General features: G+C 70.4%; 55 protein-coding genes, 5 tRNA genes and 1 pseudogene (2 of these 61 running past the window's edge). 33 read left to right on the top strand and 28 right to left on the bottom strand.

The window, feature by feature from the left end:
- The 4 genes from ACGFW5_RS07675 to ACGFW5_RS07660 form a co-directional block, all read left to right on the top strand.
- A protein-coding gene (locus ACGFW5_RS07675) for an MFS transporter (RefSeq protein WP_393833258.1) crosses the window boundary here: on the top strand, window positions 1–249 show its 3' portion. 1,191 nt of this gene lie to the left of the window's left edge; the window shows 249 of its 1,440 coding nt (coding positions 1,192–1,440); its start codon lies beyond the left edge, outside the window; it ends in the stop codon at window positions 247–249.
- Window positions 250–442: 193 nt separating this feature from the next.
- Complete coding sequence (locus ACGFW5_RS07670; protein ID WP_114038331.1) at window positions 443–571, top strand: hypothetical protein; 129 nt, start codon at window positions 443–445, stop codon at window positions 569–571.
- Between the two features lie 104 nt (window positions 572–675).
- On the top strand, window positions 676–1,725 hold the full coding sequence (locus ACGFW5_RS07665) for a 3-isopropylmalate dehydrogenase (RefSeq protein ID WP_393833257.1): 1,050 nt from the start codon (window positions 676–678) through the stop codon (window positions 1,723–1,725).
- 237 nt (window positions 1,726–1,962) lie between these two features.
- Window positions 1,963–3,063, top strand: a complete 1,101-nt coding sequence (locus ACGFW5_RS07660) for a branched-chain amino acid aminotransferase (protein WP_393833256.1) — start codon at window positions 1,963–1,965, stop codon at window positions 3,061–3,063.
- Between the two features lie 123 nt (window positions 3,064–3,186).
- On the opposite strand, the gene ACGFW5_RS07655 is transcribed toward ACGFW5_RS07660, so the two are convergent.
- On the bottom strand, window positions 3,187–4,623 hold the full coding sequence (locus tag ACGFW5_RS07655) for a cytosine permease (RefSeq protein WP_393833255.1): 1,437 nt from the start codon (window positions 4,621–4,623) through the stop codon (window positions 3,187–3,189).
- Between the two features lie 127 nt (window positions 4,624–4,750).
- On the opposite strand from ACGFW5_RS07655, the gene ureA reads away from it, so the two are divergent.
- Genes ureA through ACGFW5_RS07640 form a run of 3 tightly spaced genes read left to right on the top strand, consistent with a single transcriptional unit; the run spans window position 4,751 to window position 8,186 of the window.
- Window positions 4,751–5,455, top strand: a complete 705-nt coding sequence (gene ureA / locus ACGFW5_RS07650; protein ID WP_393833254.1) for an urease subunit gamma — start codon at window positions 4,751–4,753, stop codon at window positions 5,453–5,455.
- Entirely contained in the window at window positions 5,455–7,137 is a 1,683-nt protein-coding gene (locus ACGFW5_RS07645; RefSeq protein ID WP_393833253.1) for an urease subunit alpha, read from the top strand. Before ureA ends, ACGFW5_RS07645 begins: the two co-directional genes overlap by 1 nt.
- Window positions 7,138–7,148: 11 nt before the next feature.
- On the top strand, window positions 7,149–8,186 hold the full coding sequence (locus ACGFW5_RS07640) for an agmatine/peptidylarginine deiminase (protein WP_393833252.1): 1,038 nt from the start codon (window positions 7,149–7,151) through the stop codon (window positions 8,184–8,186).
- Between the two features lie 30 nt (window positions 8,187–8,216).
- Here ACGFW5_RS07640 and ACGFW5_RS07635 read toward each other — a convergent pair whose 3' ends face one another.
- The 4 genes from ACGFW5_RS07635 to ACGFW5_RS07620 form a co-directional block, all read right to left on the bottom strand.
- Window positions 8,217–8,381 carry a hypothetical protein gene (locus tag ACGFW5_RS07635; RefSeq protein WP_393833251.1) on the bottom strand — a complete coding sequence of 55 codons (165 nt, stop codon included), beginning with the start codon at window positions 8,379–8,381 and terminating at the stop codon, window positions 8,217–8,219.
- A complete protein-coding gene (locus tag ACGFW5_RS07630; RefSeq protein WP_393833250.1) occupies window positions 8,378–8,809 on the bottom strand; it encodes a hypothetical protein in 432 nt (143 codons plus the stop codon). Before ACGFW5_RS07630 ends, ACGFW5_RS07635 begins: the two co-directional genes overlap by 4 nt.
- Window positions 8,810–8,902: 93 nt before the next feature.
- Entirely contained in the window at window positions 8,903–10,084 is a 1,182-nt protein-coding gene (locus ACGFW5_RS07625; RefSeq protein ID WP_393833249.1) for a helix-turn-helix domain-containing protein, read from the bottom strand.
- A gap of 106 nt (window positions 10,085–10,190) precedes the next feature.
- On the bottom strand, window positions 10,191–10,832 hold the full coding sequence (locus ACGFW5_RS07620; RefSeq protein ID WP_393833248.1) for an HAD family hydrolase: 642 nt from the start codon (window positions 10,830–10,832) through the stop codon (window positions 10,191–10,193).
- A gap of 342 nt (window positions 10,833–11,174) precedes the next feature.
- Here ACGFW5_RS07620 and ACGFW5_RS07615 point away from each other — a divergent pair, with 342 nt between their 5' ends.
- From ACGFW5_RS07615 to ACGFW5_RS07580, 8 genes are all read left to right on the top strand, one after another.
- The gene (locus tag ACGFW5_RS07615) at window positions 11,175–11,621 is read left to right on the top strand and encodes a GNAT family N-acetyltransferase (RefSeq protein ID WP_393833247.1); all 447 of its coding nucleotides are present in this window, start codon (window positions 11,175–11,177) and stop codon (window positions 11,619–11,621) included.
- 22 nt (window positions 11,622–11,643) lie between these two features.
- The gene (locus ACGFW5_RS07610; RefSeq protein WP_393833246.1) at window positions 11,644–12,090 is read left to right on the top strand and encodes a hypothetical protein; all 447 of its coding nucleotides are present in this window, start codon (window positions 11,644–11,646) and stop codon (window positions 12,088–12,090) included.
- A 181-nt stretch (window positions 12,091–12,271) separates the two neighbouring features.
- The gene (locus ACGFW5_RS07605) at window positions 12,272–12,817 is read left to right on the top strand and encodes a flavoprotein (protein ID WP_393833245.1); all 546 of its coding nucleotides are present in this window, start codon (window positions 12,272–12,274) and stop codon (window positions 12,815–12,817) included.
- Between the two features lie 104 nt (window positions 12,818–12,921).
- On the top strand, window positions 12,922–13,548 hold the full coding sequence (locus tag ACGFW5_RS07600) for a TetR/AcrR family transcriptional regulator (RefSeq protein ID WP_393833244.1): 627 nt from the start codon (window positions 12,922–12,924) through the stop codon (window positions 13,546–13,548).
- Between the two features lie 213 nt (window positions 13,549–13,761).
- A complete protein-coding gene (locus ACGFW5_RS07595) occupies window positions 13,762–15,075 on the top strand; it encodes an MFS transporter (protein WP_393833243.1) in 1,314 nt (437 codons plus the stop codon).
- Between the two features lie 305 nt (window positions 15,076–15,380).
- Window positions 15,381–17,024, top strand: a complete 1,644-nt coding sequence (gene cimA / locus ACGFW5_RS07590; protein WP_393833242.1) for a citramalate synthase — start codon at window positions 15,381–15,383, stop codon at window positions 17,022–17,024.
- Between the two features lie 165 nt (window positions 17,025–17,189).
- Entirely contained in the window at window positions 17,190–18,548 is a 1,359-nt protein-coding gene (locus tag ACGFW5_RS07585; protein WP_393833241.1) for a hypothetical protein, read from the top strand.
- Between the two features lie 222 nt (window positions 18,549–18,770).
- Window positions 18,771–19,685 carry a hypothetical protein gene (locus ACGFW5_RS07580; RefSeq protein WP_393833240.1) on the top strand — a complete coding sequence of 305 codons (915 nt, stop codon included), beginning with the start codon at window positions 18,771–18,773 and terminating at the stop codon, window positions 19,683–19,685.
- On the opposite strand, the gene ACGFW5_RS07575 is transcribed toward ACGFW5_RS07580, so the two are convergent.
- The 3 genes from ACGFW5_RS07575 to ACGFW5_RS07565 form a co-directional block, all read right to left on the bottom strand.
- Complete coding sequence (locus ACGFW5_RS07575) at window positions 19,667–19,942, bottom strand: DUF2087 domain-containing protein (protein ID WP_393833239.1); 276 nt, start codon at window positions 19,940–19,942, stop codon at window positions 19,667–19,669. The genes ACGFW5_RS07580 and ACGFW5_RS07575 overlap by 19 nt on opposite strands.
- 71 nt (window positions 19,943–20,013) lie before the next feature.
- Window positions 20,014–20,637, bottom strand: coding sequence for a YceI family protein (locus ACGFW5_RS07570; protein WP_393833238.1), 624 nt, complete (start codon window positions 20,635–20,637; stop codon window positions 20,014–20,016).
- A 268-nt stretch (window positions 20,638–20,905) separates the two neighbouring features.
- A complete protein-coding gene (locus ACGFW5_RS07565) occupies window positions 20,906–22,237 on the bottom strand; it encodes a helix-turn-helix domain-containing protein (RefSeq protein WP_393833237.1) in 1,332 nt (443 codons plus the stop codon).
- Window positions 22,238–22,360: 123 nt separating this feature from the next.
- On the opposite strand from ACGFW5_RS07565, the gene ACGFW5_RS07560 reads away from it, so the two are divergent.
- A complete protein-coding gene (locus ACGFW5_RS07560; protein ID WP_393833398.1) occupies window positions 22,361–23,734 on the top strand; it encodes a M64 family metallopeptidase in 1,374 nt (457 codons plus the stop codon).
- A gap of 584 nt (window positions 23,735–24,318) precedes the next feature.
- On the opposite strand, the gene ACGFW5_RS07555 is transcribed toward ACGFW5_RS07560, so the two are convergent.
- Window positions 24,319–25,371: a LacI family DNA-binding transcriptional regulator gene (locus ACGFW5_RS07555; protein WP_393833236.1), complete on the bottom strand. Its 1,053-nt coding sequence runs from the start codon at window positions 25,369–25,371 to the stop codon at window positions 24,319–24,321.
- A 255-nt stretch (window positions 25,372–25,626) separates the two neighbouring features.
- On the opposite strand from ACGFW5_RS07555, the gene ACGFW5_RS07550 reads away from it, so the two are divergent.
- The 3 genes from ACGFW5_RS07550 (at window position 25,627) to ACGFW5_RS07540 (ending at window position 30,107) form a co-directional block, all read left to right on the top strand.
- A complete protein-coding gene (locus tag ACGFW5_RS07550) occupies window positions 25,627–28,044 on the top strand; it encodes a polysaccharide lyase 8 family protein (RefSeq protein WP_393833235.1) in 2,418 nt (805 codons plus the stop codon).
- Between the two features lie 198 nt (window positions 28,045–28,242).
- The gene (locus ACGFW5_RS07545; RefSeq protein WP_393833234.1) at window positions 28,243–29,826 is read left to right on the top strand and encodes an acyl-CoA carboxylase subunit beta; all 1,584 of its coding nucleotides are present in this window, start codon (window positions 28,243–28,245) and stop codon (window positions 29,824–29,826) included.
- 68 nt (window positions 29,827–29,894) lie between these two features.
- Window positions 29,895–30,107 (top strand): acyl-CoA carboxylase subunit epsilon, encoded by a 213-nt coding sequence (locus tag ACGFW5_RS07540; RefSeq protein ID WP_393833233.1) that lies wholly within the window; start codon window positions 29,895–29,897, stop codon window positions 30,105–30,107.
- 168 nt (window positions 30,108–30,275) lie between these two features.
- Here the strand turns inward: ACGFW5_RS07540 and ACGFW5_RS07535 are convergent, their stop codons facing one another.
- The 8 genes from ACGFW5_RS07535 to ACGFW5_RS07500 all read right to left on the bottom strand — a co-directional run bounded on the left by ACGFW5_RS07535 (window position 30,276) and on the right by ACGFW5_RS07500 (window position 40,980).
- The gene (locus tag ACGFW5_RS07535; RefSeq protein ID WP_100577617.1) at window positions 30,276–30,857 is read right to left on the bottom strand and encodes an ATP/GTP-binding protein; all 582 of its coding nucleotides are present in this window, start codon (window positions 30,855–30,857) and stop codon (window positions 30,276–30,278) included.
- A complete protein-coding gene (locus ACGFW5_RS07530; RefSeq protein WP_393833232.1) occupies window positions 30,838–31,425 on the bottom strand; it encodes a DUF742 domain-containing protein in 588 nt (195 codons plus the stop codon). The genes ACGFW5_RS07535 and ACGFW5_RS07530 overlap by 20 nt, the downstream gene beginning before the upstream one ends.
- Window positions 31,426–31,537: 112 nt before the next feature.
- Entirely contained in the window at window positions 31,538–31,951 is a 414-nt protein-coding gene (locus ACGFW5_RS07525; RefSeq protein WP_053725133.1) for a roadblock/LC7 domain-containing protein, read from the bottom strand.
- A 10-nt stretch (window positions 31,952–31,961) separates the two neighbouring features.
- The gene (locus tag ACGFW5_RS07520; RefSeq protein ID WP_393833231.1) at window positions 31,962–35,180 is read right to left on the bottom strand and encodes a nitrate- and nitrite sensing domain-containing protein; all 3,219 of its coding nucleotides are present in this window, start codon (window positions 35,178–35,180) and stop codon (window positions 31,962–31,964) included.
- A 356-nt stretch (window positions 35,181–35,536) separates the two neighbouring features.
- Window positions 35,537–36,118 carry an ATP/GTP-binding protein gene (locus ACGFW5_RS07515; protein ID WP_100577621.1) on the bottom strand — a complete coding sequence of 194 codons (582 nt, stop codon included), beginning with the start codon at window positions 36,116–36,118 and terminating at the stop codon, window positions 35,537–35,539.
- On the bottom strand, window positions 36,099–36,506 hold the full coding sequence (locus tag ACGFW5_RS07510) for a DUF742 domain-containing protein (protein ID WP_189968088.1): 408 nt from the start codon (window positions 36,504–36,506) through the stop codon (window positions 36,099–36,101). Before ACGFW5_RS07510 ends, ACGFW5_RS07515 begins: the two co-directional genes overlap by 20 nt.
- 184 nt (window positions 36,507–36,690) lie before the next feature.
- The gene (locus ACGFW5_RS07505) at window positions 36,691–37,104 is read right to left on the bottom strand and encodes a roadblock/LC7 domain-containing protein (RefSeq protein WP_100577622.1); all 414 of its coding nucleotides are present in this window, start codon (window positions 37,102–37,104) and stop codon (window positions 36,691–36,693) included.
- A gap of 9 nt (window positions 37,105–37,113) precedes the next feature.
- Window positions 37,114–40,980 carry a nitrate- and nitrite sensing domain-containing protein gene (locus ACGFW5_RS07500; RefSeq protein WP_393833230.1) on the bottom strand — a complete coding sequence of 1,289 codons (3,867 nt, stop codon included), beginning with the start codon at window positions 40,978–40,980 and terminating at the stop codon, window positions 37,114–37,116.
- 579 nt (window positions 40,981–41,559) lie between these two features.
- On the opposite strand from ACGFW5_RS07500, the gene ACGFW5_RS07495 reads away from it, so the two are divergent.
- The 3 genes from ACGFW5_RS07495 to gltX all read left to right on the top strand — a co-directional run bounded on the left by ACGFW5_RS07495 (window position 41,560) and on the right by gltX (window position 44,266).
- Window positions 41,560–41,766 (top strand): hypothetical protein, encoded by a 207-nt coding sequence (locus ACGFW5_RS07495; protein WP_393833229.1) that lies wholly within the window; start codon window positions 41,560–41,562, stop codon window positions 41,764–41,766.
- 207 nt (window positions 41,767–41,973) lie between these two features.
- Window positions 41,974–42,750, top strand: coding sequence for a fumarylacetoacetate hydrolase family protein (locus tag ACGFW5_RS07490; RefSeq protein WP_393833228.1), 777 nt, complete (start codon window positions 41,974–41,976; stop codon window positions 42,748–42,750).
- A gap of 4 nt (window positions 42,751–42,754) precedes the next feature.
- Window positions 42,755–44,266 carry a glutamate--tRNA ligase gene (gene gltX / locus ACGFW5_RS07485; RefSeq protein ID WP_393833397.1) on the top strand — a complete coding sequence of 504 codons (1,512 nt, stop codon included), beginning with the start codon at window positions 42,755–42,757 and terminating at the stop codon, window positions 44,264–44,266.
- 97 nt (window positions 44,267–44,363) lie between these two features.
- On the opposite strand, the gene ACGFW5_RS07480 is transcribed toward gltX, so the two are convergent.
- The 9 genes and pseudogenes from ACGFW5_RS07480 to ACGFW5_RS07440 form a co-directional block, all read right to left on the bottom strand.
- Complete coding sequence (locus ACGFW5_RS07480) at window positions 44,364–45,023, bottom strand: hypothetical protein (RefSeq protein WP_393833227.1); 660 nt, start codon at window positions 45,021–45,023, stop codon at window positions 44,364–44,366.
- 65 nt (window positions 45,024–45,088) lie between these two features.
- Window positions 45,089–45,664, bottom strand: a complete 576-nt coding sequence (locus ACGFW5_RS07475; RefSeq protein WP_393833226.1) for a hypothetical protein — start codon at window positions 45,662–45,664, stop codon at window positions 45,089–45,091.
- A gap of 59 nt (window positions 45,665–45,723) precedes the next feature.
- A pseudogene (locus tag ACGFW5_RS07470) lies at window positions 45,724–45,939 on the bottom strand (RNase A-like domain-containing protein); the annotation flags it as partial.
- 33 nt (window positions 45,940–45,972) lie between these two features.
- Complete coding sequence (locus ACGFW5_RS07465) at window positions 45,973–46,551, bottom strand: hypothetical protein (RefSeq protein WP_393833225.1); 579 nt, start codon at window positions 46,549–46,551, stop codon at window positions 45,973–45,975.
- A 53-nt stretch (window positions 46,552–46,604) separates the two neighbouring features.
- Window positions 46,605–47,111: an RNase A-like domain-containing protein gene (locus ACGFW5_RS07460; protein ID WP_393833224.1), complete on the bottom strand. Its 507-nt coding sequence runs from the start codon at window positions 47,109–47,111 to the stop codon at window positions 46,605–46,607.
- Entirely contained in the window at window positions 47,029–47,241 is a 213-nt protein-coding gene (locus tag ACGFW5_RS07455) for a hypothetical protein (RefSeq protein ID WP_393833408.1), read from the bottom strand. Before ACGFW5_RS07455 ends, ACGFW5_RS07460 begins: the two co-directional genes overlap by 83 nt.
- 60 nt (window positions 47,242–47,301) lie before the next feature.
- Window positions 47,302–47,607, bottom strand: coding sequence for a hypothetical protein (locus ACGFW5_RS07450; protein WP_393833223.1), 306 nt, complete (start codon window positions 47,605–47,607; stop codon window positions 47,302–47,304).
- Between the two features lie 377 nt (window positions 47,608–47,984).
- Entirely contained in the window at window positions 47,985–48,284 is a 300-nt protein-coding gene (locus ACGFW5_RS07445) for a WXG100 family type VII secretion target (RefSeq protein ID WP_393833222.1), read from the bottom strand.
- A 26-nt stretch (window positions 48,285–48,310) separates the two neighbouring features.
- A complete protein-coding gene (locus tag ACGFW5_RS07440; RefSeq protein WP_393833221.1) occupies window positions 48,311–48,694 on the bottom strand; it encodes a WXG100 family type VII secretion target in 384 nt (127 codons plus the stop codon).
- Between the two features lie 210 nt (window positions 48,695–48,904).
- Here ACGFW5_RS07440 and ACGFW5_RS07435 point away from each other — a divergent pair, with 210 nt between their 5' ends.
- From ACGFW5_RS07435 to ACGFW5_RS07405, 7 genes are all read left to right on the top strand, one after another.
- Entirely contained in the window at window positions 48,905–49,576 is a 672-nt protein-coding gene (locus ACGFW5_RS07435; RefSeq protein ID WP_393833220.1) for a DUF4241 domain-containing protein, read from the top strand.
- Between the two features lie 131 nt (window positions 49,577–49,707).
- Complete coding sequence (locus ACGFW5_RS07430) at window positions 49,708–50,427, top strand: HAD family hydrolase (RefSeq protein ID WP_393833219.1); 720 nt, start codon at window positions 49,708–49,710, stop codon at window positions 50,425–50,427.
- 87 nt (window positions 50,428–50,514) lie between these two features.
- A tRNA-Gln gene (locus tag ACGFW5_RS07425) sits at window positions 50,515–50,586 on the top strand.
- 22 nt (window positions 50,587–50,608) lie between these two features.
- Window positions 50,609–50,681 (top strand) — tRNA-Glu (locus ACGFW5_RS07420).
- Window positions 50,682–50,742: 61 nt separating this feature from the next.
- Window positions 50,743–50,815: transfer RNA gene (locus tag ACGFW5_RS07415), tRNA-Glu, on the top strand.
- 16 nt (window positions 50,816–50,831) lie between these two features.
- Window positions 50,832–50,903: transfer RNA gene (locus ACGFW5_RS07410), tRNA-Gln, on the top strand.
- 51 nt (window positions 50,904–50,954) lie between these two features.
- Window positions 50,955–51,027, top strand: a tRNA-Glu gene (locus ACGFW5_RS07405).
- A 214-nt stretch (window positions 51,028–51,241) separates the two neighbouring features.
- On the opposite strand, the gene ndgR is transcribed toward ACGFW5_RS07405, so the two are convergent.
- Window positions 51,242–51,958: an IclR family transcriptional regulator NdgR gene (gene ndgR / locus ACGFW5_RS07400; protein WP_350232883.1), complete on the bottom strand. Its 717-nt coding sequence runs from the start codon at window positions 51,956–51,958 to the stop codon at window positions 51,242–51,244.
- A 172-nt stretch (window positions 51,959–52,130) separates the two neighbouring features.
- Between ndgR and leuC the strand changes: the two genes are divergently transcribed.
- The 4 genes from leuC (at window position 52,131) to ACGFW5_RS07380 (ending at window position 55,425) form a co-directional block, all read left to right on the top strand.
- Entirely contained in the window at window positions 52,131–53,555 is a 1,425-nt protein-coding gene (leuC, locus tag ACGFW5_RS07395; protein WP_393833218.1) for a 3-isopropylmalate dehydratase large subunit, read from the top strand.
- A gap of 5 nt (window positions 53,556–53,560) precedes the next feature.
- The gene (leuD, locus tag ACGFW5_RS07390) at window positions 53,561–54,154 is read left to right on the top strand and encodes a 3-isopropylmalate dehydratase small subunit (protein ID WP_393833217.1); all 594 of its coding nucleotides are present in this window, start codon (window positions 53,561–53,563) and stop codon (window positions 54,152–54,154) included.
- Between the two features lie 239 nt (window positions 54,155–54,393).
- On the top strand, window positions 54,394–54,621 hold the full coding sequence (locus ACGFW5_RS07385) for a hypothetical protein (RefSeq protein WP_393833216.1): 228 nt from the start codon (window positions 54,394–54,396) through the stop codon (window positions 54,619–54,621).
- A gap of 144 nt (window positions 54,622–54,765) precedes the next feature.
- Complete coding sequence (locus ACGFW5_RS07380; protein WP_393833215.1) at window positions 54,766–55,425, top strand: HU family DNA-binding protein; 660 nt, start codon at window positions 54,766–54,768, stop codon at window positions 55,423–55,425.
- Between the two features lie 94 nt (window positions 55,426–55,519).
- Here the strand turns inward: ACGFW5_RS07380 and ACGFW5_RS07375 are convergent, their stop codons facing one another.
- On the bottom strand, window positions 55,520–55,557 hold the end of the coding sequence (locus ACGFW5_RS07375; RefSeq protein WP_393833214.1) for a hypothetical protein. The gene runs 166 nt beyond the window's last position; the window shows 38 of its 204 coding nt (coding positions 167–204); its start codon lies off the right edge, out of view — the gene reads right to left on this strand; the stop codon is at window positions 55,520–55,522.

Below are 55,557 nucleotides of genomic sequence, written 5' to 3'. Positions count from 1 at the left end.
CAGCTCGCCGCGGGGCTCGGGGTGGCCGTGGCGACCGTCGCCCTGCGCCTGGGCGGCGCCCGCACCGACAGTCCGTCCGGCGCCTACGCGGTGGCGTTCTGCCTGCTCGGCGCGGTCTGTCTGATCCCCGCCGCGGGCGCGCTGCGGCTGCGCAAGGGAGCGGGCGACGCGGTGCGCACCCGGCTCGCACAGCCGTCGCGACCCGCCCCGAGGAGCACCGCCGTCTCAGATAGTAGGAAGTCCGAGTAAGTGTGGAGACAGGCTCCGGTGCAGGGCTTAGCTTGGTAGGAGCCGAACGTCTCGCTGATCCAGCGAAGGGCGGTCGTGAGCGCGATGCCCCCAGGCAGGCAACCCCTGCGGCAGCGCTCCCCGCCCCTTCCGGCACCTCACTGCATCCGCCGGGGCCCGTCCCCGGACCTTCCCGCAGAGGAGTCGAATCCCCATGGTCAAGCAGCCCGTCCGCCGAGTCCGCCACTCTTCGCGCAGCAGCGAGTCCGACCGCAAGAACGCCGCGGCTGCCCTCCAGCGCGCCCTCGACCGCAGGGACAACGGCGGCGCCACGGGCCACTGAGCCCGGCCCGTCCCGCCCCGGCGGCGAGCCCTTCCTGGGACATCCCGATGTCCACACTGTGGACATCGGGTGTCAGCGCTTGGGACGGCCAGTAGGGTTCCCCCATGTCGGCAAGTTCTCGCAGCATCAATCTCGCAGTGATCCCCGGTGACGGCATCGGCCAGGAGGTCGTGGCCCAGGGCCTCAAGGTCCTCAGGTCCGTCCTCCCGCAGGACGTGAAGCTGGAGACCAGGGAGTTCGACTTCGGCGCCCGGCGCTACCACGCCACCGGTGAAACCCTCACCGACGCCGACGTCACCGAGCTCAAGCAGCACGACGCGATCCTGCTCGGCGCGATCGGCGACCCCTCGGTCCCGTCCGGCGTCCTGGAGCGCGGGTTCCTGCTGAAGCTCCGCTTCCTGTTCGACCACTACGTCAACCTCCGCCCCAGCAGGCTGCTCCCCGGCGTCGCCACCCCGCTCGCCGGTCAGCCCGAGATCGACTTCATCGTCGTACGCGAGGGCACCGAGGGCCCCTACACCGGCAACGGCGGTTCGATCCGTACCGGCACGCCGCACGAGGTCGCCACCGAGGTGTCGGTCAACACCGCCTTCGGTGTCGAGCGCGTGGTGCGTGACGCCTTCGCCCGCGCCCAGGCCCGCCCGCGCAAGAAGCTGACCCTGGTCCACAAGAACAACGTCCTGGCCTACGCCGGTCACCTGTGGACGAACATCTTCAACCAGGTGGCCACCGAGTTCCCCGACGTCACCACCGACTATCTGCACGTGGACGCGGCGACGATCTTCCTCGTCACCGACCCCGCGCGCTTCGACGTGATCGTCACCGACAACCTCTTCGGCGACATCATCACCGACCTCGCCGCGGCCGTCTCCGGCGGCATCGGCGTCGCGGCCTCGGGCAACATCAACCCGAGCGGCGCGTTCCCCTCGATGTTCGAGCCGGTGCACGGCTCCGCCCCGGACATCGCGGGCCAGGGCAAGGCCGACCCGTCGGCGACGATCCTGTCCGTGGCGCTGCTCCTGCGCCACCTCGGGTACGAGGCCGAGGCGGCCCGCATCGAGAGCGCCGTCTCCGCCGATCTGGCGGACCGCGGCACCTCGGTCCGCACGACGGACGAGATCGGCGACGCGCTCGCCGCACGAGTAGCCGGCTAGCCCCGGCGAAACACGCGTAACAGCCGCCGGGCCGCATTTCGCACCCGGCGGCTTTTCGCATGCGGCCACCGGGTGACACCATCAATCCCGGACCGCACATCACACCGTTATGTCCGAGCCCCGGCCGAGAGTGATAATCGGACCAGGGCCGCGGCATGCGGCGCAGCTCGGACGTCCAGCACAGCCGGCGGCGTGAGCGCGGTCCGTCACTATCCACCGGTGAAGGACACAGCACTCATGACGACGCCCACGATCGAGCTCAAGCCCACCTCGCACCCGCTGTCCGACGCGGAGCGCGAGGCGATTCTGGCCAGCCCCGGTTTCGGCCGCCACTTCACCGACAACATGGTGACGGTCCGCTGGACCGAGGGCCGCGGCTGGCACGACGCCCAGCTGGTGCCGTACGCCCCGCTGTCCATGGACCCGGCGAACATGACGCTGCACTACGCGCAGACGATCTTCGAGGGCCTGAAGGCGTACCGCCAGCCCGACGGCACGGTCGCCACGTTCCGGCCCGAGGCCAACGCCGAGCGCTTCCAGAACTCGGCCCGCCGCATCGCGATGCCCGAGCTTCCCGTCGACCTGTTCATCGCCGCCTGTGACGCGCTGATCCAGCAGGACAAGGCGTGGGTCCCCTCCTCCGGCGAGGCCTCGCTCTACCTGCGTCCCTTCATGATCGCCACCGAGGTCGGCCTCGGCGTGAAGCCGGCCAACGAGTACCTGTTCATCGTGATCGCCTCCCCGGCCGGCGCCTACTTCCCCGGCGGCGTGAAGCCCGTCTCGGTCTGGCTGTCCGAGGAGTACGTGCGTGCCGTCAAGGGCGGCACCGGCTCCGCCAAGACGGGCGGCAACTACGCGGCCTCCCTCGTCGCCCAGGCCGAGGCCGCCCAGCACGGCTGCGACCAGGTGGTCTGGCTCGACGCCGTCGAGCACCGCTGGATCGAGGAGATGGGCGGCATGAACCTGTACTTCGTGTACGGGCAGGAAGACGGCACGCGGAGGATCGTCACGCCCGAGCTGACCGGCTCGCTGCTGCCCGGCATCACCCGCGACTCCCTCCTGAAGATCGCCCGCGACCTCGGGTACGAGGCCGTCGAGGGCCGGATCTCCACGGAGGACTGGAAGCGCGACAACGAGAACGGCACCCTGACCGAGGTCTTCGCGTGCGGCACCGCCGCGGTGATCACCCCGGTCGGCTCGGTGAAGTCGGCCCGCCACAACTGGACCCAGGGCGACGGGCAGCCCGGCGAGGTCACGATGAAGCTCCGTAAGGCGCTGCTCGACCTCCAGACCGGCCAGGCGCCCGACCCGCACGGCTGGATGCACCCGCTGGGCTAGGTCGTGTCCGGGGGCCCGCCCCCGGCCCCCCGTTCCTCAACGCCGGAGGAGCTGTATGCGCTTCGGCTGAGGCCCGCCCCGGGTTGGGCGCGCAGTTCCGCGCGCCCTCGGGACGGGGGGCGCTCAGCCCTCGACCAAGGCCGCCTCGGGGTCCAGCTCCGGGGCGGCCTTCTCGGCGGCGCGGGAGCCGGCCGTCAGCGCCAGGTACGCCGCGCCGCCCACCAGGCCCGACAGCAGGAAGCTGCAGTCCACCCCGCCGGTCCAGCTCAGGATCGGGCCCTGATAGGTGGGGAGCGAGACCGCGAGCAGGCCCACGCCCGCGCCGAGCGCCCAGGAGATCACCGCGCGCGGGTTCCAGCCGGCCCGGTACCAGTAAATCCCGCCCCGCGAGCGGCGGTTGAAGACCTGGAGGGCGTCCGCGTCGTACACGCCGCGACAGCGTACGAAGCCGATCAGGGTGATCACCGCCCACGGGGTGCCGATCGCGGTGAGCAGCAGCACGAACGACGTCATCGCGGCCTGTGCGTCCCAGGCGAAGTGGCCCGCGAACACGCACACCGTGGCGACGCCCGCCACCGCGAACGTCGCCTGGGTGCGCGAGGCGCGCGGCAGGATCGCGTCGAGGTCGAGCCCCATCGAGTACAGCATCAGGCCCGCGTTGCCCACCGAGCCCGCGGAGGCCGACAGCAGCAGCGGCACCAGGTACCAGCCGGGGGCGGCCGAGACCAGCGGCCCCGCGTAGTCGGTGGCCGCGCGGGCGGCGTACGCCGTGAACGTACCGAAGAGCTGCGGCACGAGCAGACCCGCCGTCAGACCGAGCCAGGTGGCGTGCAGGACGCGGCGCGGACGGTGGCGGGTGGGGGAGATGTAGCGGGTGTAGTCGCCGAGCAGCGTGATGAACGCGATGGGCCCGCTGAGCCCGGCCGCGACGAGCGCGAACAGCCAGGTCGGCCAGAACGAGCCGAGCAGATAGCCCCCGGCGCCGGGCAGCGCTGCGGTGCTGAAGTGCGGTGCGTACGCGAAGACTCCGAGGATCAGCAGGGCCGTCATCACCACGGCCAGGATGCGCGAGAGGCGCAGCAGCACCCGGTAGCCGTAGACCGCGCCGATCACGGTGGCCGCGGCGAGCAGCGCGTACACGATGCCGTACGAGACGCCGCCCGTCGGCAGGCCGACCATGCGGTGCAGGACGCCCGTCATGGCGTCGCCGCCGATCCATACCGTCAGGGCGGTGTAGCCGAGCGAGAGCAGCAGGCCGACGACGGAGCCCACCAGCCGTCCCCGTACGCCGAATTGGGCGCCGGACGACGTCGACAGGTTGGTGGCCGTGCGCAGCGACACCAGGGCGAGCGGCGCGGTGAGCAGGGTGCCGACCACGGTTCCTGCGATCACCGCGCTGACGGAGGCCCACCAGCCGAGGCCGAAGGAGACCGGCAGCCAGCCGAAGATGATCACCCCGAGACAGAGGTTCGAGCCGAGCAGGATCGACACGAGATCACGCGGCCCGCTGGTGCGTTCCGCCTCCGGGACCGTATCGACTCCGCGCTGTTCTATGGGCATGCCGGTGCCTCTCACTCTCGGGGGGTTTGAGTGGCGCTCAATGTGACTCATGCCAAGCGGTGCCGTCAATGCTTCCCGTCACGGAAATCTCTGGTTAGAGTGGCGTTCAAACAGGAGGTGTGGTGGCGTGCGACTGACCCCGACGGAGCGTGACCGGCTGCTTTTGTTCGGCGCGGCGGAACTGGCGAGGGCCCGCAGGGCCCGGGGACTGCGGCTGAACGTGCCCGAGGCGACCGCCCTGATCGCGGACACCGTCTGCGAGGCGGCCCGCGACGGCAGGCGGCTCGCCGAGGCCATCGAGGCGGCCCGGTCCGTGCTCGGCCCCGACGACGTGCTGCCCGGAGTGTCCGACGTGGTCACCGAGGTCCATGTGGAGGCCGTCTTCGACGACGGCTCCCGGCTCGCGGTGGTCTCCGACCCCATCGGCGGCACGGCCGGCCAGGACGCGCCCGGCGCGCTGCTGCCCGGCGAGGGCTACCCGGAGGCGGCCCCCGACGTGCTGCTCACCGTGACCAACACGGCAATCGTGCCGATCTCGGTCACCTCGCACTTCCACTTCTTCGAGGCCAACCCGCGGCTCGACTTCGACCGGGCCGCGGCCTACGGTATGCGGCTGTGCGTGCCGGCCGGGTCCTCGGTGCGGTTCGGGCCGGGCGAGAGCGCGGAGGTCGGCCTCGTGCCCATCGGCGGCGACCGCGTCGCGATCGGGTTCGCGGGCCTCGTCGGCGGCCCGCTGGACGCGCCCGGCGCGAAGGACGAGGCCCTGCGCAGGGCCGCCGCCTGCGGATACCTGGGGACCGGCTCGCGCGAGCCGCGAGAGGGAGAGAAGTGATGGACCCGTACGAGTACGCATCCGTGCACGGCCCCCGCACCGGGGACCGGATCCGGCTCGGGGACTCGGGCCTGACCGTCCGCGTCGAGTCGGACGCCCAGCGCCCCGGTGACGAGTTCCTGGCCGGCTTCGGCAAGACGGCCCGCGACGGACTGCACCTGAAGGCCGCCGCCGTGCGCGAGACGTGCGACGTCGTCATCAGCAACGTCCTCGTGATCGACGCGGTGCAGGGCATCCGCAAGACGTCCATCGGCATCCGCGAGGGACGGATCGTCTCCGTCGGTCGGGCCGGCAACCCGGACACCCTCGATGGTGTCGACGTGGTCGTCGGCACCGGCACCTCGATCGTCTCCGGCGAAGGGCTCATCGCCACCGCCGGAGCCGTCGACCCCCATGTGCACCTGCTGTCCCCGCGCATCATGGAGGCCTCGCTCGCCTCCGGCGTCACCACGATCATCGGCCAGGAGTTCGGCCCGGTCTGGGGCGTCGGCGTCAACTCGCCGTGGGCGCTGCGGGGCGCCTTCGCGTCGTTCGACGCCTGGCCGGTCAACATCGGCTTCCTCGGCCGGGGTTCGTCCTCCAACGGGGCGCCACTCGTGGAAGCGCTCGCCGAGGGCGGCGCCTGCGGCTTCAAGGTCCACGAGGACATGGGCGCGCACACCCGGGCGCTCGACACGGCGCTGCGGGTCGCGGAGGAGCACGACGTCCAAGTCGCCCTGCACAGCGACGGGTTGAACGAATGCCTCACCGTCGAGGACACCCTGAAGGTCCTCGAAGGCCGCACGATCCACGCCTTCCACATCGAGGGCTGCGGCGGCGGCCACGTCCCGAACGTCCTGAAGATGGCGGGCGTTCCGAACGTCATCGGCTCCTCCACCAACCCCACGCTCCCCTTCGGCCGGGACGCGGTCGCCGAGCACTACGGCATGATCGTCTCGGTCCACGACCTGAAGACCGACCTGCCGGGCGACGCGGCGATGGCCCGCGACCGGATCCGCGCGGGCACGATGGGCGCCGAGGACGTGCTGCACGACCTGGGCGCGATCGGCATCACCTCCTCCGACGCGCAGGGCATGGGCCGCGCCGGCGAGACCGTACGGCGTACGTTCGCGATGGCCGGGAAGATGAAGGCCGAGCTCGGCCCCCTGGAGGGTGACGGGCCGGACGACGACAACGCGCGCGTCCTGCGCTACATCGCCAAGCTGACCATCAACCCCGCCATCGCACACGGCCTCTCCCACGAGATCGGCTCCATCGAACCCGGCAAGATGGCCGACATCGTGCTGTGGCGCCCGGCCTACTTCGGCGCCAAGCCCCAGATGGTCCTCAAGTCGGGCTTCCCCGCCTGGGGCGTCACCGGCGACCCCAACGCCGCGACCGACACCTGCGAACCCCTCGTGCTCGGCCCCCTGTTCGGCGCCCACGGCGGCACACCGGCCGAGCTGTCCGTCGCCTTCGTGGCCAAGGCCGCCGTCGACCAGGGCGGCGACCAGCTGCCCACCCGGCGCCGCCGGGTCGCGGTCCGCGGCACCCGGGGCATCGGCCCCGCCGACCTCCTCCTCAACTCCCGTACCGGGTCGGTCGGCGTGGACGGCGCCACCGGCCTCGTCACTCTCGACGGCGACCCGCTGCGCTCCGAGCCGGCCGAATCCGTCTCGCTCAACCGCCTCTACTTCCTGTAAGGACCACCCTGATGTCTGCTGCCGCCGACGGCTTCCGCATGCCCGCCGAGTGGGCTCCGCACGAGCGGACCTGGATGGCGTGGCCCGGCCCCAACGTCACCTTCCCGAACGAGGCCGAACTCGCCGAGTCCCGCGCCGCCTGGGCATCGGTCGCCCGCGCGGTACGCCGCTTCGAGCCGGTCACCATGGTGGTCGGCCCCGGCCAGGCGGAGGGCGCCCGCGCGCTCCTCGGCCCCGACATCGAGCTCGTCGAGCGCGAACTCGACGACGCGTGGATGCGGGACATCGGCCCCACCTTCCTCACCGACGGCAAGGGCGGACTGGCCGCCGTGGACTGGACGTTCAACGGCTGGGGCGCCCAGGACTGGGCGACCTGGGAGCACGACGCGAAGATCGGCGCCCACGTCTGCGACCTCGCCGGTGCGCGTACGTACACCTCGCGCCTGGTCAACGAGGGCGGCGCCATCCACGTCGACGGCGAGGGCACGGTGCTGCTCACCGAGACGGTGCAGCTCGGCCCCGAGCGCAACCCCGACTGGACCCGCGAGGAGGTCGAGACGGAGATCCACGCGATGCTCGGCACCCGCAAGGCGATCTGGCTGCGGCGCGGCCTCACCGCCGACTATCCGCCGCACGGCTACGGCACGCTCGGCCACGTCGACATCGTCGCCGCCTTCGCCCGCCCCGGCGTCGTGGTGGTGCACACCCAGCCCGACCCGTCCCACCCCGACCACGAACTCTGCAAGGAGAACGTGGCGTTGCTCCGCGCCCAGAAGGACGCGCGGGGCCGCACCCTGGAGGTCGTCGAGATCCCGGCCCCGACGGTCGTCCAGGACGACCACGGCTGGGTCGACTACTCGTACATCAACCACTACCTCTGCAACGGCGGGGTCGTCCTGTGCGCCTTCGACGACCCGCGCGACGAGAACGCGGCGGGGATCTTCCGCCGCCTCTTCCCCGAGCGGACGGTGACGCTGGTTGATGCGCGCACGATATTCGCAGGTGGGGGAGGTATTCACTGCATTACGCAGCAGCAGCCGAAGGTGTAGCCCTGCGGGGAGCGACCGGCCGGCGCGCAGTCACCGACGCGGCCGGCACGCCGGATCCCCCTTGACGTGCCGAAAGTCGTCCACCCTGGCCCCGCTGGGCGCACCGAGCCGGCTGGCGTCGCTGACCTTGATGGCTACGCCTTCGATGGGGCGGTCGCAGTAGAGGCAGAACCTGATGTGGTGGCTGAAGGTCATGGCTTCTCCGTTCTGGGCCCGAGTTGGTGAGCGACAGCCCCTGCGAGGGCCGTGCGAAGTAGTTCGGTGTCGGTGATGACGCGGTCCTGGGTCGGAGACCGTTTCCAGTGCAGCTGGGGGTCGCGTCCGTCGAGCGGCGGCACGGTCAGGTAGGTCGCGGTGCTGCCGGCGGTCGTCCTAGGCACCTGCCAGTCGGCGGTGCTGGAGGGCTCGACCAGGAAGTGCAGCGTGCGGGCCCACGGGTCGCAGATCACGGCTCCGCAGTCGTCGCCGAGAAGTTCCAGCGCGGCGAGGGCAAGGCTGAGCGGCGCACGCACGACATCCCAGTGCTCGCCTCCGGCAACGTGCCAGACAGTGCCTCTCGGGGGCAGCCACTGGGCGTGGACTCTTGCGGCGGCCAGGGTCGGCGCCAGGTCTCCGTCGGCCATGACCGCTCCCGTCTGCCTGTTTGCCGAGGACGGAGAGATCATGCGCTTCGGGAAGGCCCGCAAGTGACACACCCTGTGTCACTCGGTGTCGGCTCAGACGGCGCCGATCCACTCGGCGAAGCGGGTCAGCGATTCGGAACCCGCGCGCTTCAAGCGGCGTAGGGTCGCGGTGTCTTCCCGCGCCCAAGGGTGTTCGCGGGTGTGCTGGGGAGCGATGTGGCGGGCGGTCTTCAGTGATTCGAAGGAGTCGTCCACCATCCCGGCCCAGAGCTGGATCCGGGCCAGGTCGATGTAGAAGCCGGAGCGCCGCTCCGCCGGCATCGATGCGGGCGGGAGCCAGGAGTGGGCCATGTCCAGCGCCCGGGCGACTTGAGCGCTGCCGAGGCTGACGGCCACGGCCACTTCGTGGATGCGCACGCTGTCCGGTCCGAATGCCGTGCCGTGATAGACGGCTTCGGTCACGCTGTCACCCAGCGTTCTGGCCTCGGCAAGGTGGGTGTCGGCCGCGTCCAGATCGCCGGCGCGGCCCGCGATGACGGCGGCCCTCATATGGAGGGCGCCGCGCGCTGCTCTCCGCTGAGCGTCGGTGGCGGCTGGAGCAGCATCGATGGCATGTTCCAGGTGGCGCAGGCCGCTCGTGTGGGCGCGAGCTGCGAAGAACGTCTCGGTGCGGACGTAGGCGACGGACGCGTGGACGAGATCGTTCTCGGCCTGTGCGGCGGCCCAGCGCATGAGGTCGATCAGGCGGGCGGAGAGATCGCAGGCGCCGTATTTGTAGGCTACGGCGTCGGCCGCCCGGTAGGCGGTGACGAGCAGTTCGGCGATCCCCGGCCGCTGGCACGCGGAAGCCGCAGGCAGGGCGCGTGCGAGGTCGTCGAGAAGCGCGGGCAGGTGCTGGGCGATGCGCAGATATTGGGCACCGAGCCGCCACTGGGCAGCCGTTCCTACCCGCGTGGCCAACTCGCAGGTCGGGCGCACGGGGCCGTCGCCGGGCATGTCGTGGGTGGCAATGACCGCCGACAAAGCCGGCAGCATGCTCCGTACGCGATTGTCGTGTCGTGCGTCGCCGGTGAGCAGTCGCGAGGGGTCTGCCATGAGGGCGGAAGCGATGGCATCGAGAGTGCCTGCGCTGGGCACTCGACTGCCCTGCTCGATCTTCCTGAGCATACTGAGAGAGAGGTGGGCGGCATCGGCCAGCTGCGGCTGGGTGAGGCGTCTGGCACGACGGGTCGCGGCGATGCGGTGGCCTACCTCGTGCATGGGGTCGGCGGGCATACTGAACTCCGTTCGGGGCTGCACTGCGAACCGTACCCGCGCGGGCGAGCCCCGCTTGTGTAGTCACCGCGACCTGTAACAGGTATGCGGAAGCGGCCTGTTGCGATCAAGCAGTGATGATCGTCGCCAGCTGGGTGAGCGAGTTGATGCGCCAGTCCGCCGCCGCAACAACGTCTGGGTGGTCCGCCCACCAGTGGCCCCACGGCCCGCGCCGCAGATGCGCCGTCAGCAGGCCCGCGTCTTTCGCGGGGAAGATGTCGTTCTGCGGATGGTCGCCGACGTACAGGGTGGCGTGTGGCCCGGCCTGCGCTACCTCAAGGACCCGTTCGAAGAAGGCCGGTTGGGGCTTGGCGGCGCCCCATTCTCCGGAGGTGACGACCAGATCGGAGGGCAGATCGAGACCGCGCAGGAGTTCGCCCGCACGGGCCGTCTGGTTTCCGGCGATCACCACGCGGACGCCACGTTCGCGAAGAGCTCCGAGAGCGGGCCGGACGTCGTCGTACAGGTCCGTCTCGTCCAGGTATTCGCCGCGGCCGGCCGCCTCCCTCGCCGCGTAGGCGGCCGGGAGGTCGATGCCGGGCTTGAGCAGACGTAGGGCATCGGCGTTGTCGCACCCGCGAGTGACGACGGCGCCGACCAGCGCGGAGACCGTGTGCCGGGGGTAGCCGAGCCAGTCGGCCCAAGCGGCCCAGTACCGGTCGTCGCGGACGAGGGTTTCGCCGACGTCGAGGACGATGGTCTCAATCACCAGGACCACGATACGGGTCGCCGATACCCGCCGAGTGAGCTCCGCACGAGCGGACCTGGATGGCGTGGCCCGGCCCCGACGTCACCTTCCCCAACGAGGGTGGCGCCATCCACGTAGGCGACGGGGCCACGTCGACATCGTCGCCGCCTTCGCGCGCCCCGGCGTCGTGGTGGTTCAGGCCCAGCCCGAGCCGCCCCATCCCGATCACGGACGCCAGGAACGAATAACTGGAGTTGTACCCCGCCTCCGGGCTGATCGCTAGGCTGCCCGAGGCGCGGACCGTGCCAGAGGTGCGGGCGCTGCGCGAGGTGTTGGCGTTGCCCCAGGGCGAGAGGGCCGGCAATGGTGCAGATCAGTTCCGCGACGGAGTGCGACCTGGACGTGATCGCCGAGATCCTGGGTGAGACCGAGGCGTACTACGGTGGTGACAACGTCCGTCCGCCCGTCACCGAAATCCGTGCCGCGCTGTTCGGCGAGCACCCGGCCGCGCACTGCCTGTTGGCCCGCGACGGCGGCCGTGTCCTCGGCCTCGCCTCGTACTCGTTGTTGTGGCCGGCAGCCGGCGCGGACACCTCTCTCTACCTCAAGGAGCTGTACGTGCGCGGCCACGCTCGCCGTCAGGGTGTCGCGCGGGCGCTCATGGACGCGATCGAGGCAGCGGCGGCCGAAGCCGGGTGTTCTCGTGTCGAGTGGACGGCGGACACCGACAACCCGCCTGCCTTGGCCCTGTACGAAGCGCTTGGTGCGCCGCAGCACACGGGCAAAGTGTTCTACAGGGTGACGATCTGACAGCTCACGGAGCGGAGCCGGCATGCGGGCGGTGGCCATCACGGGAACACGTACGACCGAACACCGTCCCCGGCACGACTACGGCGCCCTCTTCGCCGCCTATCTCGCCCCATTCGCTGACGGACACTTCTACGTCGGCGGCGCCAAGGGCATCGACACCCTGACACTGGCCTGGCTGGCCGAGAACACCGATGCGCGCCTCACCGTCGTGGCGCCGGGCACCGTCGCCCAGCAGCCCGTCGAAGCACGCCGAGCCATCGCCCGGGCCAGGGGACGCATCGATGACGTCATCGAACTCGGTGCGGCCGAACTGGGCGGTCCTGCCTACCACGCGCGGAACAGGTGGCTGGTCGACCACACCTCGATGACCATCGGATTCCCGCACTCCACCGAGCCCTCGGCCGGCACGTGGCAGACCCTCAACTACACGGCGGAACGGGGCAAGCCGCGCTTGATCGTGCCGGTGTGACGGACTTGGGCGGGTCATCGCTGAGCCGCGCACCTAGTGGCAGGCGCGCCGCCCGGCCTCCGACGCCACCGGCGCGTAGCAGCGCGGGCCGAGCCAGGGCCGTGCCGTGCAGGGTGGTGCGCGAGGGGATCGTCGGCGGCGAGCCGGGGTCGCACAGGCCCGATGTGATCGACTGGGGCGCATGAATTCACGGACCATCTACCTGTTCTGCTCCGCCGCCCCGCCCGTCTTCGAGGTCGCATCGGTGATCGAGTCGCTGCAAGCCAGGGGGTGGGACGTGTGTCTGGGGCTCACGCCCGCCGCGGCGTCCTGGGTCGAGGAGTCCCTGTCGGGGCTCGCCACCCTGACCGGGCATCCGGTGCGGTCGCGGTACAGGAGGCCGGGGGAGCCGGACGCCTGGCCGGCCGCCGACGTGATCCTCTTCGCGCCGGCCACCTTCAACACGCTCAACTCCTGGGCATTAGGGCTGACTTCGTCCTTCGTGGCGGGGGTGGCCGCCGAGGCGATCGGCAAGCGGATACCGACCCTGGCCATGCCCTGTGTGAACGCCGCCTATGCCCGGCACCCCCAGTTCGAGCAGTCCATCGAAGTGCTGCGCTCGGCCGGGGTGGCCGTGCTCTACGGCGCCGACACCGGCTTCGTACCGAACCAGCCCGGCGAACAGCCTCCCGGGGGTTACCCCTGGCACATCGCGCTGGACGCCGTCGAGGCCACGGCCGGGCCGTGACGGCGGGCCCACCTGCCGCGCCCCCGCCGCGTGACACGCGGGATGCGTCCCGGCCCGGTGGCCGGATGGCCGGGGCCGGCCGGGCGATCGGGTAGAACATACGGGTGAACGCACCGCGCCGCCGCAACACCGCACCGCCCCGCGAGGAACTGCTCGCCGCCGCCATGGCCACCATCGCCGAACGCGGACTCGACGGGCTCACCATGGCCGGGCTCGGCCGTGAGGTCGGCATGTCCAGCGGGCACCTCCTCTACTACTTCCGCACCAAGGACGAGCTCCTGCTCCAGACCCTGGAATGGAGCGAGGGCCGGCTCGGGGACGAGCGGCGCGCGCTGCTCGCCCGGCCCGGCACCGTACGGCAGCGGCTCGACGCCTACGTGGACCTGTACGTGCCCGACGGCCCGCGCGATCCGCACTGGATCCTGTGGCTGGAGGTCTGGAACCGCTCGCAGAACGCCGACGGCGGCGCACGCGTGCGGCAGGCCGCCATCGAGGGGGCCTGGCACCGCGACCTGGTCGCGATAGTCGCCGAAGGCGTCTCGCGCGGCGAGTTCCGCCCGGTCGACGCCGATCGCTTCGCCGCCCGGCTGCGCGCCCTGCTCGACGGGTTCAGCGTCCACGTCGCGGTCGGCCTGCCCGGCACGGGAAGGGAGCAAGTCCTGCGCCACGTGAGGGAGTTCGTGGACGAGTCGCTGATGCGTCCGGCACCCGGCAGCGCCATGCGCCCCTGATGCGTCCGGCACCGGGCAACCCCGCACGCCCCTGATGCGTCCGGCACCGGGCAACCCCGCACGCCCCTGACGCGCCGCGCCGGGCAGCCCCGCACGCCCCTGACCCGCCGCGCCGCGCACCCCCCTGCCGGGAACGCAACGCACGTAAGTACGCCCGATCGTTGCGGCCGCACTCCTTGTCGCACGGGCCCCGCTGCGCCACCGTGAGCGTCCATGGGACGAGAGCACTGGAAGAAGATCTGGGTCGGTTCGGCCGGCAACATGGTCGAGTGGTTCGACTGGTTCGTGTACGCCACGTTCGCCGTGTACTTCGCGGACGCGTTCTTCCCGAAGGGCAACGAGACCGCCAACCTCATGAACACCATGGGGATCTTCGCGGTCGGCTTCTTCATGCGGCCGGTCGGCGGCTGGCTGCTCGGCCGGATCGGCGACCGCAAGGGCCGCAAGGCCGCGCTCACCCTGACCGTGACCCTGATGTCCGCGTCCGCCGTCCTGATCGCGATCGCGCCGACGTATTCCGTCGCCGGATACGGAGGAGTGGCCGTCCTGCTGGTGGCCCGGCTGCTCCAGGGGCTCTCGGTCGGCGGCGAGTACGCGGCCAGCGCCACCTACCTCACCGAGGCATCCGACCCCGCGAAGCGCGGCTTCGCCTCCAGCTTCCAGTACGTGTCGATGACCGCGGGCCAGCTCGTCGGGCTCGGCCTCCAGATCGTCCTGCAACGCAGCCTCTCGGACGCGGCCCTGCACAGCTGGGGCTGGCGCATCCCCTTCATCGTCGGCGCGCTCGGCGCGGCCATCGTCTTCTACCTGCGCCGCTCCATGCTGGAGACCGAGGTGTACGAGGAGTCGGGCGCCGCCGGGGACGAGGACCGCGGCACCCTCAAGGCGCTGTGGGCACACCGGCGCGAGGCCCTGCTGGTCATGGCGCTCACGATGGGCGGCACCGTCGCGTACTACACGTACACGACGTACCTGACGAAGTTCCTCTCCAAGAGCGCCGGCATGGAGAAGTCCACCGCCTCACTGGTCAGCTTCTGCGCGCTGTTCGTCTTCATGTGCCTCCAGCCACTGGCGGGCGCGCTCTCCGACCGGATCGGACGCCGGCCCCTCCTGATCACCTTCGCCGTCGGCTCGACCTTCCTGACCGTGCCGATCATGACGATGCTCAAGCACGCCGGGACCTTCTGGCCGGCCTTCGGCCTCGCCCTGCTGGCCCTGGTCGTGGTCACCGGCTACACCTCGATCAACGCCTGTGTGAAGGCCGAGCTCTTCCCGACCGGCATCCGTGCGCTCGGCGTCGCCCTGCCCTACGCCCTGGCGAACGCGCTGTTCGGCGGGACCGCCGAATACGTGGCGCTCTGGTTCAAGAAGGCGGGCGTCGAGTCCGGCTTCTACTGGTACGTGGCGGGCTGCGCGGCGGTGTCGCTGGTCGTGTACCTCACCATGCGCGAGACGCGTGACATCGACCTCAACCGGGTGAAGGAAGAACCGCTCAGCCCGCGCGTGGAGCCGGTCGCGTCGAATTAGCGCAGGTCGGGAGGGCGCCCGGATGGTGAGACCCCGTCTCGGCGCCCGCGGCCCGTATGGCAGACTGCCAGCGTGCTCGCTTCCGTCATGATTATGGACAGCAGCGCGCCGGTCCGCAGTGATCGCTGAACCGTGGAAATCCCCCGCGGCAGCGGCATCGTGCCCCAGACCCGCGCGCAGACCTCTCGCACCCGCGAGGGGTCTTTTCGTTTACCGGCCCCACCACGGCCGGGACGAGGAGCGCGGCGACGGGGGCAAGTGGAGCCAGGAGTTGGAGCCACCCACCCGACAGGAGTCAGATCAGGATGACGACCAACGAGGCGAACGAAGCCGCCGACGAGAGTCTTCTCGCGGGCCCTCGGGTCGACGACAGCTTCCATGTCTTCGACACGACGCTGCGCGACGGCGCACAGCGCGAGGGCATCAACCTCACCGTCGCGGACAAGCTGACGATCGCCCGGCACCTGGACGAGTTCGGCGTGGGCTTCATCGAGGGCGGCTGGCCCGGCGCCAACCCCCGTGACACCGAGTTCTTCGCCCGCGCGCGGCAGGAGATCAGCTTCAAGAACGCCCAGCTCGTGGCCTTCGGCGCGACGCGCCGCGCGGGCGGCAGGGCCGCCGAGGACCCGCAGGTGCGGGCCCTGGTGGAGTCGGGCGCCCCGGTGGTCACGCTGGTCGCCAAGTCGCACGACCGGCACGTCGAGCTGGCCCTGCGCACCACCCTGGACGAGAACCTGGAGATGGTCCGCGACACCGTCTCCCACCTGCGCGAGCAGGGCCGCCGGGTCTTCGTCGACTGCGAGCACTTCTTCGACGGGTACAAGGCGAACCCCGAGTACGCCAAGGCCGTCGTGCGCGCCGCGAGCGAGGCCGGCGCCGACGTCGTCATCCTGTGCGACACCAACGGCGGCATGCTGCCCGCACAGATCCACGCCGTCGTCGCCACCGTGCTCGCCGACACCGGCGCCCGGCTCGGCATCCACGCCCAGGACGACACCGGCTGCGCCGTCGCCAACACCCTGGCCGCCGTCGACGCGGGCGCCACCCACGTGCAGTGCACCGCCAACGGCTACGGCGAGCGCGTCGGCAACGCCAACCTGTTCCCCGTCGTCGCCGCCCTTGAGCTCAAGTACGGCAAGCGGGTGCTGCCCCAGGGCGCGCTGGCCGAGATGACCCGTATCTCGCACGCCATCGCCGAGGTGGTCAACCTCGCCCCCTCCACGCACCAGCCGTACGTCGGTGTCTCCGCCTTCGCCCACAAGGCGGGCCTGCACGCCTCCGCGATCAAGGTCGACCCCGACCTCTACCAGCACATCGACCCGGGTCTCGTGGGCAACCACATCCGGATGCTGGTCTCCGACATGGCGGGCCGCGCCTCCATCGAGCTCAAGGGCAAGGAGCTCGGCGTCGACCTCGGGGACGACCGCGAGGTGGTCGCCCGGGTCGTGGAGCGGGTCAAGGCACGCGAGCTGGAGGGCTACACCTACGAGGCGGCCGACGCCTCCTTCGAGCTGTTGCTCCGCGACGAGGTCGAGGGCGGCCCGCGCGACTACTTCCGCATCGAGTCGTACCAGGCGATCGTCGAGACCCGTAAGGACGGCACCCACGCCAACGGTGCCACCGTGAAGTTCTGGGTCGGCCAGGAGCGTCTGATCGTCTCCGCCGAGGGCAACGGCCCGGTCAACGCCATCGACTCCGCGCTGCTCCAGGGCCTGGAGCGGTTCTACCCGCAGGTCGCCAAGTTCGAGCTGGTCGACTACAAGGTGCGCACCCTGGAGGGCAACCACGGCACCGCCTCCACCACCCGCGTCCTGATCACCACGACGGACGGCGCGGCCGAGTGGACGACGGTGGGCGCGGGCCCCAATGTCATCGCCGCGTCCTGGGAAGCGCTCCAGGACGCGTACACCTACGGTCTGCTCCGGGCGGGAACCCAGCCGCGTCGCTGACGGCCCCGGGGCGGGAGCGGTACGGGCCTCCGGCGGCGGCAGCGGTACGGGCCCCGGGGCAGGAGCCGTGCGGGGCGGCCCGGCGTGGTGGAGTGCCCCGCGCTCCGGCCGCTCCGCTCCACCCCGTATGTCCGTTTCCGCGCGGCCTCGGGTAGCGTCGGCACCATGAGGCTCAGGGTTTTCTCCGCACTTCCCGCCGTAGCGCTCGCCGCACTGGTCACGGCGGCCCCCGCCGTGGCCGCGACCGGGGCCGCCTCGGGTGCGTCCGACGTGGCCGACCAGCTCAAGAAGAGCCCGGTCTACGTGGATCCCGGAGCCGCGGGCCAGCTCAGTCCGGCCCAGGCCGACGCCCTGGCCAAGAAGATCAAGGACGCGGACAAGCCGCTGTTCGTGGCCGTGCTGCCCAACAGCGCCGCGTTCCCCAAGGACTCGATCCTGGGGTACCTGCGCACGGACACCGGCGTCACCGGCCTGTACGCGATCCGGCTCGGCGACGCCTTCACCTCGGGCGCCGACCGCAAGGTCATGTCCCCGCAGGCCGTCAAGAACCTGAACAGCGCGGTCCGCGCACCCGGCACCGGCGGCGACGCGGCGACCCAGCTCAACACGTTCGTCGACAAGGCGCTCCCGCAGATGAAGGGCCACGCGCCCGCCTCCTGGGGCGGCGGCTCGAACTCCGGGGGCGGCGTGAACACCGGCGCGCTCGTCGGCGTGGGCGCGGTGGTCGTGGCGGGCGGCGCGGGCGCGTACGCGCTGGTGCGGCGCAACCGCAAGAAGAAGGCCGAGGAGGAGCGGGCCGCGCTCCAGCGCCTCCAGGTCGTCGTCGACGAGGACATCACCGCGTTCGGCGAGGAACTTGACCGGCTCGACTTCCACCCTGCCGAGGCGGGCGCCGACGACGCGATGCGTGCGGACTACGAGCGCGCCCTCGACTCGTACGAGACCTCCAAGTCGCTGATGGCGAAGGCCGAACGGCCCGCCGATGTCACGGGAGTGACCCAGGCCCTGGAGGACGGCAGGTTCTCGCTCGCCACCCTCGCCGCCCGCCGCGAACACCGGCCGCTGCCCGAGCGCCGCGCCCCCTGCTTCTTCGACCCGCGCCACGGCCCCTCCGTCGAGGACGCCACCTGGACCCCGGCCGGCGGCGCCCCGCGCCAGGTGCCGGTGTGCCTGGCGGACGCGACCCGGCTGCGTGACGGCCAGGACCCGATGGTCCGCGAGGTCGACACCGACCAGGGCCGCCGCCCGTACTACGACGCGGGCCCGGCCTACGGCCCCTGGGCGGGCGGCTACTTCGGCGGCGGCATGCTGCCCGGCCTCCTGATGGGCACGATGCTCGGTTCGATGCTGTCGACACCTGCCTACGCGTCCGACTACGGCGCGGGATCCTACGACGCGGGCTCCGGCTTCGACGGCGGCGACGTGTCGGGCTCCGACTTCAACCCGTCCGACTTCGGCGGCGGCGACTGGGGTGACGGCGGTGGCGGTAGTGACGGCGGAGGGTTCGGCGGCGGCGACTGGTGACGCCGGCGCGGAGGCGTCGGTGCGGGGTTCGGCGGGCCGGGGCTGGTGACCCCCGGCGGGGGGTTCGGCGGCCGGGGCTCGTGACCCCCGGCGCGGGCCGCTGGTGACGTCCCGCGGCCTGACCTCGCGCCCGTGCCCGCGGCCGACCGGTCGGGCTCCTGTTGACCCGCCGCGTTCCTGCGAGTGATAGTTGCGAACCGCACATCCAGGGTTGGGGACACATTGCACGCCGGGCACGAAGACACCATCGCGGCCTGCGCCGATGCGGAGGCGCTGCTGCGGGAGGGCCGCACCAGCGCGGCCCGCAAGGCAGCGCGGGCGGCGCTCTACACAGAAGGCCCCGACCCCCGGCTCTACGCCCTGCTGGGCCGTGCGTACGCGGCCGAGGGCGCCGACGACCAGGCCGACCGCGCCGAAGCGGTGTTCCGTGAAGGGCTCGACGCCTTCCCCGACGACCTCGGTCTGCTCGCCGCGTACACGGATCTGTGCCTGACCGACGACGACCCCGCGCGCAATCGCCGCGCCCACGAACTCGCCGCCCGGCTGCGGCAGTTGGCCCCCGATTCGGCGCAGGCCGTGCCCGCGGCCGACGTACCGGGGCCCGTGAAGCAGCCCTCCGGGGGCCGGGTGCAGCGGCACGACGCGCGTCTCGTGCTGGCCGTCATCGGGCATCCGGCCGGCGCCGCCCAGCAGGCATGGGACCAGGCGCGGTCGCGGCCCGCCGACGACCGTACCGCCGTCCTCGCCGAGACCCTGACCGCGCTCGCCCGCCGCGGCCGGGCCCCGCTGCGCCTGCTGGTGCGGGCGCCGCTTGCGGGCTCCCTGGGATGCTGGGCGTGGTTCGTCGTCCTGCTGCTCGCGGTGGTCGCCCTGGGCCTCCCGGCGTGGGCGGGCCTGGCCGCGCTGCTCGGGCCGATGCTTTTTCCGCTGCTCCACGGGGTGCTGCGCGGCGCCCGCCGACGGGCCGGGGCCCGCCCCCACGTGTCGGCCGAGCCGCCGCCTTCCTCGTACGCCACATTCCCCGCACTGCCGCCCGTCCCGCCGTACACGACCAGGGAGAAGGCGGCGGCCGCGCTGGTCGTTCTCACGGCCCCCGCGGCGCTCGCCGTCTTCGCCGGCTACCTCGCGCGCCGGTAGGCGGAGCCGTCCCGGGTACGGGTGAGGTGCCCGCCGGTCACCAGGTAGCGGCGCAGCGCCGGGAAGTCGTCGTGCACGGTCAGCAGCGCCTCGTTGACCTGGCGCTCGGTGTAGTCCCGCTCCCGCTCGAAAAGCGTCTGCGCGAGGTGGGTGAGCACCTGCTCGCGCCGGGCGGTCCTACGGGGGATCGCCGTCAACCGCCCGTGGGAGAACAGGGCGGTGACTGCGGCGGAGCCGGTGGCGGCGTTGTCGGACATGCGGGGCAGCTTCGCCCATCGTGCGTCCGGGAGCAACGCGTTTTGCGCCGGGCCGGGGCCCGTGGCCGGCGTCAGGCGGACTTGATCGCGGAGATGTCGAAGGTGAGCTTCACCTTGTCGCTGACCATGACACCGCCGGTCTCCAGGGCCGCGTTCCAGGTCAGACCCCAGTCGGAGCGCAGGATCTCGGCGCTGCCCTCGAAGCCGACGCGCTGGTTGCCGTAGGGGTCGGTGGCCGAGCCGTTGAACTCCAGGTCGATGGCGAGCGGCCGCGTGACGTCCTTGATCGTCAGATCGCCGACCAGCCGGTACGTGTCGCCGCCGAGCGCCTTGGCCTCGGACGAGCGGAAGCTCATCAGCGGGAACCGTTCGGCGTCGAAGAAGTCGCCGCTGCGCAGATGGGCGTCACGGTCGGCCATGCCGGTGTCGACGCTGGCGATCGTGACGTCGATGGAGGCGGTGGACGCGCTCGGGTCCGCGCCGTCCAGGATCAGGGTGCCCTCGTGCTCGGTGAACGAGCCACGGACATTGGTGACCATGGCGTGCCGCACGGTGAAGCCGATGCTGCTGTGCGCCGCGTCGACGGTGTACGTGCCGGTGAGCGCGGCCAGCGCGGGGTCCACCGCGGTGGCGGCGGGTGCCGCGGAGTCGAGGGTGGCGGTGCTGCTGCTGTTCTTACGGCCGAAGAGACCCATGGCGTACTCCTTCGATACGCGCTGCGGCCTTGCGCCGTAGCGGTTTAAGTTTCAACGAGATTCACGGTAGAGCCATTCCGTTCGGATTTCAACTACTTCGCAGGCGTGCGGTTCGAAGGCGGTCGCGGGGTCCGGGGTCGCGGTGTCCGGGGTTGCGGTGTCCGGGGTTGCGGCGTGCAGGGTTGCGGTGTGCGGTGTGCGGTGTGCGGTGTGCGGTGTGCGGGGTCGCGTCGTGCGGTGTGCGGGGTCGCGTCGTGCGGGCCGCCGCTCAGATGCCGGGCGGCAGGGGGGCGGGGCCCAGGGTGGTGGTGCCCGGGGCCGCGCGGTGGCCAAGGCCGGTGCGGTAGGCGTCCATGGCCGCCTCGACGCGCCCGGCGCGGCGCAGCAGGTCGCCGAGCAGTCGGCACAGGTCCGCCAGGTCGCCGCTCGCCCCGCTCCTTTCGAGCAGCCCCAGCGCGGTCACGTAGTGCTCCTCCGCCGCATCGGGCTCACCCCGCTCCTCGCGGATCAGGCCGAGCAGCCGGTGCGCACCGCCCGCGTGCACCGCGCCGTGCTGGTCGCCGAGCTCGGTGAGCGGGCCGAGCAGGGCCATCGCCTCGGCGTGCCGGCCGAGCCGCCGCAGCACATCGGCGAGCTCCACCTCGACCTGGGCGGTGAACAGGGCGGCCCGCTTGGCGGCCAGCATGTCCCGCGCAGTGCGCAACTCTGCCTCCGCCAGGCCGAGTTGGCCCTCCTGGGCGTAGACGTACCCGCGCATCCAGTGGCAGTGCGCGAGATCGGTGCGCAGATGCAGCTGGCGGTAGATCGACTGGGCCTTGGCGAGCGAGGCGTCGGCGTCGGCCAGGCGCCCCTCGGCCAGGAAGGTCCGCGCGACCTGCCGGTGCATCCCGGCGACCAGTGCCGGGTCGTTGACCTGCGGGGCCAGCGCGAGCGCCAGCTCGGCCGCGCGCGCGGCCCTGGCCTGGGCGCCCATGTCCAGATACGGCCCGATGACGGCGGCGTACAGCAGCACGAGCGCTTCGGGGTCGGCGAGCCCGCTGGTGCCGAGCTCGTCGATGGCCGACTCCAGGAGGTAGCAGGCGTAGCGCAGTTCGCCCGCGAGGATGTGGGCGACCGCCCGGCCCCGTACGGCCCGGGCCCGGCGCGGCAGCGGCTCGGCGGCCAGGATCTGCTCGCTCGCCTCGAAATGGCGTACCGCGTCGGTCAGTTCACCGGTCTCCAGGGCGCAGTCGCCGAGTCCGAGCAGCGCTTCGGCGCGCTCCTCGTCGAGGCCGTGCAACTCGGCCTCGGTGAGCAGGCGGCGGTAGAGGACGGCCGCCTCGTCGGCCTCCCCGGTCGCCAAGGCCCGCTGGGCGTCGGTGAGCCCGAGCCGCAGTTCGGTGACGAGCCGGGCGGGGCGCCCCGTGGTCAGCTCCTCGTACGTCGTCCCGAGCCGTCCCGCGAGATGACGCAGGGCCGCGTCGGAGGGGCGGACCTTGCCCGACTCCAGGGTGGAGACATACGCCGGCGTATAGGCGGGCTCCGCCAACTGGCGTTGCGTCAGGCCCAGTTGGGTGCGCAGTTGCTGAACTCTGCGGCCGATCACATCTGGTGCGTCCATGGCATCCCCTTGGCCCCAGGCATTGCGCACGCCCCGTGCGCCCCCTAATTTAAGCAGGCCGTTCAACGCATTTACCCGGCTGTTTAACTTCCGTTACAGAGAGGCGACTTCATGCGCCCACCCATGCGCCCGTCCCCGCGCAGGAGCTTCACCGCGCGCTCGGGCATCGCGACGGCCACGCTCGCCGGCGCCACCGTACTGGCCGCGCTCGCGGCCGGGCCCGGCACCGCGGCCGCCGCCGGCTCACCACCGCCCCAGCCGAAGGTGCAGGTGGAGATACCCGGGCCGGAGGCCGCGTCGGGCCAGACCCTGGCGGGCTCCGGGCACACCCTGGTGCCGAAGAACGGCCTTGGCAGGCCCGCGTCTCGCCTCTCGGCGCCCGCGAAGACGGCCGCCGGGGACGGCCAGGTCACCAAGGTGGTCGACAACGGCTCGACCGCCGACCGCCTGGACATCGTGATCGTCGGCGACGGCTACACGGCCGACCAGCTCGACCAGTTCCACGCCGACGCCAAGGAGAAGTGGGGCGAGATCACCGGCGTCGAGCCGTACACGACGTACCAGAACCTCTTCAACGTGTGGACGGTGGACGCGGTCTCCGCCCAGAGCGGTGTTTCCGGCGACCCGGCGCAGGGCGACGTCAAGAACACCGCGCTCGGCTCGTACTTCTGGTGCGACGGCGTCGAGCGGCTGCTCTGCATCGACCAGGACAAGGTCGACGCGTACGTGGCGAAGGCGCCCCAGGCCGATCTGGTCGTGGTGCTCGCCAACAGCGCGAAGTACGGCGGGGCCGGGTACAACGAGCCGTCCAAGACGCTCGGTTACGAGGGCATATCCACCGCGTCGGCCGGGAACGCCAAGTCCGGCCAGGTCGCCATCCACGAGACCGGCCACTCCCTCGGCAAGCTGGCCGACGAGTACTTCTATCCCGACACCCCGGGGTACGAGCACTACGACGGCCCCGAGGCGGAGCAGTCCGACATCTCGATCCTGTCCGCCGACCAGATGGCCGCCGACCGCACCAAGTGGTACCGCTGGCTGGGTGAGACGTCGCCGGACGGGGGGACGGTGGGCGCGTACGAGGGCGGCGGCTACTACGTCACCGGCCTCAACCGCCCCACGGACGGCTCGATCATGCGCGTCCTGGGCAAGCCGTTCAATCTGCCGGGGGTGGAGGCGATGATCGCGGGCTTCTACCGGCACGCGTCGATCGCGACGCCCGGTGTCTCCACGGCCCGCACGCTGCGGCCGGGCGACACGGCGAAGGTGACGGTCCCGAGGCTTTCCGGGGCGCGGCAGTTGACGGTCCGCTGGTACCTGGACGGGCGCGAGCTGCGGCGGTACGAGGGGCGCACGGCGGTGCCGGTGCGGGGGCTCGGGCTCGGGCGGGGCGACCACAGTCTGACGGTACGGGTGCTCGATCGGACCCCGGCGGTCCGTGACCCCGCGATTGCGAAGACGCTGCAGGACGCGGCGGAATGGCACGCCCACCGCTAGACCGTGGCCCCGCCCCGCCCCGGCCCCCCTTTCGTGCCGGGTGCTTGTCCTCAATCGCCGGACGGGCTGGGGATGTTCGTGCGGGCCCGCGTCACGTATTCAGGGGCGCGGGGGAGGCTGAGGATGCCCGTGCGGGCCCGCGTCAGGTGCTCAGGGGCGCGGGGAACTGCGCGGGAGGCGGGCGCGGTTCGCAGTCGAGGGGCGGGGTTGCCGGGGCTCCGCCCCAGACCCCGTTTCGCGCCTGAACGGCGCTCGTCCTCAATCGCCGGACGGGCTGAGGATGCCCATGCGGGCCCGCGTCAGGTACTCAGGGGGGCGGGGCTGAGGATGCCCATGCGGACCCCCATCAGGTGCTTAGGGCGCGTGGGAGGCTGAGGATGCCCGTGCGGGCCCGCACCAGGTATTCAGGGGCGCGGGGAACTGCGCGGGACGGGCTGGGGATGTTCGATGCGGGTCCGCGTCAGGTGCTTAGGGGCGCGGGGAACTGCGCGGGACGGGCCGGGGATGTCCATGCGGGCCCGCATCCGGTGCTCAGGGGCGCTGAGGATGTTCATGCCGGCCGGTGTCGAGTGGTTTGGGGTCGGTCATGCGCTGGACGCGCGGCGTTTTAGTTCCGGCAGGATCGACAGGTGGTGCAGGGGCCGCGCGGGGTCGGCGATGCGGTGGGCCAGCATGTCCACCGCCGCCACTCCCACGGCCCGCTTCGGCGGGGCCACCGCCGTGAGGGGGATGTCCGCCAGCGCCGCGACCTCGTCGTCGTACGCCACGACCGCGAGGTCGCCCGGCACCGACAGGCCCCGCGCCCGCAACCGGGGCAGCAGCACGATCGCGTCATGGTCGTTGTGGACGAGGACCGCGTCGAGCAGCCCGTCCCCGACGGCCCGGGTGAACTCGTCGAGTTGGGCGTCCCGTCGCAGCGGGTCCGTCTCCGGTGCCGTGATCGCGAAGCGCAGCGAGGCCGGCGCCGGCAGGCCGAGCGAGGCCAGCCCGTCGAGGTAGCCCTCCTGGACCAGCGTGCTGTGCGGACTGTCCGCACGCAGGAGCAGCCCGATCCGGCCGCGCCCCGACGCGGCGAGGTGGCGCACCGCGAGCCGCGCACCGTATGCGTGGTCGGTCACCACCCGCTCCGCGCCCGGCACGTCGTCCCCAAAACGCCGCTCCACCAGGGCGAACGGCACGCCGAGCGCCGCGAGCCAGTCCTGGTCGCCGGGCGACCCGCACGGGGCGATGAGCAGCCCGTCGATGCCGTGCGAGAGCAACTGCCGTACCTGTGCCCGCTCTTCGTCCGGGCGGTACTGCGAGATGCCGAGCACGAGGCGGATGCCGCGGGCGGCGGCGGCCTCCCGCGCCCCCTTGATGACCTCGGGGTAGTAGTAGTCGGCCGCCGGGACGACGAGGCCGAAGACCAGGGGCGCGCCGCTCGCCCCGAGGGAGGGCGTGGCCGGTTCCTGCGCCGCCTCCGGGAGCAGCGCCCCGCCGTGCACCCGGGTCACCAGGCCGCGCTCGGCGAGTGCTTCCACGTCCCTGCGTACGGTCACCGCCGACACCTTCAACTCCTCGGCGAAATCGGTCACGCGCAGCGAGCCCCGCTCCCGCAGCCGCCGCAGTATCGCCTGGTGCCTGTCCTCGGCATGCATGTGGTCGTGCCCCTCCCCGTCGGCTTCGGCCGACCGTCGCCGACCGCCGTCCATCGCTGACCAGGAGCGTAACCCTCGCTGGATCGTTCGTGCACGATTCTGCGCGAACGATCAATTTCCCTGATGAATGTGCGAAGTATTGCGCGTTCTTTCGATGTCATGAGAGAAACCGCTCCATCGCGCCTCGCTCGTCCAGGGCCCCGCGCCGACCCCGTGCCCCTCCTTGTTCGCTCTCGCTCCGGAGGTCCCGCCACCATGCCATCCCCACTGGGCAGTTCACGCCGCACCTTCCTCGCCGCGTCCGGCACCGGCGCCGCCGCCGTCGCGCTGGGCCTCACGGCGCCCGCCGGGACGGCCGCCGCCACCCCGCTCGCCCCGGACGCGGCCCGCGCCCAACTCGCCCCGGACGCCGCCGAGTTCGACACCCTGCGCCTGCGGTGGCGCGACCTGACGCTCGGCACCGGCTTCGACGCGACCGCCGAGCCCTACGCCAGCAAGCTCGCCGCGCTCGGCGGCCAGGCCCGCACCGCCCTCGCCACCATGGCCCCGGCGGCCGGTTCCCTCTGGCCCGATCAGCCGCTCACCAACCCCGCCACGGGATCGGCCAACATGAGCGCGAGCTACACCCGGCTCAACACCATGGCGCAGGCCTGGGCGCAGCCGGGCACCGGATCCACCGGCGACACGGCACTGATCACCGCCGTCGGCACGGGCCTCGACCACCTCTACACCGAGATCTACAACGAGCGCACCAAGACCTTCGGCAACTGGTGGGACTGGCAGATCGGCAGCTCCCGGCTCCTCCTCGACACCGCCGTCATCGCGTACGACACCCTCGACGCCACGCGGATCGGCCACTACACCGCCGCCATCGACCACTTCGTGCCGGACAGCACCGTCGCCATCTACTCCGGCACCTCCACCGGCGCCAACCGCACCGACCTGTGCCGGGTGCTCGCCACACGCGGGGTGCTCGGCAAGAGCGCCGCGAAGATCGCCCTCGCCCGCGACGCCCTGTCGCCCGTCTTCCCGTACGTCACCAGTGGCGACGGACTCTATGCCGACGGATCGTTCGTCCAGCACACCTGGATCGCCTACACCGGTTCCTACGGCGAGGTCCAGATCGACGGTCTGTCCCGGCTCTTCGCGCTGCTCGCCGGGTCGAGCTGGGCCGTCACCGACCCGAACCGGCAGATCATCCTGGACTCCGTCGAACGCAGCTATGTGCCGTTCATCCACGACGGCCTGATGATGGACTGTGTCAACGGCCGCGCGATCTCCCGCCAGACCACCGACGACCAGCTCATGGGCCGCACGATCATGGCCCACATCGCGATGCTGGCCCTCGGCGCCTCACCCGCCGAGCGCGACCGGTGGCGCGCCCTCATCAAGGGCTGGACCGACCGGGACCGGACCACCCCCGTCCTCACCGATCAGCGGCTCTCCGTCGCCAACCTCGCCCTGCTGCGCGCCGCCGTGGACGCAGCCCCCGCCGCGGCCCCCGCCCCCGCCGGGCCGCGCCTGTTCCCCGCCATGGACCGCGCCGTACACCGCGGCACCCGCTTCGCCGCCTCCCTGAGCATGTCCTCGAACCGGATCGCGTACTACGAGAACGGCAACGGCGAGAACCTGCGCGGCTGGCACACCGGCTCCGGCATGCTCGCCTGGTGGGGGGACGGCTTCGCGGGCGACCAGTACAGCGACGGCTTCTGGCCCACCGCCGACCCCTACCGCATGCCCGGCACCACCGTCTCGCGCAAGCCGCTCGCCGACGGCGAAGGCGGCGCGTGGGGCGCGGCAAGGCCCGCGGCCACCTGGGTCGGCGGAGCCGACGACGGGACGTCCGCGGCCGTCGGCCAGCACCTCAGAGGGCTCTCCTCCACGCTCACCGCCCGCAAGTCGTGGTTCTTCGTGGGCGACGAGATCGTCTGCCTGGGCGCCGCGATCGCGGCGAGCGACGGCGTGCCCGTCGAGACCGTCGTCGACCAGCGCAACCTCGGCGCGTACGGCGCCAACGTCCTCACCGTCGACGGCCGCCGCCTGCCCGCCGCACTCGGCCGGCACGACACCTTCCCCCGGGCCCACTGGGCGCACATCGAGGGCCACGGCGGATACGTCTTTCCCGGCGGCGCCTCGCTCCAGAGCCTGCGTGAGCAGCGCACCGGCACCTGGAGGGCCATCAACACCGGCGGCTCCACCGACCCGGTCACCCGCCGCTACCTCACCCTGTGGTTCGACCACGGCAGCGATCCCGACGACGCCTCGTACGCCTACGTCCTGCTGCCCGGCGCCCGCCGGCTGGAGACGGCGGGCCGGGCCGCCGACCGGGACAAGGTCCGCCTCCTCGCCAACTCGGCCTCCGTACAGGCCATTTCGGCCACCCGGCTCGGGCTGCTCGCCGCCAACTTCTGGACGCGGGGCACGGCGGGCGGGCTGAGCGCCGACGGCCCGGCGAGCGTCCTGGTGCACTGCAAAGGCCGCACGGCGACCGTCTCGCTCGCCGCGCCCGACCGCACCGGAGCGCCCGTCGAGCTGATCTGGGACCGGCCGGTACGCTCGGTCGCGTCGCACGACCCCAGGGTCACGGTGCTCGCCACCGGACGCTCGCTGCATCTGCGCGTCACCCCGGACACCCACTGCGGCACGGTCCGCACGGAGGTCGTCCTCGGCTGACACGGGACCGCGGCACGCCCCGCCGGACAGGGCGGCCGCCCGGAGGGGCGTTGTCGGGACCCTACAGAACTCGGGGTCCCTGGGCTGTCGAGTCGGCCGCTCGGTGCTGGTCTACTGTCAGCCCCCGCTAGGAAAGCGGTCCCGAGACTGTTCGGAGTCGACGGAGGAAATCCTTGGTCCCTTTCGTAGGGTCGGTACATGACCGTTGTGGACGAGACCCAGGGCGAGCCGAGCGATACGCGTGGACGCGTGGCAGAACTTCTTGCCTTGCGCGAGGAGGCGCGTCGCGGGCCGAGTGAGCGTGCGACCGAGGCCCAGCACGCGAAGGGCAAGCTGACCGCCCGCGAGCGCATCGACCTGCTGCTCGACCCCGACTCGTTCCATGAGGTGGAGCAGTTGCGGCGCCACCGTGCGGTGGGCTTCGGTCTGGAGGCGAAGCGGCCGTACACCGACGGTGTGATCACCGGGTGGGGCACGGTGGAGGGCCGCACGGTCTTCGTCTACGCCCATGACTTCCGGATCTTCGGCGGCGCCCTGGGCGAGGCCCACGCCACGAAGATCCACAAGATCATGGACATGGCGATCGCGGCGGGTGCGCCGTTGGTGTCGTTGAACGACGGCGCGGGCGCCCGTATCCAGGAGGGTGTTTCGGCGCTGGCCGGGTACGGCGGGATCTTCCAGCGCAACACGCGGGCGTCGGGTGTGATCCCGCAGATCAGCGTGATGCTGGGTCCGTGTGCGGGTGGTGCGGCCTACAGCCCGGCCCTGACCGACTTCGTCTTCATGGTCCGCGAGACCTCGCAGATGTTCATCACCGGTCCGGACGTGGTGCGGGCGGTGACGGGCGAGGAGATCACCCAGAACGGGCTCGGCGGCGCCGATGTGCACGCCGAGACGTCGGGTGTGGCGCACTTCGCCTACGACGACGAGGAGACGTGCCTGGCGGAGGTCAGGTACCTGATCTCCATGCTGCCGTCGAACAACCGCGAGAACCCGCCGGTCCACACCGGCGACGACCCCGCCGACCGACGCTGCGAGGTGCTCCTGGACCTGGTGCCGGCCGACGGGAACCGCCCGTACGACATGCACAAGGTGATCGAGGAGCTTGTCGACGACGGCGACTTCCTGGAGATCCACGAGCGGTGGGCGCGGAACATCATCTGCGCGCTGGCCCGGCTCGACGGCCAGGTCGTCGGCATCGTGGCGAACCAGCCGCAGTCCCTGGCGGGCGTGCTGGACATCGAGGCCTCCGAGAAGGCCGCCCGCTTTGTCCAGATGTGCGATGCGTTCAACATCCCCATCGTCACCCTCTTGGACGTCCCCGGCTTCCTGCCGGGCGTCTCGCAGGAGCACGGTGGAATCATCCGCCACGGCGCGAAGCTGCTGTACGCGTACTGCAACGCGACGGTGCCGCGGATCTCGCTGATCCTGCGCAAGGCCTACGGCGGTGCGTACATCGTCATGGACTCGCAGTCCATCGGCGCGGATCTGACGTACGCGTGGCCGACCAACGAGATCGCCGTGATGGGCGCGGAGGGCGCGGCCAACGTCATCTTCCGCCGTCAGATCGCGGATGCCGAGGACCCGGAGGCGATGCGGGCGCGCATGGTCAAGGAGTACAAGGCCGAGCTGATGCACCCGTACTACGCGGCCGAGCGCGGCCTGGTCGACGACGTGATCGACCCGGCCGAGACGCGGGCGGTACTCATCGCCTCCCTCGCGATGCTCAAGTCCAAGCACGCCGACCTGCCCTCCCGCAAGCACGGCAACCCGCCCCAGTAGGACCCGCCAAGACCTCAGCAGACCTCAGCAGACCTCAGCAAGTGGAACCTCAGTAAGAGGAGACGCACGTGAAGACTCCGAACTCCGACTCGACCGAGTCCCTGCTCCGCGTGGAGAAGGGCGACGCTGCCCCCGAGGAACTTGCCGCGATCACCGCGATCCTCCTCGCGCGCGCTGCCGGCCGGCCCGCCGCCGCCCCCAAGCGCGGCCGGTCCACCGCGGGCTGGCGGCGCCTGGAGCGCACGCCCGGCTTCCGTTCCCCGCACTCCTGGCAGGGCTGACCCCCACCGCCCAGGACCTCGCCGAAGTGAGCCCCCGCCGTCCGAGGCGGGGGCTCTTCGTCGTGCCCGGGGGCCCGCGGGGACGCCCCGGCAGAGCCGTGCCGCGCACGGAGAAGGCCCCGCTTCCGAGGTGGAAGCGGGGCCTTTCGCCATGAGCGGAGGCGTCTCTTACCGAAGCCGGGCCATGAGGGCGTGTTCGACGAGGGTGATGAGGGCGCTCTTGGCGTCGGCGCGGTGGCGGGCGTCGGTGACGATGATGGGGGTGTCGGGGCCGATCTGGAGCGCTTCGCGTACTTCGTCGGGGGTGTAGGGCTGGTGTCCGTCGAAGCCGTTGAGGGCGATGACGAAGGGGAGTCCTGAGTTTTCGAAGTAGTCGACGGCGGGGAAGCAGTCGGCGAGGCGGCGGGTGTCGACGAGGACGACGGCGCCGATGGCGCCGCGTACGAGGTCGTCCCACATGAACCAGAAGCGGTCCTGGCCCGGTGTGCCGAAGAGGTACAGGATCAGGTCCTGGTCCAGGGTGATGCGGCCGAAGTCCATGGCGACCGTGGTGGTCGTCTTGTCACCGGTGTGGGTGAGGTCGTCGATGCCGGCGCTCGCGGACGTCATGACGGCCTCGGTGCGCAGGGGGTTGATCTCCGAGACCGCGCCGACGAACGTGGTCTTGCCCACGCCGAAGCCGCCCGCCACCACGATCTTCGCCGACGTGGTGGAACGGGCGGCACCGCCGCTAGAGCTTGCGAAGTCCACTGAGCACCCTTTCGAGCAGTGTCACGTCTGGCTGTCCGCCGGCGGACTCGTCGCCGCCGGGCTGGTGGATGGCGACAAGTCCGGCCTCCGCCAGGTCGGCTACGAGGATCCGGGCAACGCCGAGGGGGATGGTGAGGAGTGCCGAGATCTCGGCGACCGACTTGATCTCGCGGCACAGATGGCAGATCCGCTGGTGCTCGGGCAACTGCCCTTGCAGCCTGGCCGGTTCGGCCGTGGTGTGCACCAGCGCCTCGATGGCGAGCTGGTAGCGCGGCCGGGTGCGGCCGCCGGTCATGGCGTACGGGCGCACAAGGGGATTGTGCGCGCCGCCCGCCGGAGAAGGCTGGGGGGTCTGCCTCGGCTGCACCGTTTCGATCCGGGGCTGCGGCGGCTGGTCGTACGGGCTGGGCTGACGGTTCGGCTGCCGGTAGGGCTGCTGGTACTGGCCCTGGCCCTGTCCCTGACCGTGTCTGCCGGGCGTGGAGGGGTAGTTGAAGCGGTTCTGGCCGTGCTCACCCGGAGACTGCTGTCCACCGCTGTAGGGGTGCCCGCCTGGGGGTGTTGTCACGTTTCCTCCTCCGACTACCGGTGCCCGTCCCATTGGGGCCGCGCCACCGCACCTTATGGGGCGGTGGCGAGAAACGCACGGCCTGTCTGCTGATTGAGAACTGATCGGTAACTTAGTTAAGAAGGCTTCCCTGAAGCTCCGCCCGGAGGTCCGGGGTGAGCACGCTTCCGGCCCGGTCCACGAGCAGCGCCATCTCGTATCCCACCAGGCCGATGTCGGCCTCGGGGTGGGCGAGGACGGCGAGGGAGGAACCGTCGGAGACCGACATGATGAAGAGGAAGCCGCGCTCCATCTCCACCACCGTCTGGTTGACCGCGCCGCCTTCGAAGATCCGCGAGGCGCCCGCGGTCAGCGACGTCAGACCGGAGGCCACGGCCGCCAGCTGATCGGCGCGGTCCCGGGGGAAGCCTTCGGACATCGCCAGCAGGAGTCCGTCGGCGGAGACCACCACCGTGTGGGACACCCCGGGGGTGTTGTCCACGAAGTTGGTGATCAACCAGTTCAGATTCTGCGCCGCCTGGCTCATCGGGCTCACACTAACGCTCCTGGTTGTAGGTGTTACTTGTGTCCGACCCCGCGTTACGGCCCTGCTGGACGCCACGGCGCAGGTTGCTCAACCTGCCGCGCACGTCCTCCGGAGCGCGGGAGACCTGGGGGCCGCCCTGCGGGGTCTGCTCGGCCGCGCCCTCGACCAGATTGGCCTTGGGCACCCGCCGGGGGAGACCGGAAGGAGTGACCCCGCCGGCCTTGGGCTCACGCAGCTTCTCGGCCCGCGTCCAGCGTTCGTCGTTGGTCGAACGCCAGTCGTCCGTCGGCCCGTCCGGCGTCTCGGCCTGCTCCTGCTCGGGCTCGGCCGGCCAGCCCTGCTGACTGCCGCGCCGGGGCAGACCGGCGTCGGTCAACTCGTGGGCGGCGGCCGGGGTCGGGCCCGGACGGTCGAAGCCTACGCGGTCCGCGGCGTCCCCGGAAACGCCCCGGCTCTCCTCGATGGATTCCGCTTCCGGCTGGAAGGGGGCCGTGTACGGCTCCTGGTAGGCGTTCTCCCGCTGCCAATCGCCTTGCGGCGCCTGGGCGGCGTACGGGGCCTCATAGGCCCCGTGGTCGGCCGTTGAGCCCGGGTAGGGGCCTTCCGCATAGCCGGACTCCCGGTAGTCGCCCCGGGGCGCGTAGGGGTCCTGGGCGTAGGCACCGGTGTGCTCGGGGGCGTACGGCTGGTTCTGGTAGGAGCCGTCGTAACCCGAGCCCTGCTGAGGCTCGTAGGGGGCCTCGTAGGACTGGTCCTGCGCGGCGTACTGCTGCGGGCTCTCGTACGAGCCGTCGTACGCCTGGCCAGGACCGGACTCGACCTCGTCCCGGTAGAGCGGACGTTCGCCGCCCTGCGCCTGGGCCTCCAGGGCCGCCCGGCGCTCCTCGCGCATCAACGAGCGGTTGACCGGGTCGAGTTCATGGGTTTCGGACGGCTCACCGGTGTCGTACCGGGAGTCGTCGAAGCCGAGCTCGGCCGCGGTGCGCATCGGCGCGGGGGCGGACTCGTACGCCTGCTTGTGCTGCTGCTGCTCGGGGATGATCGAGGAGACCGTGAAGTCGTCGCCCACCGGCGCGCTCTCGCCGCCGCCACCGTGGGTGATCGGGTCGGGCAGCATGACGAGCGAGGTGGTGCCGGCCTGCTCGCCCGAGGGCCGCAGCTGGACACGGATGCCGTGCCGGTCGGCCAGCCGGCCGACCACGAAGAGACCCATGCGCTGCGAGACGTCGACGTCCACGGCCGGCGGATTGGCCAGACGGTGGTTGATGTCCGCGAAGTCCTCGGCGGTCAGGCCGATGCCCTTGTCGTGGATCTCGACCATGACGCGGCCGTCGGGGAGACGGGTCGCGGTGACGCGGACCTTGGTCTGCGGGGAGGAGAACGTGGTGGCGTTCTCCAGGAGCTCGGCCAGCAGGTGCACGAGGTCGGTCACGGCCCGGCCGTGGATCTCGGCCTCCGGCACACCCGACAGCTCGATGCGCTCGTAGGACTCCACCTCGGACGAGGCCGCGCGCAGCACGTCGACCAGGGGGACCGGCTGGTCCCAGCGGCGGCCCGGCTCCTCGCCCGCGAGGACCAGCAGGTTCTCGCCGTTGCGGCGCATGCGGGTCGCCAGGTGGTCGAGCCGGAACAGGCTCTCCAGCTGGTCCGGGTCGGCCTCGTTGTTCTCCAGGTCGGTGATGAGGGTCAGCTGGCCCTCGATCAGGGACTGGTTGCGGCGGGAGAGGTTGGTGAAGATCGCGTTGACGTTGCCCCGGAGCAGGGCCTGCTCGGCGGCGAGCCGGACGGCCTCCCGGTGCACCTGGTCGAAGGCGCGGGCCACCTCGCCGATCTCGTCCGTGGAGTCGATGGGTATCGGCTCGACCCGGGTGTCGACGCGGCCCGGTTCGGTGCGCGAAAGCTGGTCGACGAGCATGGGCAGGCGCTGTTCGGCCACGTCGAAGGCGGCGGAGCGCAGCTTGCGCATCGACCGGCTCATCTGGCGAGCGACCATGCCGGCCAGGATGAAGGCGGCGAGCAGCGAGACCACGACGATCGCGCCGTTGACGTAGGCGGTCGTCTTGGCGTCGTCCGCGATCTGGCCGGCCTCGGTCACGGCACGGCTGACCAGGTCGTCCTCGACCTCGCTGTAGCCGTCGAACTTGGAGGTGGCGGCGGCCATCCACGACTCGGGCGTGATGCCCTGGGACTTGAGCTGCTTGATGCTCTGCGCGCTCTGCGCCTCACCGATCGCGGCGGCCATGCCGTTGTAGATCGAGCCGTCGGCGGCGGGCGCGGCACCGATGTGCGGGCCGTTGTCGGCCTGCTGCTTGGCGTCCGGGAACTCACTGGCCACCGTCGCGGCCTTCTTCGCCATGACCTCCTTGAGGTGCTGGCTGTCGGCGTCCGTGCCGCCCGCGTCGAACTCGCCGAGCGCGATGAACTCCAGGTAGTTGTACGAGTTGAACGCCTTGACCTGGAGCTGGAAGGCCTTGGGGTCGTCGCTGGGCCGCAGCAGGAGGTGCATGCCGATGGAGCGCTGGAGCGACCCGGCGGACTTGGCGAGGTCGACCGCGTACACCATGCGGCCGTAGCTGGTGATGTTGCCGGTGCCCAGACCGAGCTCGTTGGAGAACGTGCTCAGGTAGTGGGGGACCGCGGTGTAACCCTCTTCGGTCAGCACCGGGTTCTTCGCCTCGACGCCCTTGGCGTAGGCGGTCTTGCGCAGGTCGTCGAGGGTCTTCTCGGACTCGCGGACCTTGGCGAGACGGCGCTTGAGGCTCGGGGTGTCCGGCATGCCCTGCACGGCTTCGTCGAACTTGGCGCGGGCCGCGTCCGACGTGGCATACGCCTTGCTGACGATGTCGCTGTCGCGCTTGTTTTCGAGCAGCGGCTGAGCGGTGAGGTCACGCTCGTTGAGCAGGGCCTGGCCGTAGTCCGACGCGGCGCGCACGATGGTGGCGACCTTCTCGGCGTTACGGGCGTCGCGCCAGGTGGCTATGGACCCGTTCACCTCGAAGCCGCCCATGACGAGGCCGACGAGGACGGGGATGAGGAGGATCGCGTTCAGCCTGGTGGCCACGCGCCAGTTGCGCGGCGAGAAGCGGCTGCTGCTGCCCTGGGTGGTGCCCTTGTCCTTGCCGGGATCCTGGGCAGAGGTCTGGGGCGCCGGTGACACCGCCGCACGCTGCGGCGGGGTGAAGTTGCCCCGCGCCTGCTGCGTCGCGGAGCTCGTGCTGCTTCGCTTCACTCGACCAACAACCTCTCGGAGCCGGCACCAGGGTGGCGTGCCGCTTTGTGTTTCAGAGCCGTACTTCTCGGGGCCGTACTACTCGGGAGTTCGCCGAATTCCAGCACGTGCAACGGCTGCCATCCAAACGTCTGGAATCTCAGGTTCCGAGTGGCCAAGGCCTCAGATAAAACGGGCATAAAGAGCGAGCCCCGCCAAATGACGGGGCTCTTGTGCGCGCAGCGACACCGGATGAACGCGGCGGGTTGCGGTGACACGATAATTCTCTGTCGAAACGTTATGAACACGGGGGCGGATCGTGTCAAAGGACACAGTCCGCCCCCGTTTCGTCTACGACAACTGCCGTAGGCCCCCACCTACTTGAGGCGGGCCATGAGGGCGTGTTCGACGAGGGTGATGAGGGCGCTCTTGGCGTCGGCGCGGTGGCGGGCGTCGGTGACGATGATGGGGGTGTCGGGGCCGATCTGGAGCGCTTCGCGTACTTCGTCGGGGGTGTAGGGCTGGTGTCCGTCGAAGCCGTTGAGGGCGATGACGAAGGGGAGTCCTGAGTTTTCGAAGTAGTCGACGGCGGGGAAGCAGTCGGCGAGGCGGCGGGTGTCGACGAGGACGACGGCGCCGATGGCGCCGCGTACGAGGTCGTCCCACATGAACCAGAAGCGGTCCTGGCCCGGTGTGCCGAAGAGGTACAGGATCAGGTCCTGGTCCAGGGTGATGCGGCCGAAGTCCATGGCGACCGTGGTGGTCGTCTTGTCACCGGTGTGGGTGAGGTCGTCGATGCCGGCGCTCGCGGACGTCATGACGGCCTCGGTGCGCAGGGGGTTGATCTCCGAGACCGCGCCGACGAACGTGGTCTTGCCCACGCCGAAGCCGCCCGCCACCACGATCTTCGCCGACGTGGTGGAACGGGCGGCACCGCCGCTAGAGCTTGCGAAGTCCACTGAGCACCCTTTCGAGCAGCGTTACGTCCGGCGTGCCGCCGGTCTCTCCATTGCCCGGCTGGTGGATCGCCACCATGCCGGCCTCCGCCAGGTCGGCCACGAGGATCCGGGCAACGCCCAGCGGCATCTGAAGCAGCGCGGAGACCTCCGCCACCGACTTGACCTCACGGCACAGGTGGCAGATCCGCTGGTGCTCGGGAAGGAGCGTGGCGAGGTGCGCCGGGTCGGCTGTGGTGCTGACCAGGGCCTCGATGGCGAGCTGGTAGCGCGGCCTGGTCCGGCCGCCGGTCATGGCGTACGGACGGACCAGCGGCTGGTCGCCTTCACTGTCGTACGCCGCGTCGTGCAGCGCGCCGTACGAATCGTGTGAGGCGGGTGGCGGGGTCATTGGTTCCTCCGGGCGGGGACAGCAAGGCATCTGCAAGCCGTCGGACAGGGCCGGTGGGGGGAGCAAAAAGTGGTGCGGCCTGGACGGATGTTCTGCGTCGTGCGGGAGCCGTACGCGCCGGAGGGGGCGGCGCCTCGGCTCCCGACCCCCGGCCTCGCGAGCGGCTCGGCCGGGGGATTTGCGGTCAGTGGAGCAGGCTGCCCTGGAGCTCGGCGCGCAGGTCCGGAGTCAGGACGCTGCCCGCGCGGTCGACCAGGAGGGCCATCTCGTAACCCACCAGGCCGATGTCGCACTCCGGGTGCGCCAGTACGGCAAGGGAGGAACCGTCGGACACGGACATCAGGAAGAGGAAGCCGCGCTCCATCTCCACCACGGTCTGGGCGACACTGCCACCCTCGAAGATCCGTGAGGCTCCGGCGGTCAGCGAGGTCAGGCCGGACGCCACGGCGGCCAGCTGGTCGGCGCGGTCGCGCGGGAAACCTTCGGACATGGCGAGGAGCAGGCCGTCGGCGGAGACCACCACTGTGTGGGACACCCCTGGGGTGTTGTCCACGAAGTTGGTGATCAACCAGTTCAGGTTCTGTGCCGCCTGGCTCATCGGACTCAACTAACGCTCCTGCTGGTGAGTGGGGTCCACGTGGAAGCTGCCGGTTGAGCCGTTGTTGGCCTGCCGGCCCTGCTGGATGCCCCGGCGGAGATTGGTCAGCCGGCCGCGCACGTCGTCGGGCGCCCGGGAGACCTGGGGTCCTGCCTGGTGGTTCTGTTGCTGTGCGGTGCCCGGCACCAGGTTGGCGCGCGGGACCCGCTTGGGAAGACCGGACGTGGTGACGCCGCCGGCGGCGGGCTTGCGGGCCCGCTCCGCCTGGCGCACCAGATCGTCGTTGGGCGAACTGCGCCAGGTGCCGGTGCCGTTGGAGCCGGCCGCGTCGGAGTTGTTGGAGCCGTTGGCGCCGTTCGCACCGTTGGCCCCGCCGTTCTCGCGGACCGGGCGGCGCTCGGGCAGCGGCCGCTGCGGCGCGGCTCCACCGCCCTGCTGCGGCGCCTGGGGCGTCTGCGGGGTCTGCTGCTGCGGCTGGCCGCCCTGCTGCCCCGACTGCTGCTGGAACCAGTTGGTCTCCAGCGTGTCGTACAGCGGGGTGCGTCCGTCGCCGGCCCCGGCCGGCGGCAGGGCCTCCGGCTGGGACTGCGCGGGCAGGCTCCCGGCCGGCTGGCGCGGGCCGCCGAATTCGTTGCCGTCCCGGCGCCTGCCCTGGCCGTCCTGACCGAAGTCCTGGCCCTGCTGGGGCGCCTGCTGCTGGTACTGCTGCGGCTGGACCGGCTGCGGCGCGGGCGGCCGCGGCGCGTTGAAGTCCGGCCGGGCGAACGCGGAGGTGGCCGCGGGCCCCTGGCGGTCGTCGGCCGCGGGACGCCCGTACTGACCGGCGTCACCACCCTGGCCGGGCCGCGTGTACTGGCCGGTGCCGGAGGGGTCCTGGTCGGGGCGTGCGTACTGACCGGTGTTCGACTGGTCCTGGCCGGGCCGCGCGTACTGGCCGGTGTTCGACGACTGGTCCTGGTCCGGGCGTGCGTACTGGCCGGTGTTCGACGACTGGTCGCCGTACCCGTCGTAGGAGCCGGGGCGCTCGAACTGCCCGGTCGCCGACGGGCCCTGCGCGGTGGGCGCGCCGAACACGTCGGGGCGTACGAACTGGCCGGTGCCCGAGCACTGGTCCTGCTGGGAGCCCGGCGGCGGCCCGTCGAAGTCCGGTCGGGCGAACTCGGCGGTCGCGCCCGGGCCTTGACGCTCGTCGAGCGCGGGACGCGGGTACTGGCCCGTGTGCTGCTCGGGCTCCTCGTGGCCGCGCGGGGCGTCGAGGGCGGAGGGCTGGTCACTGCCCCAGCTCGCGGCCTGCGGCCGGCTCGGCTGCTGGGTCAGCGGGTTGCCGCCGGGCAGCTCGGCGCGCGGGGCGCCGGGCGGCGGGGTGATCGGACGGTCGCCGCGGCGCGGCGTGGCCGGGGGAGCGGCGGGGCCGCTGCCGAAGGCCGACTGCTGGCCCTGGCCCTGCTGCGGGGCCTGGCCCTGCCCAGGAGCGCCGCCGTTGCGGGGCGGCAGCGCCGCGCGCGGTCCCGGACCGCCCGCCACCTGGCCGCGCGGGGCGCCCGCGCCGAGCCGGCCGCCGGAGCCGCCGTTGTCACTGCCGAGCGGGCCCGCGGCGAGTCCGGCACGCGAGGGCGGACCGCCCGCGAGACCGGGACGGCCGCCCTGGCCCGCCGGGGCCTGCGGCTGCCCGGCACCCGGCTTGCCGGGCACCTTCTTGCCGCCCTGGGCGACGTCGACCGGCAGCATGACGAGCGCCGTGGTGCCGCCGGAGTCGGACGGACGCAGCTGGATGCGGATGCCGTGACGCAGGGACAGGCGGCCGACCACGAACAGACCCATGCGGCGCGAGACCGAGACGTCCACGGTGGGCGGCGACGCAAGACGCTCGTTGATCGCGGCAAGGTCCTCGGGGGAGAGGCCGATGCCGGTGTCGTGGATCTCGACCAGGACGCGGCCGTCGGGCAGCGCGTGACCGGTGACGCGGACCTTGGTCTGCGGGGAGGAGAACGAGGTCGCGTTCTCCAGGAGCTCGGCGAGCAGGTGCACGAGGTCGTTGACCACACGTCCGGCGACCTCGGTCGCGGGCACGGCGGCCAGCTCGATGCGCTCGTACTGCTCCACCTCGGACGCGGCGGCGCGGAGCACGTCGACCAGCGGGACCGGGCGGGTCCAGCGCCGGCCGGGCTCCTCACCGGCGAGGACGAGGAGGTTTTCGCCGTTACGGCGCATACGGGTCGCGAGGTGGTCCAGCTTGAACAGCGAGGACAGCTGGTCCGGGTCGGCCTCGCGGGACTCCAGCTCGGAGATGAGCGAGAGCTGACGCTGGATCAGACCCTGGGAGCGGCGCGAGAGGTTGGTGAACATCGCGTTGACGTTGCCTCGCAGCAGCGCCTGCTCGGCGGCGAGTCGTACGGCCTCGCGGTGCACGTCGTCGAAGGCCGCGGCCACCTTGCCGATCTCGTCGCGCGAGTGCACGCCGACCGACTCCACCGAGGTGTCGACGTCCTGCGGGTCCGACTCCGAGAGCTGCTTGACGAGCTCGGGCAGGCGGTCCTGGGCGACCCGGGTCGCGGTGTCCTGGAGGCGCCGCAGCGAACGGATCATGGACCGGGCCACGACGAACGCGCCGACCAGCGAGACGCCGAGCACGACGAGGATCAGCACACCGTTGAGGATCGCGTCGCGCTGCGAGGTGTCGCGCAGCTCGCGCGCCTTCTGCTCCATCTCGCCGAGCAGGGTCTGCTCGATGGTCTTCATCTGGTTGATCTTGTTGGAGTCCTGGTCGTACCAGTCGAGGTACGAGCGGCGCTGCTCCTGGCCCATGGCGCCGGCGTTCTTCAGGACGTGCTGCGAGTACGCGTTGGCGGCGGTGATCTCCGCGTTGCCCTTGTCCAGCGGCGCCATCAGCACGGTGGCGTTGCCGCCGTTGGCCTCGTACACGTTCTGGAACGACGCGAGCGCCTGGCGCTCACCGTCCTGGGCGGCCTTGGCGTAGAGGCGGTCGGGCTCCAGGAGGTTGCCGGACTTGTCCTTGGTGGCCGGCAGCGCCGCGGCGATGATCGCGCGCTGGACCGAGGCGTACTCCTTGGCCGAGGAGAAGGCCGCGAGCGCACGGGTCCGCTTGATCATCTCCGGGTTGGAGGTGGCCTGCGCCATGTCCTGGGAGAGGCTGAGCAGACCGCGGATGAGCCGGCTGTAGGACTCGACCGTCTGGGAGTCCGTCGAGCCGTCCTTGTACGCGGTCTTGCGGATGCTCTCCAGGTCCTGGAGCTGGATCGCGATGTTGGTGACGTTGCGCCGGATCGATTCGAGCGCGTCGTCGTTCTCGGTGCCGCTGACGTCCTGCGTGGCGTTGATGAACGACTTCTTGACCAGGTCGGTCGCGGAGCGGTCGGTCTGGACGCGGGCGTCGGAGGTGTCCGTGGAGAGCGGGCCCGCCGAGTCGTCGCGCTCGGTCTGGAGCGCGGCGGCGAGCTCGGTCGCCTGCTTGGTCATGTCGGTGAGCAGCTGCATGTGGTCGAGCTGCTGCATGTCGTTCATCGACTGGTTGATGCGCAGCCCGCCCAGGGTGGTCGCGGCGACCACGGGGAGGGCGAGCAGGGCGACCAGACGCGTGGAGATGCGCCAGTTGCGCAGGGCTATTCGGGAGCCGGTGTCGACGGGTCCCGTCGGCTTGCGCTCGGCGCTCGGCTGTTCGCCGCCGGGCGGGCCCGAGGGCCCGCCGGTGCGCGCCGTCTGACCGCTCGCCTCGCCGGCCTGCGGGGAGGATGGGTTCTCGGGGCCCCGGGGGTTCTGGGCGTGCTGGGGCGAGGAACTGGCTGTCTTGGGGCCAGTCCCACCCTGCGGCTCCTGCTCCGCCGCAGCGCTGCCATCCCTCTTGAAACGTCCCTGCACTAGCGTCGCAACCTCTGGACCAGGCGTCCCCCCGCACAGGCGGATGGGACGGTGTCGGCGTCATGGGGGCACTGCGCGCCCCCTGGGTGGTCAGAATGACCGGCGCTTGTCCTGCTCCCCCTCCCGCCGCTCACCCGGCGCTGCGTTGCGCCCCTGCGCGCCGGTCAGTGACCCGCGGCGGTGCGTGGAATTCCAGCACAGTGCCGGATCTCCAACAAGGCCCGCGTACCGGGCCGTGACCTGAGTGACACATTGTGAGTATCGGGTCACAAAACGTAGAAAGTGATCACGGAGGAATCGGACTTTTGCTTACGAGTCGCTTACGGGTGGGGGGTGTCCCAGTCGCGATGATCAGGAGCGGAATGATGGGTTCAATCACGTAATGTCCGTTCCTGGCAGGTCAGTTGACGGACCCTTATATCCCTTTTGTGGCTTGGTTCGTGAGCAAACTCACATGTTGATCGTCGTCTCTACGACCCTTTGCCGGGAATTCGAATGTTTAGCCTGGCGCTTTACAGGGATGGCCAGACCGCCAACCGGCGCCCACCGGCGCCCGAAACGACAGGGTTCGTAGCAGAGATGAAGACGACGATGATCATCCGGAACATAGCCAACCCGCGCCGCACCACGCTGGCCCACCTCGCGGACGCCGAGGAGCTGCAGCGGGCGGACCAGCCGGAGCACACCGTCGACCTGCCCGCCCAGACGGCCAACCCGCGCCGCACCATCTTGATGACGGCCCCCGCGCAGCCGGCTCCCGCCCAGGCCGAGGCCGTCACCGTCTGACCCCGCCCAGGCCGAGGCGGACACCGTCCGATCCCGCCCAGGCCGAGGCGGACACCGTCCGACCCAGCCTTTCCGGCCGAGGCCGACACGGCCCGGGCCGGCTGCCCCGGCCGGTAATCGCACAGGGGGCGCCCCCGCCCGCGTTAGCCTGGAGCCTTCAGACTCCGGCCAGTACCAGACACAGCGAAGTGAGGGGCGACAGCACTCGTGCGCATCGCCAGGTTCTCCATCGACGGCAATGTCGCCTTCGGGGCTGTTGAGGGCGACAGCCCCGACAGCCTCGTGCTCGACATCATCAAGGGCATCCCGTACGCGGACTTCGAACTCTCGGGCACGAAGGTGCCGCTGAGCAAGGTCCGCCTCCTGCCGCCCGTGCTCCCCAACAAGGTCGTGGCCATCGGCCGCAACTACGCGGAACACGCCAAGGAGCTCGGCAACGAGGTCCCGGAGGTGCCGGTCGCCTTCTTCAAGCCGACCACCTCGGTGATCGGCTCGGGCGACTCCATCGAGTACCCCTCCTTCTCCGACGAGCTGCACCACGAGGCCGAGCTCGCCGTCGTCATCGGCCGCATGTGCCGCGAGGTCCCGCGCGAGCGCGTCAAGGACGTCATCTTCGGCTACACCTGCGCCAACGACGTCACCGCACGCGACGCCCAGAAGCGCGAGAAGCAGTGGGCCCGCGCCAAGGGCTTCGACACCTCCTGCCCGCTGGGCCCCTGGGTGGAGACGGACCTGGACCCGAGCGACCTCACCATCCAGGCCACCGTCAACGGCCAGCAGCGTCAGCTCGGCCGTACCAGCGACATGATCCGCTCCATCGAGGACCTGGTCGTCCACATCACCGAGGCGATGACGCTGCTCCCGGGCGACGTCATCCTCACCGGCACCCCGGCCGGGGTCGGCCCCCTCACCGTCGGCGACGAGGTCGCCGTCACCATCGAAGGCATCGGCACTCTCACCAACAAGGTGATCAAGCGTGGCTAACCCCCTGGACGCGTCCTCCCCCAAGCTCTCGACTCCGCTCGCGCAGGGGGCACCCCCACGCGTCCGTTTCTGTCCCTCCCCGACCGGCAACCCCCACGTGGGCCTGGTCCGCACCGCCCTGTTCAACTGGGCCTTCGCCCGGCACCACGGCGGCACGTTCGTCTTCCGCATCGAGGACACCGACGCGGCCCGCGACAGCGAGGAGTCGTACAACCAGCTCCTGGACTCCATGCGCTGGCTCGGCTTCGACTGGGACGAGGGCCCCGAGGTGGGCGGCCCGCACGAGCCGTACCGCCAGTCGCAGCGCATGGACATCTACCGGGACGTCGCCGAGAAGCTGCTCGCCGCCGGCAAGGCCTACCCCTGCTTCTGCACCACCGAGGAACTGGACGCCCGCCGCGAGGCCGCCCGCGCCGCCGGCAAGCCGTCCGGCTACGACGGCCACTGCCGCGACCTGAGCGCCGAGCAGAAGCAGGCGTACGAGGCCGAGGGCCGCAGCCACGTCGTGCGGTTCCGGATGCCCGACGAGGCGACCACCTTCACGGACCTGGTCCGCGGCGAGATCACCGTCCAGGCGGAGAACGTCACCGACTACGGCATCGTCCGCGCGAACGGGGCCCCCCTCTACACCCTCGTGAACCCGGTCGACGACGCCCTGATGGAGATCACCCACGTCCTGCGCGGCGAGGACCTGCTCTCCTCGACCCCCCGCCAGATCGCGCTCTACAAGGCGCTGATCGAGCTGGGCGTGGCCAAGCAGATCCCCACCTTCGGCCACCTGCCGTACGTGATGGGCGAGGGCAACAAGAAGCTGTCCAAGCGCGACCCGCAGGCGTCCCTGAACGTCTACCGCGAGCGCGGCTTCCTGCCCGAGGGCCTCCTGAACTACCTCTCCCTCCTGGGCTGGTCGTTCTCCGCGGACCAGGACGTCTTCTCGATCCAGGACATGGTCGCGAAGTTCGACATCGGGGACGTCAACGCCAACCCGGCCCGTTTCGACCTGAAGAAGGCCGAGTCCATCAACGCGGACCACATCCGCATGCTGGACGAGAAGGCGTTCGCCGCGGCCTGCGAGCCGTGGCTGCGCGCCCCGCACGCCAACTGGGCGCCGGAGGCCTTCGACGAGAAGGCCTGGCAGGCGATCGCCCCGCACGCCCAGACCCGTGTGACGGTCCTCTCCGACATCACCGCCAACGTCGACTTCCTCTTCCTCGACCAGCCGGTCGAGGACGAGGCGTCCTGGGCGAAGGCGATGAAGGAGGGCTCGGACGCGTTGCTGCGCACTGCGCGCGAGAAGCTGGAGTCGGCGGACTGGACGTCGCCGGAGTCCCTGAAGAACGCGGTCCTCGCGGCCGGCGAGGAGCACGGCCTGAAGCTGGGCAAGGCCCAGGCCCCGGTCCGCGTCGCCGTCACCGGCCGCACGGTCGGCCTCCCGCTCTTCGAGTCCCTGGAGATCCTGGGCAAGGAGAAGACCCTGGCGAGGATCGACGCGGCGCTGACGAGGCTGGCGGCGTAGTCGTAGCCGGTACGTGAACGAGGGGCGGCAGCCGACGGGCTGCCGCCCCTTTCGCGTGCCTCGCCCGTACGCCCTTGGCGTCATGAGGCGTCGAAGGTCAGTGCTGTTCGGCGAAGTGCGTGTGGATTGTCCGGAGTATGTCGCGGAAAACCTCCGGAGACGCCGAAGGAACAATGTCCTTGAGGGCGCGATCGAATTGCTGTCTGCTCGAAAAGATGAGCAGAGCCTGTTGAAGCTCAGCAGCGAGCAGAGACCATTCTTGACGGCACCAGTCAGGGTGTTCACTTTCCATCCCCTCGCGCAGGCCCTGCAGGTAGTCGTCGAACTCTCCGGAGTCGGCCCACCACCAGAACTGTCGAATGCGCTCGAACTTCATCCCTGCCTCCCAGGAGGACATCTCCAGTTCCTGGAAATCCGGTAGCGCCCCCCGCATGATGAGTCGAATGAGGCCGGCGAGCATGCGCAGATGAGCGGGACCGCTTGTAGTCTCCGCAGCCTCGGCCAGCCTTTCTGTGAAGCCGATGGGAACATCGCAGGCAGGACCTTGTTCAAGCTGCTCTGCGACGAGGTCAAGCAGCGATGCCACAGTGGCCGGCGGCGTCGCCCATGCAGCGGCGGCGGAGTTCTGGATCGAGCGGCAGAATCGGACCAGCTCGTCCTCCAGCGGCGCCGCCCCGGGTTCCTGGCTTGCGACGCAGAGATCGAGAAGGCGTGCGATCGGGCCGTTGTTGAAGACGGCTCCGGTGTATGTGATCAACGACGTATCCCGGGTATTGGCGGCTGCGACACAGTGACAGCCGTTTCGATGCTCTGCGCGCGAGCTCAGATGGGGTTGAAGGACCAGAAGACGCCGACCTCGGTCGAGGAAACGACGACGAGGCCGTAATCGGCGGTATATCCGGTGAAGGGGAGCCACCCAGGACCGGCGGCGTGGGCTGCGAGGTCCAGTGACGTGGTCGAGGGGGCCGTAGTCAGATTCGTGTAGCACCTGAGTTCCGGCGCGAAGCGCGAGAGCAGGGCCCAGGCCTTCGACAGTGGCTCACCAGGGCGATCGTCCCTTTCTCGGCCCCTGGGAAGCCTGCACCAGTCGTCCCTGAAAGCGACAAGCAGCTGAGCCGCGGTCTCGATGTCGACCTCCGCGAGGCGACTGGTGATTGCATCACCGTCAACGGATGTGAAAGGGAACGCGGCGCCCGCCCCGTGGCCCCGCTCCTCGTGGTCGCGGTCCCAGTCCTGCGTGCCCCACCCGCGCGGATCCGGCACCTCCCGCCGCATGACCGCCAGGACGTCCGCGCCCAACGACGGCCCGAGCCGGGGCCCGACGGCGACGAAGACATATTCGTCCTCATACAGAGCGCGGAGAGCGGCAGCCCAGGATTCTCCGTTCACTGCGGGCATGGGGCGATTTTCTGGGGGTGAGCGGCGACCACTACAAGGAGGCCGGCCGGCGTCGGACTGAGGGTCCGGCCCAGGGCTCCCTCCCGTGACGGCCAAGCGGCTTCGATGGTGAGCCGTGCACGTGTGGACTGCGCGAGCCAGCGGTGAATGACCTGCTCGTTGCGCGTGACCACCTGCTGGGTCGCCCATTGGGCGGTTTCCCGGTCAGGGTAAGTGGCAGACCTGCAAAGAGTCACGGCCCTTCGGGTCTGGCTTCCTTCGGCAGGGGAAGTCATGGGATTCCGTTCAGGTGACGCGGGCGGATGCGGTCAAGAGGCGTCGAAGGAGCACACGATTCCCACTTCCGTTTCGGAAACTGCGATAAGAGCTAGATCCCACTCGTATCGGCTGATGGGCCAGCACCCTCTTACCGGTTGATAGAAATCGGGAAAGTCTCCCTCGTAGCCGGTATTTGTGAATATAAGGGTGTCTTCTGGGAATCGTGAAAGGATCGTTTGCGCCTGACTCTCAAGGATCGGCCGGTGTTCGTCGAAGGCGTGATCGCGGCGGGCGCTCGGGATGTCGAGCCACGTAGTGGAGAGAAGGACGAGCAGTCTTTCCGCGGAAGGCCGTGGGATCGGCTTGAGCTGACACCGCCAGGACAGCCGTCCCTGTCGGCTGGTAGGAAGCGGGGCGAATGGAAAGTAGGGATCTTCGCCGCGCTCCTCCTCGTCGCTGTCGACGTCGATTGCTTTCCAGGATCGTGGGTCGCCTGTCTCTCTGCGCATGATCGCGGCTACGTCCCCCACCCATTCTTCCTCCGTGCGGGGGCCCACGAGCAGGAAGGTGTACCGCTGCTCGTACATCGTCAGCGCCTGGGCCCACGCTGCAGCGTTCAGTGGTGGCACAGCCAACTCCCCCTCGATGTCGAACCCCGCGATCGTGTCAGCACCGCCTCACTTTATTGGGGCATGGAGGTGACCACGACGAAGGGTGGGGTGAGGCTCGGGTCATACTTGAGGCGCGTCTGGACGCCGTGTGCATCCTTGACCGGGGTCGCGTGCCCGCCGACGACGATCGAGGTGCTGCCGGTCACCGGCACCGCTGCGTACGGGCTCTGGCTCGCGGTTTGGCGTACCTCGGACACCGTGAATACTTGGGCAGGCGGCGTCGGTGGGTGGCCGCTGAGCCAGGTATCTATTCTCGCAGAATTCTCCCGTATGCAATATTGCGTATATTTTTGAGCTGATGACATGTCGGGGAACGTCGACGCTGCGGGGATTTTCGGGACACCTGAACCGTTTGCTTGGTCGCGTAGTCGTTGCAGCAGTTGATCGTCGGTCTTACCTACATGCTTGTCTATGGTGTGGCCGCCGCCGAGGTCTTCAGCTGTGGCCCAGATCGATGGAATACTTGTACGGGAAGCGGATGTCCCCCAGCTGCCAGCTGTGTTCCTTCTTGAATTCATTCAAAGATCTTGCCCCGACGGCTTCGGCTCGCCCCTCCTCGGCGGTGAACGTCGGGACGCTCAAATAGGCTTCATCCAGAGGGTCCGCGAGTTTGGACTCGCGGTACGCATCGGTGATCTCCGAACGCACCTTCGCCAACGCCGTGCCAAAGTGACTACAGGCGTCGCCCGAATTGCCCCACGCTATCGTTCAGGCATCGCCGGCCGCCTGGGCGTCCTTGGCGGCGGCCGTCCAAGCCGCTGCAATCTCCGGGAGTGCGAGATCGTCGCCTCCCGGAGTGATGTCCGCGACTTTGCCGTGCCGAAGTACGTTTCGCAGAATGGGATCCAGTACGGCCTTCCCTGCTGCGCCTGCGACCGCCACCACATCGTTGATGATCCGGTCGCCGAAATTGTCCTGCGCGCCGTGGCCCCACCCGATTTCCGCGATTGGCCAGTAGGGGGATGGCACGCGAATGACGTCCGGTTCGGGCTTGAGGTGGAGAGCAGGGGCCATTTTGGGATCGGACAGATGCTCGGCCCGTACGTAGTTGTTAACGACATCTCCCGCCAGGACACGGGGTCCGCACGTCGACAGCGGGCCCAGGAAGTGGCGGCACTCAAGCCCAGGTGTCGAAACGGTTCACAGAGGTGTGGGCCGGCCCTGCGGGTCCTTGAGGGAACCGGGAGTGGGCGACGGGGCCGCGCCGCCGGACCCAGGCAATGGGTTCGACGTCAGCCCACCGCACCTCTACTGCACGTCGTACGTCCTGCGGGGCGCCGAACCACTCGGCGGCGTCGGGGCCGCCCCGGTGGGAGCCGGCGGGGTGGTCGAAGGCGAAGGCGCGGGCGAAGGGGCAGCAGAACCTGACGGTGAAGGGGAGGGTGTGGACATCAGAGGGCGCCCCAGCCCCTCAACACGGCTCGGTGGGCGGCCGCGTAGTTCGCGTGGCCCGTGGTGACCACCTCGTGCAGCCACGCCTGGCGGGCCTGAAGGTCTTGCATGTCGCGGTCCCAGCGGTCGAGTTCGTCGAGGAACGCCTCACGGGCTTCGCCCTTCCAGGTGAGGACGACCTTTTCGCTGCGGTCGTACAGCGTGCCCAGCTTCTCGTTGAGCCGCCTGTAGATGTCCTCCAGTTCGCTCGCGAGATGGCGCAGAGCCGCGAAGTCGACGGCTATGTGGTCGTCGGACATGACGGGTCGATTCCCCCTAGAAATGCCTATAGGTTGTCGAGGCTGCTGCGCGGGGCGGGTGGGGCCTGGAGGGCGTCGGCCTCGTGCTCGATATCGATGTGGGACTGGACCTTGCGCATGGCTGCGAGAACTTCGAGTTCCCGGTCCGTGAACCCGTCGCGGCTCATGACGACCGCCTCTTGGACCACCCGAAGGGTCTCGCGAATGCGTACAGCATCCTTGGCGGCGCCCCTGTGCAGATCACGATAGGCAGAGCCCGTTGTTCCCTTCCAGCGGGCCTGGATCTGATCGACGATCCCGTCCATGCGCCTGACCTGGTCGTCCAAGTGGCGTTGCATCTCTTCCAAGTCGCCTGCGAGCTTGGTCAGGCCGTCGTCATCAGGCGTCTTGAGGTCCGGGTCACCACGCATACGCCCCCCTTGGTCAGCGACCCCGGGTGGCCGCTCGTCCCGGCGACATTAACAATGCGGCCCAGACGCGCGGAAGTTGGTTCCGGGACAGGTGGGGCGGGCGCGGGGCGCCTTCGGCGATCCGGTTGTCGGTGGCCCGAGTTATGTTCTGCGGGCAGTGCGGAGAACTCGCTGTGCACCCTTCGTCACGACACCTCCCCGGGAGACCCCATGCCCATGCCCGCCCCCGACTTCTCCTGGCACTTCACTCCGGGCAACACGTTCACCGAGGAATCGGGCACCGCAGGCACGCTGAGTGTGGTGGGCGGTGCGGAGTTGTGGCTGCACACCGGGCGGGTCATCGCTTGCGATCCGTTCGTCGCGCTCGGGGCCGGTGAGGCCGAGCCGTTCACGGCCGAGGTCGCGCCGGGGCGGTATCGGGTGGAGGCGGCCGTGGCGACGCTCGTGCGGGAGGGGGAGTCCGATGAGGACGGGCCCCATCTGAGGGTGGCCGCCGCGCGGCTCGTCATCCGGGACGCCCCGGCCGTCACCTGGGAGCTCGCGCTCCAGGCCGGGCAGCAGCTGAGCGAGCTCGACGAGGACGAGTTCTTCGGATACGGGGTCGACGCCGGTACCGGGTGTTTCTACGACGCCGGGTCCGACGGGTCCTTCCCCGACTGCGAGGGCGACGAGGGGCCCCTGTGGGACGCCTTCGACACCGTCCCCCCTTCGCCCGGCCCGCACACCGTCACCGACCCGGCCACCGGGCACAACCTGATCGCCTTCACCTCCGGCTGGGGCGACGGGGTGTACCCCACCTGGATAGGCCGCGACGGAGCCGGCGCCATCACCTGCTTCGTCACCGACTTCTTCGTCGTGCCGATCGAGGCGCTCGTGCCCTGACCCGGGTGCTTCGTCATGGCGGCCGGTGCTTCGTCGTGGCGGCCGGAACGCTTGTGTCCCGGCCCGGGAGCCCACCACCGCAGATGCTGGAACACCGTTCGGGCTGCCGGCGCCGGATCTAAGCTCGAAGCATGGCCATCCGCGCCGTCCTGTGGGACATCGACGATACGATTTTCGACTACTCCACTGCCTCCCGCTCCGGCATGCGTACGCACCTCGGGCTCGAAGGGCTGCCCGACGCGTACGAGTCCCTGGAGCGGGCGCTCGACCGCTGGGCCGAGGTCACCGCGTACCACTGGGCGCGGTTCGCGGCGGGGGAGACGGACTGGGAGGGGCAGTGCCGGGACCGGGTGCGGTCCTTCGTGGACGAGGGCCTGAGCGATCAGGCCGCCGACGCCTGGTTCGACCGGCACGTCGCGCACTACGAAGCCGCCTGGAGCCTGTTCCCGGATGCCCTGCCCGTGCTCGACGTACTGGCGGAGGACTACCGGCACGCCATCCTGTCCAACTCCTCGCTGCGCAACCAGGAGCGGAAACTGCGGACCCTCGGCGTGCGGGACCGGTTCGAGGCGCTGCTGTGCGCGGCCGAGCTGGGCATCGCCAAACCGCAGGCCGGTGCCTTCCACGCCGCGTGCGAGACGCTGGGACTGCTGCCCGAAGAAGTCGTCTACGTGGGCGATCAGCCCGACATCGACGCCCGTGGGGCGGTCGAGGCAGGGCTCAAGGGAGTCTGGCTCGACCGGTCGGGGGCGGGCGGGCGTCCCGAGCTGATCAGCATCACGGGACTCGACCAGCTCCCTGACCTCCTGCGCCGCGATACCCGTTTTGGAGCGCCGGACACCTTCGGGTAATGTTCTTCCTGCGCCGAGGGGAGCGGGAGAAACACCCCGAACCGACAGCGCAAGCCAAGCAAAACCCCACACGGGGTTGCGTTTTGGTGGGCTATGGTGTAATTGGCAGCACGACGGTTTCTGGTTCCGTTAGTCTAGGTTCGAGTCCTGGTAGCCCAGCTCGCAGAGCTTCATCTGCAAGGCCCCCGTTGTGTAGCGGCCTAGCACGCCGCCCTCTCAAGGCGGTAGCGCCGGTTCGAATCCGGTCGGGGGTACAGATCCTTCCCGCGGGATCACCAGGGTCGCACCCGGTGAACCTGATGCAGGATCGCTAGGGCCCCCGTTGTGTAGCGGCCTAGCACGCCGCCCTCTCAAGGCGGTAGCGCCGGTTCGAATCCGGTCGGGGGTACTGGTCTAAACCACCATGGGCTATGGTGTAATTGGCAACACTACGGTTTCTGGTACCGTCATTCTAGGTTCGAGTCCTGGTAGCCCAGCGGGTCATTTCAAGATCCTGGATCTTCACGGAGATCCGAAAATGCAGGTAGGCCCCCGTTGTGTAGCGGCCTAGCACGCCGCCCTCTCAAGGCGGTAGCGCCGGTTCGAATCCGGTCGGGGGTACGCACAGAGAATGGGCCCTTCGCATCTTGCGGAGGGCCTTTTCGTTTGCCCGGGCGACGGCGTGCCCTACCGCCAACTCCCCGGTCGGCGCGATGAGTTGAACAGCCACCGACGGCATCCCCGCGCCCCCGGCATCCTCCCCGGCCCTCCCCGACACACCTCCGGCCCACCGCTGCGGCGTTGAAGCGGTGAGCCGGAATGAGGGAGTAGGGATTCAGCCGTTGCGGCGCAGCGCCTCCGACAGGCGGGCGGCGGCGTCGATGATCGCCTGGGCGTGCATCCGGCCCGGGTGCCGGGTCAGACGCTCGATGGGGCCGGAGACCGACACCGCGGCCACCACCCGGTTCGAGGGGCCGCGCACCGGCGCCGACACCGAGGCGACGCCCGGCTCGCGCTCGCCGATCGACTGCGCCCAGCCCCTGCGCCGAACCCCGGACAGGGCCGTCGCCGTGAAGCGAGCCCCCTGGAGCCCGCGGTGCAGGCGCTCCGGCTCCTCCCAGGCCATCAGGATCTGGGCGGACGAGCCGGCCTTCATGGTCAGCGTCGAGCCGACCGGCACGGTGTCCCGCAGGCCGGAAAGCCGCTCGGCGGCCGCCACGCAGATGCGCATGTCGCCCTGCCGCCGGTAGAGCTGCGCGCTCTCGCCCGTCACATCGCGCAGATGTGTCAGCACCGGCCCGGCCGTGGCCAGGAGACGGTCCTCGCCGGCCGCCGCCGCGAGCTCGGCAAGACGCGGGCCGAGGATGAAACGGCCCTGCATGTCCCGCGCAACTATCCGGTGATGTTCCAGTGCCACGGCGAGGCGATGTGCCGTGGGTCGTGCGAGCCCTGTGGCCGCGACCAGACCTGCGAGGGTGGCCGGACCGGACTCCAGAGCGCTCAAGACAAGGGCAGCCTTGTCCAGAACGCCGACGCCGCTAGAGTTGTCCATGCAACGATATTCTCGTCTCACTCTGTGAAACGCAAGTTCAATTTTCTCCGGAAGTCGTCAAGCTGTACTGGCGATCCGTACAACGGATCGCGGCCTTTGTCCGGGTGCGCGGTACGGACGGGGCAATCGATCTCTAGTAGTGCCGGCGACGACGCCGGGCGGAGGGAAGGCGATGGCCAGGACACTCGCTGAGAAGGTCTGGGACGACCATGTCGTCAGGCGTGCCGAGGGCGAGCCGGACCTGCTCTTCATCGATCTGCACCTGCTGCACGAGGTGACAAGCCCGCAGGCCTTCGACGGGCTGCGCAAGAACGGCCGTCAGGTGCGGCGCCTCGATCTCACCATCGCCACCGAGGACCACAACACCCCCACGATCGACATCGACAAGCCGATCGCGGACCCGGTCTCGCGAGTCCAGCTGGAGACGCTGCGCAAGAACTGCGCCGAGTTCGGCGTGCGCCTGCACCCGCTGGGCGACGTCGAGCAGGGCGTCGTCCACGTGGTGGGACCGCAGCTGGGCCTGACCCAGCCCGGCACCACCGTGGTCTGTGGCGACTCCCACACCTCCACCCACGGCGCCTTCGGCGCGCTCGCGTTCGGCATCGGCACCAGCCAGGTCGAGCACGTGCTCGCCACCCAGACGCTGCCGCTCGCCCCCTTCAAGACGATGGCCATCACCGTCGACGGCGAACTGCCCGACGGCGTCACCGCCAAGGACCTGATCCTCGCCATCATCACGAAGATCGGCACCGGCGGCGGCCAGGGCTACGTCCTGGAGTACCGCGGCTCCGCCATCGAGAAGCTGTCGATGGAAGCCCGCATGACCATCTGCAACATGTCGATCGAGGCCGGCGCCCGCGCGGGCATGATCGCCCCCGACCGGACCACCTTCGACTACCTGGAAGGGCGTGCGCACGCCCCCAAGGGCGAGGACTGGGACGCCGCGGTCGCGTACTGGAAGACCCTGAAGACGGACGAGGGCGCGGTCTTCGACGCCGAGGTCGTCATCCAGGCCGACGAACTCGCTCCGTTCGTCACCTGGGGCACCAACCCCGGCCAGGGCGCGCCCCTGTCGGCCAACGTCCCCGACCCGGCTTCGTACGAGGACGCTTCGGAGCGGATGGCCGCCGAAAAAGCCCTGGAGTACATGGGGTTGACCGCCGGGCAGCCGCTGCGCGACATCAACGTCGACACCGTCTTCGTAGGTTCGTGCACCAACGGCCGCATCGAGGACCTGCGCAACGCCGCGGCCGTCATCGAGGGCCGCAAAGTCGCCGACGGCGTGCGGATGCTGGTCGTCCCCGGCTCGGTCCGTGTCGCCCTCCAGGCCATCGACGAGGGTCTGGACAAGGTGTTCACGGCCGCCGGCGCCGAATGGCGGCACGCGGGCTGCTCGATGTGTCTGGGCATGAACCCCGACCAGCTGGCCCCCGGCGAGCGCTCCGCGTCCACCTCCAACCGCAACTTCGAGGGCAGGCAGGGCAAGGGCGGCCGCACCCACCTGGTTTCGCCCCAGGTCGCCGCAGCGACCGCGGTGCTCGGCCATCTGGGCTCGCCCGCCGACCTGTCCGACGCCCGTACCCCCGTGGAGGCCTGAGAACCATGGAAGCGTTCACCACCCACACCGGCCGGGCCGTGCCGCTGCGCCGCTCCAACGTCGACACCGACCAGATCATCCCGGCCCACTGGCTGAAGAAGGTCACCCGGGACGGGTTCGAGGACGGGCTCTTCGAGGCCTGGCGCAAGGACTCCGAGTTCGTTCTGAACAAGCCCGAGCGCAAGGGCGCCACGGTATTGGTGGCGGGCCCCGACTTCGGAACCGGCTCCTCGCGCGAGCACGCCGTGTGGGCCCTGCAGAACTACGGCTTCAAAACCGTGATCTCCTCCCGCTTCGCCGACATCTTCCGCGGCAACTCGCTGAAGAACGGGCTGCTCACCGTCGTTCTCGACCAGCACACCGTGGACGCCCTGTGGGCCCTCACCGAGCGCGATCCCGACGCCGAAATCACCGTTGACCTGCAGGATCGCCAGGTTCGCGCGGAAGGCGTCACGGCCGGCTTCGAACTCGACGAGAACGCCCGCTGGCGGCTTCTGAACGGCCTGGACGACATCTCGATCACGCTCCAGAACGAGCCGCAGATCTCCGCGTACGAGGCGCGCCGACCCGCCTTCAAGCCGAGCACGATCCAGGCCTGAACCGCCTATTGACCCCCCTTCGGCTGCATCGCGCCCCCTGATTTCCGGACCGGTTTCCGGGCAGGGGGCGCGTCGCGTTTTGGGGTACGGGGGTGACGTCAACTAGCCTTGTGCGCAGGGCGGATGGCCGGATAGTCGCTTGCGCGATCGGGGGATCGTACGGACGTCCAGAAGTCGCTGGATTCGCTCAGTTGCCCCCGCCGGAGGTGACAACTCGCCTCAGATGGCACAATCGACGCATGGAACGCGACAGCCAACTCAAGCTCTACAGGCTGGTGGCGGACCAACTCAAAGAAGCGCACACAACGGTGCGTGAACTGCAAGTCCCGGAGGGCGTACGGATGGCGCTGTCCCGGAAGCTGCTGGTCATAACAGCGGCTGCCAAACACGATCTCGCCGATGCGGCAAGACGTCTGGACCGGTTGATGAAGGACCTCGACGAGGGCCGATTCCCCGAAGGCGACTGAGCCGTAAGGAACTCGGCAAGAGCCGACTTCGTTGCGGCACTAGGGTGATTAGCCCGTTTCGTGTTTGATTTGCGGTATATATCTGCCTAACGTGCGAAAAGGCCTGGACGCTTTCGCTCAGGCAATGTCTCCGAAGGGGAAGACGTGAACAAGGCGCAGCTCGTAGAAGCGATTGCCGACAAGGTCGGCGGCCGTCAGCAGGCCGCGGACGCGGTGGACGCGGTGCTGGACGCGATCGTCCGTGCGGTCGTCGCCGGCGACCGCGTCTCGGTCACCGGTTTCGGCTCGTTCGAGAAGGTCGACCGCCCGGCCCGCTACGCCCGCAACCCGCAGACGGGTGAGCGCGTACGGGTCAAGAAGACCTCGGTTCCGCGCTTCCGTGCGGGTCAGGGCTTCAAGGACCTCGTCGCGGGCTCGAAGAAGCTCCCGAAGAACGACGTGGCCGTCAAGAAGGCGCCCAAGGGCAGCCTCTCGGGCGGTACTTCCACCCGCACCACCGTCAAGAAGGCCGCGGCCAAGAAGGCCACGACCGCCAAGAAGGCCACCGCCAAGAAGACGGCAGCGGTGAAGTCGACCGCGGCCAAGACCACGGCGGCCAAGAAGACCACCGCGAAGAAGGCCACCGCCAAGACGGCGACGGCCACGGCCAAGAAGGCGGCTCCGGCCAAGAAGGCCACGACCGCCAAGAAGGCCACCGCGAAGAAGACCGCGCCCGCCAAGAAGGCCGTCGCGAAGAAGGCGCCCGCGAAGAAGACCACGGCGCGCAAGACCACCGCCAAGAAGGCGACCGCTCGCAAGAAGTAGTCACCAGCGGCAAGGCTCAAGCGCCGGGCCGGGCTCCCCTCGGGGAGACCCGGCCCGCGGCCGTTTCGGGGCCGAGCAGCCCGCGCGGCGGGGCTCAGAAGGTCTGCAACGTCACCAGCGTGATACGAGGCG

The organism is Streptomyces sp. NPDC048416 (assembly GCF_043200435.1).
GTDB lineage: Bacteria > Actinomycetota > Actinomycetes > Streptomycetales > Streptomycetaceae > Streptomyces.
This window is presented reverse-complemented; position numbering and strand designations above follow the sequence as displayed.

Excerpts from the sequence above, each read along its gene's own strand:
- ACGFW5_RS07670 (WP_114038331.1), top strand. The coding sequence starts at position 443 with ATGGTCAAGCAGCCCGTCCGCCGAGTCCGCCACTCTTCGCGCAGCAGC.
- ACGFW5_RS07665 (WP_393833257.1), top strand. The coding sequence starts at position 676 with ATGTCGGCAAGTTCTCGCAGCATCAATCTCGCAGTGATCCCCGGTGAC.
- ACGFW5_RS07660 (WP_393833256.1), top strand. The coding sequence starts at position 1,963 with ATGACGACGCCCACGATCGAGCTCAAGCCCACCTCGCACCCGCTGTCC.
- ACGFW5_RS07655 (WP_393833255.1), bottom strand. The coding sequence starts at position 4,623 with ATGCCCATAGAACAGCGCGGAGTCGATACGGTCCCGGAGGCGGAACGC.
- ACGFW5_RS07645 (WP_393833253.1), top strand. The coding sequence starts at position 5,455 with ATGGACCCGTACGAGTACGCATCCGTGCACGGCCCCCGCACCGGGGAC.
- ACGFW5_RS07640 (WP_393833252.1), top strand. The coding sequence starts at position 7,149 with ATGTCTGCTGCCGCCGACGGCTTCCGCATGCCCGCCGAGTGGGCTCCG.
- ACGFW5_RS07635 (WP_393833251.1), bottom strand. The coding sequence starts at position 8,381 with ATGACCTTCAGCCACCACATCAGGTTCTGCCTCTACTGCGACCGCCCC.
- ACGFW5_RS07630 (WP_393833250.1), bottom strand. The coding sequence starts at position 8,809 with ATGGCCGACGGAGACCTGGCGCCGACCCTGGCCGCCGCAAGAGTCCAC.
- ACGFW5_RS07625 (WP_393833249.1), bottom strand. The coding sequence starts at position 10,084 with ATGCCCGCCGACCCCATGCACGAGGTAGGCCACCGCATCGCCGCGACC.
- ACGFW5_RS07615 (WP_393833247.1), top strand. The coding sequence starts at position 11,175 with ATGGTGCAGATCAGTTCCGCGACGGAGTGCGACCTGGACGTGATCGCC.
- ACGFW5_RS07610 (WP_393833246.1), top strand. The coding sequence starts at position 11,644 with ATGCGGGCGGTGGCCATCACGGGAACACGTACGACCGAACACCGTCCC.
- ACGFW5_RS07605 (WP_393833245.1), top strand. The coding sequence starts at position 12,272 with ATGAATTCACGGACCATCTACCTGTTCTGCTCCGCCGCCCCGCCCGTC.
- ACGFW5_RS07595 (WP_393833243.1), top strand. The coding sequence starts at position 13,762 with ATGGGACGAGAGCACTGGAAGAAGATCTGGGTCGGTTCGGCCGGCAAC.
- cimA (WP_393833242.1), top strand. The coding sequence starts at position 15,381 with ATGACGACCAACGAGGCGAACGAAGCCGCCGACGAGAGTCTTCTCGCG.
- ACGFW5_RS07585 (WP_393833241.1), top strand. The coding sequence starts at position 17,190 with ATGAGGCTCAGGGTTTTCTCCGCACTTCCCGCCGTAGCGCTCGCCGCA.
- ACGFW5_RS07575 (WP_393833239.1), bottom strand. The coding sequence starts at position 19,942 with ATGTCCGACAACGCCGCCACCGGCTCCGCCGCAGTCACCGCCCTGTTC.
- ACGFW5_RS07570 (WP_393833238.1), bottom strand. The coding sequence starts at position 20,637 with ATGGGTCTCTTCGGCCGTAAGAACAGCAGCAGCACCGCCACCCTCGAC.
- ACGFW5_RS07565 (WP_393833237.1), bottom strand. The coding sequence starts at position 22,237 with ATGGACGCACCAGATGTGATCGGCCGCAGAGTTCAGCAACTGCGCACC.
- ACGFW5_RS07560 (WP_393833398.1), top strand. The coding sequence starts at position 22,361 with ATGCGCCCGTCCCCGCGCAGGAGCTTCACCGCGCGCTCGGGCATCGCG.
- ACGFW5_RS07555 (WP_393833236.1), bottom strand. The coding sequence starts at position 25,371 with ATGCATGCCGAGGACAGGCACCAGGCGATACTGCGGCGGCTGCGGGAG.
- ACGFW5_RS07550 (WP_393833235.1), top strand. The coding sequence starts at position 25,627 with ATGCCATCCCCACTGGGCAGTTCACGCCGCACCTTCCTCGCCGCGTCC.
- ACGFW5_RS07545 (WP_393833234.1), top strand. The coding sequence starts at position 28,243 with ATGACCGTTGTGGACGAGACCCAGGGCGAGCCGAGCGATACGCGTGGA.
- ACGFW5_RS07525 (WP_053725133.1), bottom strand. The coding sequence starts at position 31,951 with ATGAGCCAGGCGGCGCAGAATCTGAACTGGTTGATCACCAACTTCGTG.
- ACGFW5_RS07510 (WP_189968088.1), bottom strand. The coding sequence starts at position 36,506 with ATGACCCCGCCACCCGCCTCACACGATTCGTACGGCGCGCTGCACGAC.
- ACGFW5_RS07505 (WP_100577622.1), bottom strand. The coding sequence starts at position 37,104 with ATGAGCCAGGCGGCACAGAACCTGAACTGGTTGATCACCAACTTCGTG.
- ACGFW5_RS07495 (WP_393833229.1), top strand. The coding sequence starts at position 41,560 with ATGAAGACGACGATGATCATCCGGAACATAGCCAACCCGCGCCGCACC.
- ACGFW5_RS07475 (WP_393833226.1), bottom strand. The coding sequence starts at position 45,664 with ATGCCCGCAGTGAACGGAGAATCCTGGGCTGCCGCTCTCCGCGCTCTG.
- ACGFW5_RS07460 (WP_393833224.1), bottom strand. The coding sequence starts at position 47,111 with ATGAATTCAAGAAGGAACACAGCTGGCAGCTGGGGGACATCCGCTTCC.
- ACGFW5_RS07450 (WP_393833223.1), bottom strand. The coding sequence starts at position 47,607 with ATGGCCCCTGCTCTCCACCTCAAGCCCGAACCGGACGTCATTCGCGTG.
- ACGFW5_RS07445 (WP_393833222.1), bottom strand. The coding sequence starts at position 48,284 with ATGTCCGACGACCACATAGCCGTCGACTTCGCGGCTCTGCGCCATCTC.
- ACGFW5_RS07440 (WP_393833221.1), bottom strand. The coding sequence starts at position 48,694 with ATGCGTGGTGACCCGGACCTCAAGACGCCTGATGACGACGGCCTGACC.
- ACGFW5_RS07435 (WP_393833220.1), top strand. The coding sequence starts at position 48,905 with ATGCCCATGCCCGCCCCCGACTTCTCCTGGCACTTCACTCCGGGCAAC.
- ACGFW5_RS07430 (WP_393833219.1), top strand. The coding sequence starts at position 49,708 with ATGGCCATCCGCGCCGTCCTGTGGGACATCGACGATACGATTTTCGAC.
- ndgR (WP_350232883.1), bottom strand. The coding sequence starts at position 51,958 with ATGGACAACTCTAGCGGCGTCGGCGTTCTGGACAAGGCTGCCCTTGTC.
- leuC (WP_393833218.1), top strand. The coding sequence starts at position 52,131 with ATGGCCAGGACACTCGCTGAGAAGGTCTGGGACGACCATGTCGTCAGG.
- leuD (WP_393833217.1), top strand. The coding sequence starts at position 53,561 with ATGGAAGCGTTCACCACCCACACCGGCCGGGCCGTGCCGCTGCGCCGC.
- ACGFW5_RS07385 (WP_393833216.1), top strand. The coding sequence starts at position 54,394 with ATGGAACGCGACAGCCAACTCAAGCTCTACAGGCTGGTGGCGGACCAA.